At 55.1% G+C, this 57,671-nt stretch carries 53 protein-coding genes (2 of these 53 cut by a window edge); 32 read left to right on the forward strand and 21 right to left on the reverse strand.

The window, feature by feature from the left end:
• Positions 1–513: the 3' portion of an alpha/beta hydrolase gene (locus FHR99_RS10975; RefSeq protein ID WP_183410694.1), read on the forward strand. Its footprint begins 408 nt before the window's first position; the window shows 513 of its 921 coding nt (coding positions 409–921); its start codon lies off the left edge, out of view; the stop codon is at positions 511–513.
• A 74-nt stretch (positions 514–587) separates the two neighbouring features.
• On the opposite strand, the gene modF is transcribed toward FHR99_RS10975, so the two are convergent.
• From modF to FHR99_RS10990, 3 genes are read right to left on the reverse strand one after another with little or no spacing between them, the layout of a single operon-like run.
• The gene (gene modF / locus FHR99_RS10980) at positions 588–2,042 is read right to left on the reverse strand and encodes a molybdate ABC transporter ATP-binding protein ModF (protein WP_183410695.1); all 1,455 of its coding nucleotides are present in this window, start codon (positions 2,040–2,042) and stop codon (positions 588–590) included.
• A gap of 48 nt (positions 2,043–2,090) precedes the next feature.
• Positions 2,091–5,186, reverse strand: a complete 3,096-nt coding sequence (locus FHR99_RS10985; protein ID WP_183410696.1) for an efflux RND transporter permease subunit — start codon at positions 5,184–5,186, stop codon at positions 2,091–2,093.
• Positions 5,183–6,343, reverse strand: a complete 1,161-nt coding sequence (locus tag FHR99_RS10990) for an efflux RND transporter periplasmic adaptor subunit (RefSeq protein WP_183410697.1) — start codon at positions 6,341–6,343, stop codon at positions 5,183–5,185. Before FHR99_RS10990 ends, FHR99_RS10985 begins: the two co-directional genes overlap by 4 nt.
• Before the next feature lie 158 nt (positions 6,344–6,501).
• Here FHR99_RS10990 and FHR99_RS10995 point away from each other — a divergent pair, with 158 nt between their 5' ends.
• From FHR99_RS10995 to FHR99_RS11010, 4 genes are read left to right on the forward strand one after another with little or no spacing between them, the layout of a single operon-like run.
• On the forward strand, positions 6,502–7,167 hold the full coding sequence (locus FHR99_RS10995) for a hypothetical protein (protein WP_183410698.1): 666 nt from the start codon (positions 6,502–6,504) through the stop codon (positions 7,165–7,167).
• A 36-nt stretch (positions 7,168–7,203) separates the two neighbouring features.
• A complete protein-coding gene (locus FHR99_RS11000) occupies positions 7,204–7,845 on the forward strand; it encodes a glutathione S-transferase family protein (protein WP_183410699.1) in 642 nt (213 codons plus the stop codon).
• Entirely contained in the window at positions 7,845–8,813 is a 969-nt protein-coding gene (locus FHR99_RS11005; RefSeq protein ID WP_183410700.1) for an alpha/beta fold hydrolase, read from the forward strand. Before FHR99_RS11000 ends, FHR99_RS11005 begins: the two co-directional genes overlap by 1 nt.
• Positions 8,810–9,838, forward strand: coding sequence for an alpha/beta hydrolase family protein (locus tag FHR99_RS11010; protein ID WP_183410701.1), 1,029 nt, complete (start codon positions 8,810–8,812; stop codon positions 9,836–9,838). Before FHR99_RS11005 ends, FHR99_RS11010 begins: the two co-directional genes overlap by 4 nt.
• On the opposite strand, the gene FHR99_RS11015 is transcribed toward FHR99_RS11010, so the two are convergent.
• Positions 9,804–10,988, reverse strand: coding sequence for an MFS transporter (locus tag FHR99_RS11015; protein ID WP_183410702.1), 1,185 nt, complete (start codon positions 10,986–10,988; stop codon positions 9,804–9,806). The two genes, FHR99_RS11010 and FHR99_RS11015, sit on opposite strands and share 35 nt — an antisense overlap.
• 96 nt (positions 10,989–11,084) lie before the next feature.
• Positions 11,085–11,843 (reverse strand): maleate cis-trans isomerase family protein, encoded by a 759-nt coding sequence (locus FHR99_RS11020; protein WP_183410703.1) that lies wholly within the window; start codon positions 11,841–11,843, stop codon positions 11,085–11,087.
• A gap of 106 nt (positions 11,844–11,949) precedes the next feature.
• On the opposite strand from FHR99_RS11020, the gene FHR99_RS11025 reads away from it, so the two are divergent.
• The 3 genes from FHR99_RS11025 (at position 11,950) to FHR99_RS11035 (ending at position 14,231) form a co-directional block, all read left to right on the forward strand.
• Positions 11,950–12,663: an SDR family oxidoreductase gene (locus FHR99_RS11025; RefSeq protein WP_183410704.1), complete on the forward strand. Its 714-nt coding sequence runs from the start codon at positions 11,950–11,952 to the stop codon at positions 12,661–12,663.
• 246 nt (positions 12,664–12,909) lie between these two features.
• Complete coding sequence (locus FHR99_RS11030; protein ID WP_183410705.1) at positions 12,910–13,785, forward strand: SDR family NAD(P)-dependent oxidoreductase; 876 nt, start codon at positions 12,910–12,912, stop codon at positions 13,783–13,785.
• Positions 13,786–13,799: 14 nt separating this feature from the next.
• Positions 13,800–14,231, forward strand: a complete 432-nt coding sequence (locus FHR99_RS11035; RefSeq protein WP_183410706.1) for a nuclear transport factor 2 family protein — start codon at positions 13,800–13,802, stop codon at positions 14,229–14,231.
• A 1-nt stretch (position 14,232) separates the two neighbouring features.
• Here the strand turns inward: FHR99_RS11035 and FHR99_RS11040 are convergent, their stop codons facing one another.
• The 5 genes from FHR99_RS11040 to FHR99_RS11060 form a co-directional block, all read right to left on the reverse strand.
• Positions 14,233–15,795, reverse strand: coding sequence for an FG-GAP repeat domain-containing protein (locus FHR99_RS11040; RefSeq protein WP_183410707.1), 1,563 nt, complete (start codon positions 15,793–15,795; stop codon positions 14,233–14,235).
• Positions 15,780–17,096: an MFS transporter gene (locus FHR99_RS11045; protein ID WP_183410708.1), complete on the reverse strand. Its 1,317-nt coding sequence runs from the start codon at positions 17,094–17,096 to the stop codon at positions 15,780–15,782. The genes FHR99_RS11040 and FHR99_RS11045 overlap by 16 nt, the downstream gene beginning before the upstream one ends.
• Before the next feature lie 123 nt (positions 17,097–17,219).
• The gene (locus FHR99_RS11050; RefSeq protein WP_183410709.1) at positions 17,220–18,050 is read right to left on the reverse strand and encodes a hypothetical protein; all 831 of its coding nucleotides are present in this window, start codon (positions 18,048–18,050) and stop codon (positions 17,220–17,222) included.
• A gap of 31 nt (positions 18,051–18,081) precedes the next feature.
• A complete protein-coding gene (locus FHR99_RS11055; RefSeq protein ID WP_183410710.1) occupies positions 18,082–18,879 on the reverse strand; it encodes an SDR family oxidoreductase in 798 nt (265 codons plus the stop codon).
• Between the two features lie 3 nt (positions 18,880–18,882).
• Positions 18,883–19,737 carry an NAD-dependent epimerase/dehydratase family protein gene (locus FHR99_RS11060; protein WP_183410711.1) on the reverse strand — a complete coding sequence of 285 codons (855 nt, stop codon included), beginning with the start codon at positions 19,735–19,737 and terminating at the stop codon, positions 18,883–18,885.
• Between the two features lie 107 nt (positions 19,738–19,844).
• Here FHR99_RS11060 and FHR99_RS11065 point away from each other — a divergent pair, with 107 nt between their 5' ends.
• Complete coding sequence (locus tag FHR99_RS11065; RefSeq protein WP_183410712.1) at positions 19,845–20,306, forward strand: VOC family protein; 462 nt, start codon at positions 19,845–19,847, stop codon at positions 20,304–20,306.
• Complete coding sequence (locus FHR99_RS11070) at positions 20,307–20,942, forward strand: hypothetical protein (protein ID WP_183410713.1); 636 nt, start codon at positions 20,307–20,309, stop codon at positions 20,940–20,942. It abuts the gene before it with no gap.
• Here FHR99_RS11070 and FHR99_RS11075 read toward each other — a convergent pair.
• A complete protein-coding gene (locus FHR99_RS11075; RefSeq protein ID WP_183410714.1) occupies positions 20,939–21,358 on the reverse strand; it encodes a DUF2141 domain-containing protein in 420 nt (139 codons plus the stop codon). The two genes, FHR99_RS11070 and FHR99_RS11075, sit on opposite strands and share 4 nt — an antisense overlap.
• 88 nt (positions 21,359–21,446) lie before the next feature.
• On the opposite strand from FHR99_RS11075, the gene FHR99_RS11080 reads away from it, so the two are divergent.
• Positions 21,447–22,445, forward strand: coding sequence for a LysR family transcriptional regulator (locus FHR99_RS11080; protein ID WP_183410715.1), 999 nt, complete (start codon positions 21,447–21,449; stop codon positions 22,443–22,445).
• A gap of 132 nt (positions 22,446–22,577) precedes the next feature.
• On the opposite strand, the gene FHR99_RS11085 is transcribed toward FHR99_RS11080, so the two are convergent.
• Positions 22,578–23,477 (reverse strand): DUF4437 domain-containing protein, encoded by a 900-nt coding sequence (locus FHR99_RS11085; RefSeq protein ID WP_183410716.1) that lies wholly within the window; start codon positions 23,475–23,477, stop codon positions 22,578–22,580.
• Positions 23,478–23,679: 202 nt separating this feature from the next.
• Between FHR99_RS11085 and FHR99_RS11090 the strand changes: the two genes are divergently transcribed.
• On the forward strand, positions 23,680–23,976 hold the full coding sequence (locus FHR99_RS11090; RefSeq protein WP_183410717.1) for a hypothetical protein: 297 nt from the start codon (positions 23,680–23,682) through the stop codon (positions 23,974–23,976).
• 50 nt (positions 23,977–24,026) lie between these two features.
• Here FHR99_RS11090 and FHR99_RS11095 read toward each other — a convergent pair whose 3' ends face one another.
• From FHR99_RS11095 to FHR99_RS11105, 3 genes are read right to left on the reverse strand one after another with little or no spacing between them, the layout of a single operon-like run.
• Positions 24,027–24,995 carry a hypothetical protein gene (locus tag FHR99_RS11095; RefSeq protein WP_183410718.1) on the reverse strand — a complete coding sequence of 323 codons (969 nt, stop codon included), beginning with the start codon at positions 24,993–24,995 and terminating at the stop codon, positions 24,027–24,029.
• A gap of 18 nt (positions 24,996–25,013) precedes the next feature.
• Entirely contained in the window at positions 25,014–25,991 is a 978-nt protein-coding gene (locus tag FHR99_RS11100; RefSeq protein ID WP_183410719.1) for an alpha/beta hydrolase family protein, read from the reverse strand.
• On the reverse strand, positions 25,991–26,788 hold the full coding sequence (locus FHR99_RS11105) for a red chlorophyll catabolite reductase (RefSeq protein ID WP_183410720.1): 798 nt from the start codon (positions 26,786–26,788) through the stop codon (positions 25,991–25,993). Before FHR99_RS11105 ends, FHR99_RS11100 begins: the two co-directional genes overlap by 1 nt.
• Before the next feature lie 277 nt (positions 26,789–27,065).
• On the opposite strand from FHR99_RS11105, the gene FHR99_RS11110 reads away from it, so the two are divergent.
• Genes FHR99_RS11110 through FHR99_RS11125 form a run of 4 tightly spaced genes read left to right on the forward strand, consistent with a single transcriptional unit; the run spans position 27,066 to position 30,566 of the window.
• On the forward strand, positions 27,066–28,217 hold the full coding sequence (locus tag FHR99_RS11110; RefSeq protein ID WP_183410721.1) for a Rieske 2Fe-2S domain-containing protein: 1,152 nt from the start codon (positions 27,066–27,068) through the stop codon (positions 28,215–28,217).
• 11 nt (positions 28,218–28,228) lie between these two features.
• Positions 28,229–28,957: a hypothetical protein gene (locus FHR99_RS11115; protein ID WP_183410722.1), complete on the forward strand. Its 729-nt coding sequence runs from the start codon at positions 28,229–28,231 to the stop codon at positions 28,955–28,957.
• Positions 28,958–28,970: 13 nt separating this feature from the next.
• Positions 28,971–29,771: an SDR family NAD(P)-dependent oxidoreductase gene (locus FHR99_RS11120; protein ID WP_183410723.1), complete on the forward strand. Its 801-nt coding sequence runs from the start codon at positions 28,971–28,973 to the stop codon at positions 29,769–29,771.
• Between the two features lie 18 nt (positions 29,772–29,789).
• Positions 29,790–30,566 (forward strand): maleate cis-trans isomerase family protein, encoded by a 777-nt coding sequence (locus FHR99_RS11125; RefSeq protein ID WP_183410724.1) that lies wholly within the window; start codon positions 29,790–29,792, stop codon positions 30,564–30,566.
• Between the two features lie 34 nt (positions 30,567–30,600).
• Here the strand turns inward: FHR99_RS11125 and FHR99_RS11130 are convergent, their stop codons facing one another.
• Positions 30,601–31,116, reverse strand: a complete 516-nt coding sequence (locus tag FHR99_RS11130; protein WP_183410725.1) for an SRPBCC family protein — start codon at positions 31,114–31,116, stop codon at positions 30,601–30,603.
• Between the two features lie 156 nt (positions 31,117–31,272).
• On the opposite strand from FHR99_RS11130, the gene FHR99_RS11135 reads away from it, so the two are divergent.
• Entirely contained in the window at positions 31,273–32,121 is an 849-nt protein-coding gene (locus FHR99_RS11135; protein ID WP_183410726.1) for an SDR family NAD(P)-dependent oxidoreductase, read from the forward strand.
• Here the strand turns inward: FHR99_RS11135 and FHR99_RS11140 are convergent, their stop codons facing one another.
• Entirely contained in the window at positions 32,122–32,901 is a 780-nt protein-coding gene (locus tag FHR99_RS11140; protein WP_183410727.1) for an SDR family NAD(P)-dependent oxidoreductase, read from the reverse strand. It abuts the gene before it with no gap.
• 347 nt (positions 32,902–33,248) lie between these two features.
• Here FHR99_RS11140 and FHR99_RS11145 point away from each other — a divergent pair, with 347 nt between their 5' ends.
• Positions 33,249–35,615 (forward strand): PEP/pyruvate-binding domain-containing protein, encoded by a 2,367-nt coding sequence (locus FHR99_RS11145; RefSeq protein ID WP_183410728.1) that lies wholly within the window; start codon positions 33,249–33,251, stop codon positions 35,613–35,615.
• A 110-nt stretch (positions 35,616–35,725) separates the two neighbouring features.
• Here the strand turns inward: FHR99_RS11145 and FHR99_RS11150 are convergent, their stop codons facing one another.
• Both FHR99_RS11150 and FHR99_RS11155 read right to left on the reverse strand, forming a co-directional pair.
• A complete protein-coding gene (locus tag FHR99_RS11150) occupies positions 35,726–37,030 on the reverse strand; it encodes an MFS transporter (RefSeq protein ID WP_246386754.1) in 1,305 nt (434 codons plus the stop codon).
• A complete protein-coding gene (locus FHR99_RS11155) occupies positions 37,027–37,683 on the reverse strand; it encodes a hypothetical protein (protein ID WP_183410729.1) in 657 nt (218 codons plus the stop codon). Before FHR99_RS11155 ends, FHR99_RS11150 begins: the two co-directional genes overlap by 4 nt.
• Before the next feature lie 205 nt (positions 37,684–37,888).
• On the opposite strand from FHR99_RS11155, the gene FHR99_RS11160 reads away from it, so the two are divergent.
• From FHR99_RS11160 to FHR99_RS11220, 13 genes are all read left to right on the forward strand, one after another.
• On the forward strand, positions 37,889–40,534 hold the full coding sequence (locus tag FHR99_RS11160) for a TonB-dependent receptor (protein WP_183410730.1): 2,646 nt from the start codon (positions 37,889–37,891) through the stop codon (positions 40,532–40,534).
• A 47-nt stretch (positions 40,535–40,581) separates the two neighbouring features.
• Entirely contained in the window at positions 40,582–42,285 is a 1,704-nt protein-coding gene (locus FHR99_RS16600; RefSeq protein ID WP_183410731.1) for a nitrilase-related carbon-nitrogen hydrolase, read from the forward strand.
• Positions 42,286–42,294: 9 nt separating this feature from the next.
• Positions 42,295–43,038 (forward strand): hypothetical protein, encoded by a 744-nt coding sequence (locus tag FHR99_RS11170; protein WP_183410732.1) that lies wholly within the window; start codon positions 42,295–42,297, stop codon positions 43,036–43,038.
• A gap of 134 nt (positions 43,039–43,172) precedes the next feature.
• Positions 43,173–44,441: an acyl-CoA dehydrogenase family protein gene (locus tag FHR99_RS11175; protein ID WP_183410733.1), complete on the forward strand. Its 1,269-nt coding sequence runs from the start codon at positions 43,173–43,175 to the stop codon at positions 44,439–44,441.
• Positions 44,442–44,445: 4 nt separating this feature from the next.
• Entirely contained in the window at positions 44,446–45,897 is a 1,452-nt protein-coding gene (locus tag FHR99_RS11180) for an aldehyde dehydrogenase family protein (RefSeq protein ID WP_183410734.1), read from the forward strand.
• Positions 45,890–47,332 (forward strand): aldehyde dehydrogenase family protein, encoded by a 1,443-nt coding sequence (locus FHR99_RS11185; protein ID WP_183410735.1) that lies wholly within the window; start codon positions 45,890–45,892, stop codon positions 47,330–47,332. Before FHR99_RS11180 ends, FHR99_RS11185 begins: the two co-directional genes overlap by 8 nt.
• A complete protein-coding gene (locus FHR99_RS11190) occupies positions 47,329–48,126 on the forward strand; it encodes an alpha/beta fold hydrolase (protein ID WP_183410736.1) in 798 nt (265 codons plus the stop codon). Before FHR99_RS11185 ends, FHR99_RS11190 begins: the two co-directional genes overlap by 4 nt.
• Position 48,127: 1 nt before the next feature.
• On the forward strand, positions 48,128–48,721 hold the full coding sequence (locus tag FHR99_RS11195; RefSeq protein WP_183410737.1) for an isochorismatase family protein: 594 nt from the start codon (positions 48,128–48,130) through the stop codon (positions 48,719–48,721).
• Positions 48,722–48,826: 105 nt separating this feature from the next.
• Complete coding sequence (locus FHR99_RS11200; RefSeq protein WP_183410738.1) at positions 48,827–49,612, forward strand: GntR family transcriptional regulator; 786 nt, start codon at positions 48,827–48,829, stop codon at positions 49,610–49,612.
• A 124-nt stretch (positions 49,613–49,736) separates the two neighbouring features.
• Positions 49,737–50,939: an FAD-dependent oxidoreductase gene (locus tag FHR99_RS11205; protein WP_183410739.1), complete on the forward strand. Its 1,203-nt coding sequence runs from the start codon at positions 49,737–49,739 to the stop codon at positions 50,937–50,939.
• A gap of 11 nt (positions 50,940–50,950) precedes the next feature.
• Complete coding sequence (locus tag FHR99_RS11210) at positions 50,951–51,619, forward strand: isochorismatase family protein (protein ID WP_183410740.1); 669 nt, start codon at positions 50,951–50,953, stop codon at positions 51,617–51,619.
• A 3-nt stretch (positions 51,620–51,622) separates the two neighbouring features.
• A complete protein-coding gene (locus FHR99_RS11215; RefSeq protein ID WP_183410741.1) occupies positions 51,623–52,567 on the forward strand; it encodes a polysaccharide deacetylase family protein in 945 nt (314 codons plus the stop codon).
• Positions 52,564–53,487 carry a polysaccharide deacetylase family protein gene (locus tag FHR99_RS11220; protein ID WP_183410742.1) on the forward strand — a complete coding sequence of 308 codons (924 nt, stop codon included), beginning with the start codon at positions 52,564–52,566 and terminating at the stop codon, positions 53,485–53,487. Before FHR99_RS11215 ends, FHR99_RS11220 begins: the two co-directional genes overlap by 4 nt.
• Before the next feature lie 115 nt (positions 53,488–53,602).
• Here FHR99_RS11220 and FHR99_RS11225 read toward each other — a convergent pair whose 3' ends face one another.
• Entirely contained in the window at positions 53,603–54,541 is a 939-nt protein-coding gene (locus FHR99_RS11225) for a hydroxymethylglutaryl-CoA lyase (RefSeq protein ID WP_183410743.1), read from the reverse strand.
• A 119-nt stretch (positions 54,542–54,660) separates the two neighbouring features.
• On the opposite strand from FHR99_RS11225, the gene FHR99_RS11230 reads away from it, so the two are divergent.
• Complete coding sequence (locus tag FHR99_RS11230) at positions 54,661–55,851, forward strand: CoA transferase (RefSeq protein ID WP_183410744.1); 1,191 nt, start codon at positions 54,661–54,663, stop codon at positions 55,849–55,851.
• 53 nt (positions 55,852–55,904) lie between these two features.
• Here the strand turns inward: FHR99_RS11230 and gcvP are convergent, their stop codons facing one another.
• Positions 55,905–57,671, reverse strand: partial view of an aminomethyl-transferring glycine dehydrogenase gene (gcvP, locus tag FHR99_RS11235; protein WP_183410745.1) — the 3' portion only. Its footprint extends 1,104 nt past the window's final position; 1,767 of the gene's 2,871 nt are visible here — the last part of the coding sequence; its start codon lies beyond the right edge, outside the window; its stop codon occupies positions 55,905–55,907.

Raw genomic sequence — 57,671 nt, forward strand, 5'->3', positions numbered from 1 at the left:
GATTTAGGGATCGATCCCAAACGCGTGATTATTGGTGGCCAAAGCGCCGGCGGTGGCTTAACGGCGGCACTGGCTCAGCGTTTGTATGACGAGGGCGGCGTTCAGCCCATGGCGCAACTGCTGTTCTGTCCGATGCTGGATGATCGCACCGTGCTGCGAAATGACCTCACCGAAGAAAAACACTTTATCTGGAACAATCGCAGCAACCGCGCTGGCTGGCAGTGTTATCTTGGGCAGGAGCCGGGTCTGCCTGACGTGCCCGAGCATTCCGTCCCCGCGCGCCGTAAATCCCTTGCCGGCTTGCCTCCGGCGTGGCTGGGCGTTGGCAGTATCGATCTGTTTGCGGATGAAGATTATGCCTATGCTGAACGCCTGCAGGCCGACGGTGTTGAGTGCGAGCTATACGTCACTAAAGGCGGTCCGCACGCCTATGAATCATTCTTCCCTGATACCGAGATGGCCAGAGCGCATTGGGAGTCAGTGTTTCAATTTATTGAACGGATAATTCGGTAACGCACGACTTGCCGAAGTACCGCTCTAATTGAATGACGCGTTGGCTGCTTCCCGGTGCTGAAGTGGCTTTGCCGCTAGTCCCGTATGGTGTGCGTTATGTTGTACCGCACTTCATCGAGCTCGACAGGTACGAACTCAAGGGTGTGTTTGATGCACGCCAGTGTTTCATCCTCGCGGTGTGAAACCAGCAGCAGGGTGCTGCCACTGGCGGCGATCAGCTTTTCAACAATCTTCAACACATAAAAGCGGTTGAAGTCATCGAGGCCTTCGGTGGGTTCGTCCAGAATAATCAGTGGTGGCTGCTTGATCAGCGCCCGGGCAATCAGCAGCAGTTGTTGCTGGCCCATAGACAGACTGCGAAAAGGCGCGTTGGCCTGTTCCCTCAGTCCGAGTATATCCAGCCAGTGCAGACCGAGTTCCCTTTCTTTTTCACCGACGGCGGAATACACGCCAATGGAATCGGTTAAGCCAGAAATCACTACGGTCAGTGCACTGGCCGATGCCCGGTAATCACGGTGTAGGCTGCCCGAAACATAACCAATGTGTTTTTTGATCTCCCAGATACTTTCACCGCTGCCGCGTCGAAAGCCGAGAATTTCCAGATCATTGCGATAACACTGCGGGTGATCGCCGGTTATCAGTCCGAGTAGCGTGGATTTACCGCTGCCGTTCGGGCCGTGAATCCGGGTGTGCTGACCGGGCTGTAATTGCCAGTTGAAGTCGCGAAACTGGAAGGTGTCACCGTACTGCACGAAGGCATTGGTGAAGACGAGCAGTGGTTTTTCGTCGGGCCAAGACGGTAACTGAAATTCAGGATTGCGTGGAGGCAGTTGCGGGAGCGATTTGCGATGACGATCCAATTGCTGCCATACCGACTCCAGTTCTTCGGGGCGAGGGCCTTGGTAGAGCATTTTGCCCGCATCCAATAGCGCAACATGGCGGCATTCATCAATCAGTTGCGCGCTCTGGTTAACCACCAGCATTAGCCATTGTCCCTGTAAGACCAGTGCATTCAGTGATTGTTTTAACTGGGCATAGCTTTGCTGGTCCAGGCCTTCGAAGGGCTCATCGAGAATCAATAAATCCGGCTTCTGCAGTAGTGCACAGGCGAGCAGCGCGCGACGTCCTTCACCACTGCTGAGCCGCCGGTATCCCCGATCCAGCAGCGCACTAAGGTTCAGGGTTTCGCAAAGTTGCTTGTGGGTAGGTGACCAGGGCGCGATTTCTTCCAGCAATTGGCGGACGGTGCGTCCTTCATCGATCTCGTTGGTGAGATCGCTTTCATCCCGGTACAGCTCGTCTTCGTAAAGTGCCTGCTGGGATTCCAGCGACACCCACAGCACGCGCTCTGGCAAGCCGGTGATCTCGCCCTCTGCGCTCAACTCGCCACTCAATACCTGTGCCAGTGAGCTTTTACCGGACGCGTTGGTTCCGAGAATCCCCCAGCACTCCCCCGGTGGAATCTGCCAGTTGATCTCACTGAGAACCGTTTTTCCGCCAAGAGTGAGCGAAATGTTGTGTAACTGCATACCTGAATCCGCAACCTGTACAAAGGAGCGGATTCTACCATGCGATTTTTATTGAGAACTTGCAGTCGTGCTGGAAAGGCGCGCGCTTGCGCGTGAGATTAGCGCGTCGCCCATGAGGTAAATACAGGGCACGAAAATCAGCGTGATAAAAGATGCTGTCAGTACGCCAAAGGCTAGCGCGACGACCATCGGCTTCAAAAACTGCGCCTGGATTGAGCTTTCCATCATGATGGGGGTTAGCCCGATAAAGGTGGTCATGGATGTGAGCACAATTGGCCGGAAGCGATCCCGGGCGCCTTGTAAAACAGCATCCATCGCGTCGCGTCCTTCGGTACGAAGGGTGTTGATGCGATCGAGTAGTACCAGATTATCGTTCACCACCACACCGGCACAGGCCACCATACCCAGCACCGAAAACATGGCCAGTTCCTGACCCAGCAGCAGGTGGCCGAGCAAACCTCCCATAAATCCGAAGGGAATCGCCGTCATAATAATGACCGGCTGCCAGTACGACTGGAATACGATAGCCATCAGGCCATAAATCAACAACAGTGACAGCAACATCAATTGCGCTGTGCGATCGAGGAACTCGGATTGCTGTTGTTGCTCACCTTCTTTCTGTACCGTTGCTTCGGGGAAACGTGACTCCCATTGCGGATCGTTTAGCAGAGCACCAAGTACCGCGCCGGCGCTGAAACCCGGCTGTAGGTCGGCAGAGACACTCGCTACCCGTTGTCGGTCAATTCGATCAATGGTGGTGTATCCGTCGACAAAGTCGAGTTCGGCAACCGCCTGGAAAGGGATTTCACGGCCGTCGGCAGTCCGTATCTTCATATCGCGCAGGCTGTGAATGGATTCTCGCGATTCTCGCGGATAGCGCACCATAACCCTGACGTCTTCACGCAGGCGCGGAATGCGCTGCACCTCCTCGCCGTAAAACCCCTGCCTGACCTGTCGGGCAACGTCACGCAATTGAATGCCCAGAGACTCGGCGCGGGGTTTCAAATCCAGTGAAATTTCTGCCTGAGGGTTGGCGAGACTATTGCGGACATTGAACACCCCGGGGTAGCGCGCGAGTTCTGCTGCGATCGCATCAGTGGTCTCGCGCAAGCGTTCAACGTCGTCGGCCACCACCTGTAGCTCAATGGCTTTTCCGAGTGGAATAATGGTAAAGGCGATATCAACATCCTTGGCGTTGGGCAACGGGCCGATCAGCTCTTGCCACTGGTCTCTCAATGTCTGAACGGGCTGGTTGCGTTGCTCGACGTTCAGCAGTTCCAGTGTCGCGCGCACGGTATTGTTGTAGGCAGCAGCCTCGATACTGCCAGCGTAGGACAGATCGCTGTTATCGTTCAGTTCCGCTTTGATGTCCTCGGCAGCGGCGATCATGCGTTCCATGGTGCGCTCGACCTCAGAAAAGGGAACGCCTTCTTCCAGCGTAACGTTCGCAACCAGATGATCCCCGGGAACCCGCGGGAAAAAACTGGCTTTCATCCAGCCGCCGATCAGGAAAGACAAAACGATCATAAACAGGGCGATGAAGCCCGCCACCGTGATACCGCGGCGATGGATGCAGGACGCCAGTAGAGGCTGATAGATGCGATCACCAACCGCATGCAAACCCTTGGAAAAACGCTGGCGAATGTTACCGAGACCACGCTGCCAGGCAAAGCGCCCGGGTTGTTCCGGTTTCATGCGCGCCAGGTGAGCGGGCAAAATCATGGTGGATTCAAACAGGGAAAAGGCCAGTGCCAGCATCACCACATCGGCGAGGTTCGGTGGCTCGGCGGCTTCTTCCGGCAAGAAATAAAAGGGTACAAAAAACAGCATGGTCGAGATCACCGCAAACCACACCGGTTTCATAACGGCGCGCGTGCCATACCAGGCGCCTTCCGCGCCGGGCTTGCCCTGTTCCTGTGCGCTGTAAATGGATTCGCCAACGATAATCGCGTCGTCGACGACGATACCGAGAATCAGAATAAACGCGAACAGGGACACCATATTCAGACTGGTGCCCAATACCGGCAGCAACCAGATCGCACCGAGAAAAGCGACGCCAATCCCGGCGCTAACCCAGATTGCCAGTAGGGGGCGAAGAAACAGCAGCAGCAGAATAAACACCAATACCAAGCCGCCAAAGCCGTTGCTGAGCAGGGTATTCATACGTTCCCCAAAGGGGATCGACATATCTCGCCACAAGCGGAGTTCCACACCGGGTGGCAGCGTAGGTGTGATCTGTTCGACGTAGTTGCGCACCGCGGCGCTGGTCTTCAGTACGTTGGGGCGAGTTGTGACGTACACGTCGACGGAATAAGAGGGCTTGCGATCAAATAGCCCGATAACATCGATTTCTTCAAAGCCATCGATGACGGTCGCGACATCGGCTACCGTCAGTTGAGCACCGTCGATCTTGCTGCGCAGAGGAATCTGTTCAAACTCCCGTGCGGTGTAAGCCTGTCCGCGAATCTGAATCTGCAGATCACCGTCATCGGTACGGATCTTACCGCCGGGCATGGTGACAGAAGTCTGCCGCACAGCCGTAGCGACATCGTCGAAATTCAGCCCATACTGACGCAGGGCCGCTTCCGAAATCTCAATGGCGAGCTCGTCGTTGCGCGGTGTCCTCAGTTCGACCAGTGATACTGCAGGCAGTGCAGAAAGCTCCTCGCGAATGGTCTCTCCCAGCTCTTTTAACTGCGCTTCTGGCAGCTCGCCGGACAGTGTCAGGCTGATCATGCGGCTGCGCCACAAGCGCTCGCTGATCAAGGGGCGCTCGGTCTCAGCGGGGAAGGTGGTAATCCCTTCGACTCGGGTTTTGATATCGTTCAGCAGTCGCTGAGAATCTTCACCGCTGGCAATATCCACCACCACGCTGGCTTGGCCCTCGCGGGCGGTTGACCGCATCTCTTCAATGCCGTTGACATCGGCGATGGCTTCTTCAATTCTCAGAACGATCTGTTTTTCAACTTCGCCGGGATTGGCGCCGGGATAGTTAACGGTAATGGTGATCTGATTCAGCTTGCGCTGCGGGAAAAACTCCTTGTCGAGTTGCGGCAGCGTGGTGATGCCGCCGAGAAAGACCAGCAGCATGACCAAGTGAGCGGCAATCGGGTTGTGGATAAACCAGCGGGTAACGCTGCTCATAGTTGCTGACTCGCGGTCTGTGCGCTTTGGGGCAATCTCGGTAACAGGGCCATGCCCGGAACCGGATTGGCGAGGTAGGAGGTAACCAGTCGCAGCGGCTGATCATCGGGCAGTTGAATGGCAACCTTATCACCTGAAGCTTGCAGTACCTCGACCTGTTGAATCGTCAGGCGGTTATCCTCGTCGAGCAGCCACAGGGTATCGCGTGGGTGGAGTGCAGCTTGTGGAATGATCGCAACATTGTCGAGTGCCTTGCTGGGCAGACTGACTTCCACAAATTGACCGGCCAGCAACGCGTCGGGGCCACTAAAAGGCTGATCTATCTCAACCATGGCCGCGAGCTGGCGGGTATCTGAATCGAGGCGTGCGCCGCTGCGAACGAGGCTGGCTTGTCGCGTCAGCGTCTTGTTGCCAAAGTGCGCTTTAACTTCCACATCAACGGGGCCGTCAGCGGCCAGCGGCAGTGCCAGCAAACGCAGCTGACGTTCGCTCAACGGCAAGGCAATTTCGCCGACGCTGGCGTCAAAAATACTGGCGACAGGTGTGCCGGGAGACACATATTGGCCAAGGTTGGCCTGGAGGTTGTACAACCGGCCATTAAAAGGAGCGTGGATGCGGGTGCGCTGGAGATTTAACTCGGCTTTGCGCAGATCGGCCTCGGCGGCGGCCACGGCAGCTTCCATCGCTTTCAGTTGTGGTTTGCGCAGAAACAGGTCATTGGCTTCCCGACTGCCGAGGTCGCGCCACTCGCGCTTGGCCTGTCGGGCGCGACCTTTCTCGAGCGCCAGTGCCTGTTCGGCATCGGCGAGTCGCGCCTTGGCGCGGACGACTTCCGTTTCGTAGTCGGCAGGGTCTATCTGAAGCAGCATCGTCTCGGCTGAAACAGAAGCGCCATCCGCAAACGCGGGCATCACACTCACTATCCGCCCACTGACTTCAGCAACCAGATCGATATCTCGCTTGGCGGTGAGAGTGCCTTCACTTTGGAGTGTAATAATGCTGGTTTGCGGTTGCAGAGACAGAATGTCCACGCTGGGCACTGCAGCCGCAGCGACCGCTTTCGGCTCAGGAGCAGGCTTGCCATTGGCGATGACGAAGGCAGTCGCAAAGCCTCCCGCCAGAATGAGCAGGGGAGTGAATCGTTTCAGCATCGACATCAGTCTATCGGTTCCCGTCTGTTATGGTTGTCGTACCTGCTTTGCAGCATGCGAGTAGTCTATGGCTTGGTTGCGCAACAAATGATATAAAGATAATATATTAATACATTTAAATGTCGAGCGCTGTATTACGTGCCGCCAGCAACCTTGGATTGCGTATGAATGAAATTCTCTGGCTCCAGTTTGCCCATATTGTTGCCTTTGTCTACTGGCTAGGTGGGGACCTCGGAACCTTTGTCGCCAGTCGCTACGTGGTCAACCGCGACATCGGGGTTGAGGCGCGCGCCATTGCCCTCAAAATCATGCTGGCCTGCGATCAGGGCCCGAAAATGAGTATGCCCCTTATTCTGCCGCTGGGTATGCACATGTCGGTCTCCATGGGTTTGGTGCAGATTCCTACTTGGGCTTTACTGGTCGTCTGGTTATTGGCCGCCGTTTGGTTGGGCAATGTCCTGGTACTTTATTTTAATGAAGGTAAAGCCTTTACTGCGCGCCTGAGCCAGTTTGATCTGTATTTTCGTATTGCGGTCGTCATCGCCTTGACGGTATTTGCGGTCATGGGGCTGTTGGATCAGGCACCGATTTTTGCGGATTGGGTGGCTTGGAAGATCCTCGTTTTTGCCGCCCTGGTGTGCTGCGGTATCGCCATTCGAATCAATCTGAAACCCTTTGTGCCGGCTTTTGTAAAGCTGATGAGCGAAGGCCCGAGTGAATTGGTCAACAATACCATGGCCGATTCTGTTGCGCGTTGCCGCCCGTGGGTCTGGATAATCTGGCTAGGCTTGTTTGTTAACGCCGCCTTCGGTGTTCATTTGATTGGCTGATCTGCGCAGGCAGAAACGTTCTTTTTGGAGACAGCAATGAAACTCTACAGCGTGCCTCATTCGCCTTACGCATCCCGCATACGTATTCAGATCCTCGCCGGTAAGCTGCCGATCGAGGTCGCCGCTCCGGAGGGGGGCTTGGGGTCTGAGTCCTTCAAAGCGATGACTCCCACGGGGAAGGTGCCGGCGCTGGAGGTGGATGGCAGTACGCTGGTGGAATCTGCGGCGATCATGGAGTTCCTGGAGGAACGCTTTCCAGAGCAGGCGCTCATGCCCACGGACCCATTGCAACGTGCCTGGCTACGCAGTGTCGGGCGTTTTACCGACTTGGATCTAGCGCAGGCGCTATTTCCGCTGTTTCTGGAACTCAAGTTGAAAAGCGGCGACAGCGAAGCCATTGCCAAAAATCTCGACGCACTCAAGGCTCGCCTGGCGACCTTAGAAAAGTTTTTGAGCCAGCCGCTGGCACCTGCCTTGTCAGAGTTTGGGTTTCTCGACTGCCTGCTTGCCCCAACCTTGTTTTATGTGGTGAAAGTGCCGGCGATCTTCGGTGAGGCCGATATACTGTCGGCAACGCCACTTTTGAAGCAATGGTGGCATGCTGCGGCGGAGCGAAAACAGGTTGCACCGGTGCTGGATGAGATGAGTGCCGGGCTTGCCGCCATGATGGGCAGCTGATGGCTACCTTGCTGCGCTGGTTCGGGCGGGCTGTGTTGGCACTGTGTCTGCTGGTGCTGGCATATATGCTGTTCGCGCTGGTGGCCTATCGTGATATCCCCACAGACGTTCTGATCGAACGCTACGCTGATGACAATCTTGCCTTTGCCGACGTTGATGGCAATCGCATCGCCTACCGCCTTGATGGCCAGCCGCTGGGTAGTGCCCCCGTCGTCGTTTTGATTCACTCGCACTATTTCAATTCAAGGATGTGGGATGCCTGGATTCCACATTTGAGTGATGCCTTTACCTTGCTGCGCTTTGATATGACGAGTCATGGCCTCACCGGTCCGGAAGCGAATAACGATTACAGCATGGTGCGGGATATTGCGCTGATGGAAGGCTTATTTGAATCGCTGTCACTCGAGCGTTTTAGTCTGGTGGGGTCTTCGTTGGGTGGAAATTTCGCTTTTCACTACGCCGCACGCCACCCCGAACAGGTTGAGCATCTGGTGCTGATCAATTCAGGTGGTCTGAAGCGAAAGCAGAGCAGCAAACGCAATGCGAAGGCCATCCCGGAGTGGTTCTACCGCGTATTCTATTTCGTACCCGAGCTGGCTTACCGCCGATTTATTGAATGGATGGTTTACGACCCCTCCATCGTGAGCGATGCGCTGGTTGAAGAATTTCACGCCATGTTTCGGCGCAGCGGCAATCGCCAGGCAGAGCTCAGCCGTATGCGCAGCTTCGATGTGGGCGAGCCGGCGCCAGTACTCGCTCAGGTTCGCGCTCCCGTGTTGATAGTGTGGGGTGAAAATAATCCGCAATTGCCGACGGAGCAGGTGCCTCAGTTTGCGCGATTGTTAGTGTCTTCGCCGCGAGTCGTCAGCAAAATACTGCCGCAAGCTGGACACTTGCTGCCCGTGGAAAAACCTGAACAAAGCGCCAAGTTGACGCGCCGCTTTTTGCTCCAGGGAGATATCGAATGAAGCGAAGGGTGGTCATTCTACTGGCGTGCCTGCTTGCCGCTTGCGGCAACGAGCCGGCAGAAAAGCCGCCGTTTTCGCCCTTGTCTGTTGATTCAGAAGTCCTCGCCCGGACCTTGCCCGGCTATTCCACTGGCAGCTATCGTTCCGAGGTTGTGGATGGGCTCGTACTGGAAGCGCCGGAGCTGGCGAACGCTGAATTGGTTTTGCGTATCTGGTATCCGGAAGCCTTTGATGGCGAAAGCCCGGTCGTTATATTCTCGCACGGCAATTGGTCGGATCGCGAAAAGTATGATCGCCTTCTCTCTCATTGGAGTAGTCATGGCTATACGGTGATTGCAACGACTCACCTTGATGGCCGTAGTATGGCGCGCGGCATCTTTAACAGTCTGCGCTATGGTCAGCTTGGGCTTATTGATGCCCGGGTACAGGATATTCAGTTTTTGCTCGACCATCTTTCGGTGATCGAAGCTGAACTGGAAGAATCGATTGGTTCAGCGCTTACCTTTCAAAAAGACCATGTGGTTATCGCCGGTCATTCCTTTGGTGCGTTTACTGCCCAGCAGTTTGCTGGGGCCATCGCGTCCGATGAAAACGTGATATCGCGAGCGAGTGACGACCGGGTTGCCGGGGTCATCGCCATTTCCCCGCCGGGGCCCATGTTTGATGCGATCCATGAAAAAAGCTGGGAAAACATGCAAGGCCCGGTGTTGGTCACCACCGGAACCTGGGATAGTAATCCCCAGTTCTGGCCCGACTGGCGAGCCCACCTGATGTCGTTTGAAACGTCACAGCCGGGCGAGCAGTACGCGTTAGTTGTTGAAGGTGCGGATCACTATCTCGGCAATCTGATCTGTCGCCCGGAGCGGGAGGCCGAGCCGCAAACCGATGCATTGGCGATGGTAAACAGCGCCAGTGTGGCGTTTTTGAATTCGGTATTGAAAGCCTCAGACGACAACCTAGCTCAATTGAGTGCCGGGGCTATTAGCGATCTTACGGATGGTTTTGCTGACTTTCGGAAACGTTAGCCTTCATCTGCCCCAGCACCCACGCAATCATACACAGCGCGACGGCGGTTCCCAGTAACCAGGACAGGTGATAGCCCAAGGTGCTCAGGGCAAAGCCGGCCGCCAGTGGACCAAATACCCGCCCCCAGGCGGCGCTTGCGGAAGTGGTTCCCAGCATGCGCCCGCGGAGGTGGATAGGTGTGCGATGGGCGACCAGTGTGTTGAGTACTGGCGTGCATACGGTGCCGCCACTGACAATCATGAAGAAGGCGAGCACAATGACCATCGCGCTATCGGCACTGGCGGCGACCACATAGCCCGTCGCCATCAACGAGGTGCCGATCAACAGTAGCTTGAGTTCGCCGAGCCATGTCACCAGCCGCCCAATCAGGCCAGCCTGAAGCATTGCCATGGCCAACCCCTGTGCACCAAACACCATGCCGACTTCTCTCGCACCCCAGCCCAGCATATGGCCGACCCACAAGGGGAACAGGTAACTAATAGCCGTGTGGCAGCTGTTATTGAGAAAGTACTGCAGCGCCAATAGGGTATTGCCGCTCTCTTTTAGCATGGTGAGCAAGGATTGTTTTGAACTCGCGGCTCTTTGCTCCGCCTGATCCTCTCGCTGAGCGCGAGTAAGGGATTCGGGGAGAAAGATCGCACCGGCAATCAGCGCCGCAAAAGACAGCCCGGCGGCGACCAGTGCCGGCACCATAAATTCGCCATTGGGCCCTGCCAGCACGCCACCGAGGAAGGGGCCGATCACCATGCCCAGGCCGAAGGCGGCGCCGATAATGCCCATAAATTTTGCGCGCTCTTCCGGCTTGCTCATATCGGCGACCATCGCCGAAGCTACACCGAAATTACCGGCCATAATGCCCGCAAAAATACGCGACACGAACAGGGTCAGCAGCGTGGTGGAATAGGCCAGCATGATGTAGGACAGCCCTGCACCCCCTAGGCAAATCAGCAGAACCGGTTTGCGGCCAATCTGATCGCTCAGCTTTCCCCAGTAAGGTCCGCACAGTCCGCCGAATACCGAATAGATTGCGAGCAGCAGGGCAATATCCATGGCATCGCCGCCTAGCTGCGGTGCCAGAAAGGGCAGAATCGGAATGATGATGCCGAAGCCAATCAGGTCGATCAGGACAGTAGCGAACAGAATGGGCATAAGTGGTTCCGGAAAAAATCGGGCGCCAGTTCAGTTTGGGGGAGGAGCGAACCGAGAATACTCCGGCCTGAACTGGCGCCCAAAGAGGGTATTAACTCAATGTTCTGCCAACAGCGAACCAAAGCCGCGCACACGATCGGGAATACCGTTGTTGCGCAGCGCATGCCAGAACGTCAGCGCATTGATCGCCAGTACCGGTTTGCCCAGTTCCTGTTCCAGCTGGGCAGCCAGCTCAACAAAATACAGGTTGGTGCCGGCTTGCAGGATCAAGTCCACATCGTCGCCGTCGACCTCGCGTACCAGTTGGCGGGTTTTGCCAAAGTCTTCGTGGGCGATGGTCACCGGGCTATCGGAGCAGTGGCCCTTGATGCGCACGACTTCATAGCCGATATCACCGAGGAATTTCACCACCTGATTGTCGCCCACCGGCATATAGGGGCTGATGACGCCAATGCGTTTTACCCAAGGGTAGCAGGCCAAAGCATCGAGTATGGCCTGGGCGCCGAAGGTGATGTTGCAGCCACCGACCTCTTGAGCAATCTGGTTGTAGCGCTGGAATTCGCGATCTGAGCGCTCTTTGCCATCCCAGAAGGTTTCAGCGGAGTATCCGAAAATGACGTGATCCGGCTGGCAGGTCAGTGCATCGCGAAGCCCCTGTTCGGTTGCCGCGCCAATGGCCTTTACCATGTTCACAAAGTCGTCTTCATTCTGAACATTGAAGGGCGGAATCACGCAGGCGCGAGTCGCGAGCACCACGCCGTTGGGACACATTTTGTGGTACTCGGTTTCTACCGCGGTATTGGTAGAGGGAACCAGTACCGCGAACTTTTTGCGGTATCCGTAGTAATCAGTCATGACGCATTCTCTGGCGGAAACGGCTCTTGGTGGGCCGGGGTGCTTATGTTAATGTAATAAAGATATAACAATAGAATTAATTGCGCAAGTTGAACCCGGAGAATGTATGAATTCTACAAGTGAGAAGATCGCGGTCGTTACCGGCGCCAATCGCGGTATCGGGCTGGCGGTGAGCCGTCAATTGGCTGAACAAGGTATCCGCGTCCTGGCGGGATGCCGACGGCCGGATGCGGCAGACGATTTGAAGGCACTGCAATCACAGGGGCTGCCGATCGAGGCGGTTGCGCTTGCGGTAGATGACCGGGGCTCGGTCGCGGCACTGGCGAAAGCCGTCGAGCAACGCTTTGGCGGCCTCGACATTCTGATCAACAATGCCGGTGTGGCCCTTGATCAGTGGCAGTCCTTTTTTGAACTGTCGGCTGACTGTTTGCGGGAAACACTGGAGACCAATGTGATTGGCGCTTTGCACTGCAGCCAGTTACTGGTGCCGCTTATAAAGCAACGCGGTGTGGGCAGGGTGGTGAATGTCTCCACCGAACTGGCGTCCATGGGCGAAATGCAGATGGGCTCGACGGTAGCCTACCGCAGCTCAAAAGCCGCGCTCAATGCCATGACGGTGCTGCTGGCGAAAGAGCTGGAGAAGGACTTTCCCGAGATATGGGTGAATGCAGCCTGCCCCGGTTGGGTGAAAACCGAGCTTGGTGGTCCCGATGCACCGCGCACGACTGATGAAGGCGCCGACACCATTGTGTGGTTGGCGACGCTGGAAGAGCGGCATAACGGTGGCCTTTTTCGCGATCGGGCGCCCTATCCCTGGTGAGTTCTAACAATCTGTCCCACTTGTAATCTCTATTGGCAGGCGTTGCTTCTAAGATCTTTTGATGGGCAGGCGCAGTATTCGAATCTTAATCAAAGCGCCTGTCATTGCGAGCACAGCGAAGCAATCTCCTGACAGTGGCAGCATCATCACGAGATTGCCGCGTCGCTGCGCTCCTCGCAATGACGTTGTTTTTGATTTGTCTCGTCGTTTGCCCCCAAAACCTTATCAAAATAATAGAGGTGGTCTATGCAAGATTTTAACGGGAAAGTCGCGGTTGTTACCGGTGGTGCCAGTGGCATCGGCAAGGCGCTGGTAGGCGCTCTGCTGGATGAAGGTGCCAAGGTCGTAATTGGCGATGTTGAGCAGAAAGCGTTGGACGTTGTGCTATCCGAGCTGAACGGTCGCGGTGAAGTCAGCGGGGTGGTGACAGATGTGTCCAATCCGGATTCTGTCGAGGCACTGGCCGAGCAGGTATTCAAGCAGTACGGCGAATGTAACTTGCTGTTCAACAACGCCGGTGTTGCTGCGCCTTCACTGAATATCTGGGAAACCAAACCCAATGACTGGAAATGGGTTCACGGCGTGAACGTAATGGGGGTGGTGCACGGTATTCAGTCCTTTGTGCCGCGCATGATTGCTTCCGGTAAGGAAGGCCATGTGATTAATACCTCCTCCGGTGACGGGGGCATCTCCCCACTGCCTTACCAATCGGTCTACGCATCCAGCAAGGCGGCGGTTTCCTGTATCACCGAATGTCTGGCGGCGCAGTTAGTCACTGAAAACACCAACTTGCGCGCGTCGATTTTCTATCCCTCTGGCGGTGTACTCGCCACAGGTATTTGGACGACTGAGCGCAATCGACCAAAAGATCTGGCGGTAGAGCGCGAGCCGGTACACGTACCTTCCGTTGAAGAATTCAAGGAAGCAGCGAACGCAGCGGGAATGGAATTGAATTTTCAGGACCTTGATGAGTTGGCTCGCTTTACGCTGCAGGGTGTGAAGGAGCAGCGCGTCATTATCATGCTGAACAGTGAAGAAAGCGTGGCGACCCTGCGTGATCGCGCCGATCGCTACGAACGTTTTGAATTACCGATTGATCTGGCCGCCGTGCCGCAGATGTAAAAAGGAATTGAGCGATGTCGACTGAAGAAAATAAAGCGCTGGTAAAGAAAATGTGGCAAGCGCTGGCTGAGATGGATTGGGATACCATGAAAAGCTGCATGCATCCGGAGATTTTCTATGAGGATGTGCCGACCGATGACGTGGGTGCAAAAGGCCCGGACAATTGTGTGAAACGTCTGCAGATCGCGTTTAACCATCTATCAAAGCAAGAGCAGACCACTCACCATTTGGCTGGCGACGGCGATATGGTCTTTCTCGATCACACAGAGAAGTGGACCTTCACAAGTGGTGAGACCGCGCAACACCGGTTTTGCACCATGCACGAAATCAAGGATGGGCTGGTTTATCGCTGGAGTGACTTTTGGGACATGAACAAGTTTGTCGGTCAGTTCCCTCAGTGGTTTCTGGAGGAAATGATGAAGTCCACCGAAGCGGACTTCAGCTAAATTATTCGCGGTCTATTTTCTCATAGCGATAAATAGACAGTTTTCCCGGCGGCAATTGCAAGTCGTCGGGGCTGTCTGTTTCTGCCGGATCCATATCCAGTGAGTTGTGTTGGGCCGCGACAATCTCATTCAGGCCGTCGCCGTCGATATCGGCGACGATGGCCATGCCGAACATCTTAGCTTCGTCCACAATATCTTCGCGAAAACTCCCGTTACGTTGCTGAATAAAGGCGTAGAGCTTGCTGTTGCCGTCGCCGGGTACCGCGACATCGAGCAAGCCATCGTTGTTGATATCACCGACGTTAAAGATGCCGGGCACCCCTTGGCTGGCCGGATTTCCGTAGTACAGTGTGACGCCCATATTCTCAGAAATAACGTGTTTCTCCCACTGGCTGACCTCGGTGGGGTTGTCGGGTATTTCAAACCAGTAGATACCGGGCGGCACGATGACGTTGCCGTCTTCATCCTGCCAGCGCGGGTCGCCGTCGTTGTTGTGGTTGTCGACGACCAATTCGTCTTTGCCGTCGTGGTCGATATCGACAAACTCCATGTGATAGCCAAGGCCAATGGTGCTGTCGATGATATGGTATTTCCATTCACCCGCGTAGCCGTTGGATTCCGCCGGCGCGGTAACGTTTTCCAGCCAGACGATGGACGGATTGAGGCTTGGTGGAGGCACTGTTTCATAGCTATGGTTAAAGAACTGCGTCAGAACGATATCCTTGTCGCCGTCGTTATCAATATCGTGCAGTTTGACGAACACCCCCCCGATGCTGCTGACCTCATTGCCGTCTTTGTCCTTGGCGATTATCTGGTGGTAGTCAAAGCTGCCGGGTGAGGTTTGCCGATACCATTCCACTTTCAGCTCTTCGCTGCCATTGGGTGATCCCATCGGATTAAGTGGATTTTGGGTTTTTCCGGAAGTGGTCACAATATCCTGCAGACCATCGCCGTCGAGATCGGTCTGATCTGACTCATGCCAGAAAAACAGGCCGTTGGTAATCGGCGTGGTGTGCGACAGCGAAAAATAGTTGTGGGTAGGGCGTGAGCCTGCATTGATCTCGTTGCCGTCCAGCCAGAAGTGGGCGCCGCCGAGGGTGCTGAGAAAGCCGGTTTGCACAATTACGTCCAGCTGGCCGTCACCATTGATGTCAAATAGCTGGGGTGTATTGATAAAGGGATAACCTTGGGGATCATCGACGCCGATCAGTATGTCTTCTTCCCAGGGGCCTTCAAGGCAGTTGTTGCCGGGCGTGTCGCAACCACTGGTATTGAATTTTCGCAGCGCGCCACGAGAAGCGGAGTTGGGCGGCCCGGGTGGCGTCTGCTCTACCAGCGTTGAGAGAAAAATATCGAGACCATTGTCGCTGTTACCGTCCAGGTCACCCACCGCCAAAAAGGCCGACGAGGTCTGTTTGGTTTTCACCGGATATTCCACATAGCCGTATCCGGGCATTCTTGCGGATCCCGCGGCAACGGGTGGCGGTGATGACGATGAGTTGCTGTCATTACAGGCGGCAATGAGTGGCAGAGTCAGTGCTGAAAAAATCAGGCGGTAGCGCATGATGTGGTGTCCTCCACAGGATCCGGTTTTCTTATTTTGTTGTTGACCAGAATGGCCCAGATAAAAACGACGGCATTTAAAAAGCCAAACAGCACAAAGGGGGCTGCAGGTGAGATTGCCCCAAACATCCAGCCGCCACCGGCGGTGCCAACCATAATACCGATGGCACCGGCGGTGCCGAAAAAGCCAATCACGGCGCCGCGCCGCGCGGCGGGGGCTTGCTGACCAACCAGCGCTTGCGAACTGACAAAGGCGCTTATCTCGGCGACGCCCATTACACCCAACAGGGCAAATACCCAGGGTGCGGTAGGGTCGTCGATAAAGGAAACGGAAAGATAAACGGCAGCTGCCAAGCCAGAGGCTAACATCACCGCCGTGCCGCGACGGATGCGGTCACTGATAAAACCCATCAGAATGGCGCCGACCATGGCGCCGCTAACGGTAGTCAGTACGCGCGGAACTGCCAGTTCCTGCATGGCCTGACTCGGCGCCATGCCCAGATTCTGGGTGCCAAACTGGACTAGCCACAAGCCCATAAACGCACCGGTAACCGCGAGATCGCCCCGGGAAATAAAAGCAGCGCCATAAGACAGCGCCACGCCGTGATCCTTTGCGGCGGCCAGTCCGTTTTTCAGCATTTGCATAACGGGTTCATGCTCGGTGCTGGGCCGTTTTACGTGAGGTGCCAGGCCTATCAGCACGACGACGGTTCCGACAACTCCCATCGCACCGCCAATGGCAAAGGTCATTTGCTGAGCGGCAAGTTCGGTCATGCCCTGTTTGGCAAAAACACCGGGCATAAAACCGAGAATAGGGGGAATAAACGCACCAATGGTGGCGATAAAACCCTGCAAACCGTTGGCTTTGCCGCGATCTGCTTCGCTTGCGTAGTCCGCAATGACGGTAACCATCATGCCGATCATGGCGGCACCGCCGAAGGCGACGATCAGGCGGTAGGCAATCAGTTCGCTAACACTGTTGGCATAGGGGTAGAGAAAGAAACCGAGGGCGGTCAGCCCCAGCCCGATGGCATACACACTCTTACGACCAGAGCGATCTGCCATGACACCGAACAAGGGCATCATGGCGATTAATACCACTTCCTGCAGGGCGGCCAGCAGACCGGTCAAGGAGCCTTGATCGGCGATGGGTATATTCATCACCGCCAGCAGGCCCGGTTGCAGCACGGCGAGGGCACCGGCGTAGCCTGATGAAATCAGGGCAGCCAGCAAATAGGCCACTAAGTGGCGGCGTTTTATGCCGTCGGTGAGGGTAATGCCTAGAAAGCGGGTTGGGAGCATGTCTGTAGGTTCCTTTACCCCTCACCCCAGCCCTCCCCCATGGGGAGAGGGAGTTGGCCGCATTCCGTTCCAGCTTTCGGGTCCCCTCTCCCCACGGGAGAGGGTTAGGGTGAGGACAGTTTTTTAATACTTACGCGTTTTGGCTATTTGCTCATCGCCCAGACGCATTTGGATCATCTTTTCAACCTGATCTTCACCAAAAACCTGCGCGGCCAGTTTGTTCATCGGATCAAGCTCGTATCCCAAACGGCGCACTGTGTGATCGTATTTTTGCTGCGCTACACGCTCGGTTTCCGGCGTCGGCGTAGCATTATCCAGCCAGCCCAACCAGCGGTTCAGGAATTTGTAGGCGTACTCTTCGAGCACATCGATGTTCTTGTCTTCCAGCTCGGCGCTCAGGCTCAGTGCAGACGGCGACAACAGGGCACGCATATAAGTGCCGTGGCTTACTGACCATTGAAAATCCGGGTGACCGCGCAGGGCCAGAAAATCTTCGTTGGCTTCGCCACCGTAGTACTTTTCCAGGTACTCGGGGTTGGTGCGCAGATCTTTTCGGGGTACCAGATCAAAGTAGAAAAACAGTTTGGGAATGGTGCCGAAAACCATAATAAAGTGGGGTACGTCGGTTTCCTGTCCCAGAAAGGCAGTGGCGTTCATATCCAGAATGCTGGCCTTGCGATTGCCCAGCCAGGAGCTGACCAGCCAATCCATACCCTCGCCGGTCCAGGATCGATACGACCCTTCGAACTCACCGTTAGGAGAGGTGTAGTACTCACGACCTTCGCAAGTGGGGTCAAGTTCGATATTGGGAAAGCGCGCAGCGATTTTGTCCTTGATGTCGGTCAGGATATTCCAGCTTCGCTCCCAGGCCTTGCTTACGTCTACATTGGGGTTTTCAGCCAGAAATTGGTCGATGGTTTTGGTGTCAGCGGTTTTTGCAGCGTTGGCGTTCAATGGGTGATCCTCGTTTTATTCGGTAGAAAAGTTACAGGCCAAAGGCTTCGAATTTGTCAGGCTGGCTAACGAATCGACTCAGCATCATGCGCTTGGCAATCTTGGCGCCGGTCAGCCAGCGAATTTTGGTGCCGGATTTTTCGGTTTTCAGAATCTGGTCAACCAGATAGGGCGATACGGTTTCTACCGTGTCGCACAGGTTGTTCATGGTCTTGCGATTCTTGTTGAAGTTGTTGAGATCGGCTTTGGCCTCACGCACCACAGCTTCGGTGATCACCATGCCGGGACGGATTTTGCCGATCACCAGCGGAGAGTCCTTGTTCTCTTTGATCAGGGCGTCAGTAAAGTAATTCAGGCCGCGCTTGGTGGTGCCGTAAATACCGATGCCGGGAAAGAACTCTCCGTCGCTGCCGCCGCCAAGCATATTGAAGAGTTTGCCGTGGCCCTGTTTTTTCATGCCACTGATGGCCACTTTGGAGCCGAAGATAGTGCCGAACATATTGGTGGTCACCATCGCCTGAATTTCTTCGTCGGGCGTTTCTAGAATGGGCCATACGGTGCGTGCCAGACCGGCGTTGTTGATCCAGATATCCACACTGCCAAACTCGGTAACCGCAGCGTCCCAAAGAGCTTGTACCTGATCTTTTTCTGAAACTTCACAGGGGCGACCAGATACAGTGCCGGGCTGTGAGCCGATTTCAGCGACGGCCTCATCAATCGCCTGCTGGCTGCGCCCGGCGATCATCACGTTATGACCGAGGCGGGCAAACTCTGCGGCCAGTCCGCGACCGATACCTTTGGTGCTGCCGGTAATGACAACGTTAGCCATGCTTCAAGCCTCCAGCAGGGCGGCATTGGGATCTTCGTGCTGAACCCGATAGCCGGTGGCGTAGAGTTTGTCGGCGGAAATCTTGCGGTTGGGCGCTTTAATCTGATTCAGGAATTCCAGTCGCGACCAGCCTTCCTTGTCGCAGATCGCATCAAAAATCTGCTGGTTGGTGGGCGGCAGGTTGTCGTTGTCGCACACGTTGTAAATGCCGGTCAGGTCGTTTTCCAGGGCGTGAACCGCCGCGTTAACCACATCTTCAAAATGGATGGTGTAGAGCGGGGCGTCTGCACCAAACAGCGCTTTGCCACCAAAGTAGTCGTGAGCCAGTTTTACCCGTTGGGTAAAGGTCATATCGCCGGGAGCACCGTGAATATCGGGCAGGCGCAACACGCAACCACCCTTCACGCTTAGGGCGTTGCGCTCGGCAGCCTGATAGTACTTGGAGGAAGGTTCTTCGTGATTGCTGGTGGGCGTCTCTTCGGTAATGGGGTCTGTCCCCAAACCGCCATCGCCGTAGACCGAAAAGGACGACAGGAAAATTACACGGTCACAGGCCTTGGCGGCGCTGGCGAGGGATTTCTCCAGTACCTCGTGATACTGGCTTTCGCGCTCTTCCTTGGTGCGGGTATTTTTTACGTTGGGCGCGACGGTAGCGATGATGGCGTCGCAGCCTTGGGCGGCGGCAATCACTTTATCGGTTTCGCTGCCTTTAAGAACGGCAACTTCATCGGCTAGGCTTTGCAGCTCTTCTACCTTGCCGGGGGTGGTGGTAGTGCCCACAATCTGGTGACCGCTGGCGCGCAGGCGTTGGGCAATGGCTTTGCCGGCATGGCCCATGCCGAGAATCATGACTTTCATGTGCATCCTTTGTCGCGAGTGCCCAGACCAGATTTGGCGTTGGGCCTTGGTTGTTTTTCAGATATAATGTTATATCAATAGTACATATAAACCAGAGGGAGTCAAGCATGGCGAGTGAGAACCCGGCGGCAGCCTTGAAAGACTTTATTGTCGGCCTGCGCCATGTGGGTCATATCGTGGAGGATCTGCAGGCCAGCATTGCCGACTTTCGCCGAATTTACGGCCTGACCGACGAAGACATCACCGTACTGCCTCCCTTTGGTCAGGAAGCCCCGGCCCGCTTTGGTTTGCTGAATGTGGGCGGCGTGGAGTTCGAGCTGATTGAACCCATCAGCGACGACATGAAAGCCACCCTCAACGCGGTGACCAGTGGCGCCGGGGGCATTAACCATGTGGCCTATGTGGTAAATGATATCGATGCGGCGATGGCGGTGCTGGCAAAGCAGGGCATCCGCCCAGGCCATGTAACGCCGGATGGTGTGGTGGATACCGGCCGTACCCGAATCGCTTACCTCAATCCCGCCGATACCAGCAGCTTGCTGATTGAGCTGGTCGAGGTGTACGGCTAGATGAAAACCCTGTTCGACATCTTTCCGGTGGATGCAGGGGAGACTCTGCACAGTGAGGGTCGATACCGTTATTGCCTGAACGGCGAATTGACTGATATCCACGAGCCCTGGATGCGCTACCAATTGCCTGATGGCGGCCAGGTGATTCGCACCAGCCGCAGCGATGGCAAGAGTTTTGTGCTGGGGGTGAAGTGCTGGATACAAGCCAATCGCACCTATGCTTCGCTGTTCTGGGCTAATGCAAGCGGCTATTGCACGGCGAACTATAGGGTTAACGGCGAATCCATGCGCTGGAATCTCGATGGTGAGACGCCAGAGCAGTTGGAGCTTGATCGGCCGACGCAGTTTTTTCCGCTGATGCGGATTTTCAGCGGGGAAATCTTATTGAGTTTGCTGGCCAATGGTGGCTCGGGCCAGGTGCTGGTGCCCTCGATCAAATCGCCGGAGCGGCGCGAGACTCTGTTTCGCCCTTTGTTTAGTGAGCGCTCGGTTGAGGCGTTGGGGAGCAATACCTATCACTATCGCGGTGGCGAGTACGACGATGGCGCGCGCTATGAATTGAATGATGAGGGACTGCTGCAGCGCTACAGCTGGCAGCAGTCTGAGAATCAGTTCTGGGAAGTGGAGTTGGTTTAATCCATCTTGATCTCGATAACGGTGCCCTCGCTGACCTCAATTTCGGCCTTGCGGTATTTCGGCGGCCCAAACTTGGGTCGGTGATCGTTGGATAAACCCACGGGCTCTTTGGGAATGCCGATAAAATTGGCATCCAGTTTTTTATTGTCGTTTTCGTCGTGGTACACCGACAAAGCGTAATTGCCGGCCTCCAGTTCAATGGGAATGATGACAGTTTTTGCGGAATCCCCCGGCTGCAGTTCATAGCGCTTGCTAAGCACGGTGTCATCCGATAGCCAGGTGTCTTCGCTGTCGTAAACCTGAACAACCAGACCACCCTTGTCTGAGGAAATCTGGCTAACGTTCACATTAATATCCAGCGCCAGCACGGGTGTGCTGATCAGCAGTGCGAGCAGGGTGGTCGATATTTTCTTCATGGTTTTGCTTCTCTTGTCGTTGATTGACGCACTATTCAAATATAGCCATAGTGCTATTAATAAACCCTTAATATAGCTATTTGCTGTTATGAAAAGTCTGACTCCCGTGCCCCGCCTTGCCGCTCGCATCGGTACCCTGCGTCGTTTGGAGATACTGCTCAGAGTGGCAGAGTCCGGGGGTATTGTCAGCGCAGCCGAGCAACTCCATTTGACCCAGCCCAGTGCCTCGACGCATCTGCGCAAACTCGCAGACGGTATTGATATGCCGCTCTACGAATTGGTGGGGCGACGTGTACGCTTGACCGAGGCCGGAGAACAGGTGGTTCAGGCGGCGCGGGAAATATTCGGTTCCATTGAACGCTTGGAAATGCGTCTGAATGAATTGCAGGGCATGCAGGCGGGGCGCTTGAGTCTGGCAGTGGCCAGCAGTGCCAATGCCTTTATTCCCCATTTGCTCGGGCCATTCTGCAAGCGTTTCCCGGGTATTGAAGTAGATCTTCAGGTGGGTAATCGCGAGCAATTGCTGGAGCGACTTGAGCATAATCTGGATGACTTCACCTTTGTCAGCGACCCTCCCCAAGATGCTGCGCTGGAGGCGGTGCCGCTGATTGCCAATCCTTTGCTTGTTATTGCCTCGCGCGATCACCCGCTGTCGAAAAAGCGAAAACTGCAGTGGATGGATATCGCTAACGAGCGTTTTGTGGTGCGCGAAACGGGCAGCGGCACCCGTCATACCGTCAGCCAGTTTCTGGCGGAGCAGGGCTTTGAGGTCAGAGAGCAGATGACTATTGCCTCCAATGAAGCCCTGAAACACGCGGTGATGGCCGGCCTGGGTCTGGCCGTGGTGTCGGGCCATATACTGGATCAGGGGGATCGGGAGGATCTGTCGATTCTGCCGGTAGAGGGTTTTCCCCTGCAGCAGTTTTGGTATCTGGTGAATGCAAAAGAGCGGGTTACCTCGGTGGTAGCCCGCACCTTCAGGGAGTTTTTGCTGGGTGACGGCCTTGAGATTCTCAAGGATGGCTTGAGTCATTGGGAAAAATATCATCGTCCGAAACTCCCCAAACAGCCGCCTATTGCATCGTAAATATAGCTGCGTCATTGCGAGGAGCCACGCGACGAAGCAATCTCCTGATGTTGGCGCCACCTTTAAAAGATTGCTTAGCATGCCCCGCGAAGCGCTGTGGGTACGCAATGACGACAGGTTCTATTAGGAGGGTTACTGATACCCCGGATCTTCCATAGCACCGATAGAGCGAGACCGCACTGGTTGCAGCAGTGCTGGCTCGGCAGCATCGGGGTGCTCTGAATCAGGGCCCCAGTTAACCGGGTCGCCTTTCATCTCCACGCGGGCGTTGTCGGTGTACCAATCCACCAGATCGCCGTCGCAGCGCAGCAGCCATACGGTGCCTTCTTCGCCGGCGGTAAAGTCACCGTGGCGAACCAGTGCCGGACGGAAGAAGTAGGTGCCGGGCCACATTTCACCGTAGTTGTAGTGGAAGCTGCCTTCCAGACAGTAGGCCTCTTCATAACAGGGATGGTGGGCCAGCGGGTGCTCGCGCCAGTTCGGCTTGGCCTTAATCAGGCGAGTGTAAAAGCCGGTTTTTTCGTCGCGGAACAGCATCTTGATATAGAGGCCGGGTACCGGCGTGCCGCCCAGATCAAAGCGCATGGGGCTGCCGTCGACCACGTCGATCCAGTCCATGTCGGCGGTGTTGGCAATCACCAGCTTCTGGTCTTCCCGGACAAAGTCCTTGTCCTTGTCGGTGACTTCAAACTGCCAGTCGCCGTACTCGCGGAAGTAAAGAATTTCGGTGCCTTTCTTTACTTTGAGGGCTGGCGCTACCACGCCGGCCGGCGTGCACCAGTAGCCGCCTGGCTTCAACACGGTGTCGCCGATGGTGACTTCACCTTCCAGTACGTACCACTCGGTCTGGGCGTTGTGGACGCCGGCCGGGCGCGACCAGTCGGTGGTGAACTCGATTTTGGCAGAGACTGAGCCATCTTCTTCGTCGTAGCTCAGGTTGCGCTGGCGGGCTTCGCCTTCGGCACAAGGGGCAATTTCGGCGATGTGCCAGATCAGATCTTTCTCATCAATCAATTCAACGTGTGGGCGCATGGTTGTCCTCTGGTTCTTGTAGTGGTGCGACTCGATGGGAAGACTATAGGTGAGCAAGGTAATAATTAAAAAGATATTTTATTTATAGACTGAATAGTCAAAAGGCTATCTATAATATTCGCGCCCCCTGTGAACCACTCAAGAATCGGCTGCGTATACACCGGCAACAGCGCCTGCTGACAATGCAACCGAGGAGATCATTGTGAACCTGAGCATTTTCAAAACCATTGCCATTCTGTTTGTGGCCCTTGCCGCCACCGTAGTGCAGGCGGGCGTTCGCCCGGAAGCTTTGCAGCTCAAAGGGTACGACCTTGCGCCTAATGGAGATCGCCTGTCAGTGTATGCGGTTCACTGCAGTAATCGAACCGAGCCGGTAATCAGCTCCGCGGAGGGTGTGCGGAAGTGGTGTTCTGAAGGCCAGTGTTTCCGCGACAAGATTGCTGCGGCTAAAGCGGCTTGTGAAAACAGTTTTCGCGATCGGGTCGCTCAGAGCAAGTAAACAAAAAAGCCCCCGCAGAGCGGGGGCAAACACAGGAAGAATTTTAAGCCTTAGCCTTCAATATAATTGGGCTTCAAAACGTAATCCTTCTCTTCCCACTCCAATACCCCAAACGTCATATATTTTTCATGGTGGCTTTCGTGGAATTGCCACATGGAGCATAGACTGTATTGATCATCCAGCATGACGTCGCGGGTGGTGAATTTGAAGGCTTCGCCCATAAAGTGGTGCAGGGCGTAATGGTAGCGGCCGTAGCCGATGGCGTTGCCGAAGACATCCGGGCCGTGAAACTGGTGGTGGTTGCCAGTGCGCGTGCGCTCGAAGCTGAATTCGCGGTTGACCACGCCTTCGATTTTCACGTGCATGGTGGCGCGATTCAGGTTGATCGGCATATAGTCGATAGTGACCTTATTGACGCCCACCTTTTCCTGATCCGTGTTGTACACATCCATTTCACCGGTCCAGGTACCAGAGTGTTTCTGTGGCAGGTAGAAGGTTTTCTTACCTGCTTTTTTCTCGTTTTCCAGAAAATCTGCGACGAGCTTTTGGGTTTCGGGGTTGGTCTCGTGGTCAAAGGTGCGGATGTACAAGCCGTTAAAAGCCGCTACCAGCGTGTCGCCTTCAAACATTTGTGAGGAGTAAACCTGTACGCCGCGATCATCCAGTACGTGGTTGATGGTGCGCAGGTTCACGTTCCAGCCCGGCGAGAAGTAGTTGGAATCTACAAAGGGACCGAAGGGGCGGCCGGAACCGATAAAATCAGGGCCGGTATAGATACGGTCTTTGTCGGAGTCGATTACACCAAATTCAAAGCGGCCCGTTTCAAAACGGTTGGCCAGCTCGCCGGCGGCGTCCAGCGCTACGTCCATCCAGTAGGTAGTGCGACCATCCTTGAATTCACTGGCGCGTGTTACCTTGTTGTAGCCCACGTGGGTGCCATCGGGTGTGAAAATGGAGGGGTAGCCGTGCCAGTCGCCGGTGATATTTTTTTGAAATTCGCTAGGTTGCTTGTCGCTCATGGTGGTTTCCTGTTCCGGTTATTTGCACGCGTAGCGCGAAATCTGTGGGTGATTGGCCAGTTCGGCGAGGTTGGCGTGATCGCCTGTGCCAATGCAGGCCGCAATAAAGTCGGTGATGATGCTGAGCATCAATTCTCTGAGTTCGCTTTCGTCTCCTGCGGCGGGCCAGTCGAGAAAGGGGCGACCGGTGGTGCCGTCGTAGGGGTGTGCGAAACAGAAATGATTGGCGCCACGAACCAGTGCGAGGTGGCAGTCGCCGCGCAGGCTGTCTAAGGCCTCGTCAAAGGTTCGACCGATCCGTTCGGTGGGGGTGCTATCTTCTGCATCGCCATAACGATTGGCACTGGCGGCGATTACACCGTCCTGTTCACCACCCATAATCAGCATGGGTACACTGCCATCAACGGGCAGCAGGGTGTCTTCGGGAAAGCCAATCTGAGTCGAGGCGCCCGTGTGGGCGGCGTAGGAAAATCCGCCGATTAATTGCGGAAACCATTCACGGTTGCTGTTTAGCAAGACCGCATTGCCGCCCGCGGAGTGGCCGCCGAAAATCACTTTGTTGGTGTCGAGCAGTCCCGCCAGTAAGCCTTCGCTATTAAGCTTTTCTATCGCGTCGAGCAAAGTGGGCAGTGACGAGCAGGAGGGCGCCTTGCCAAAACTATCCGGCGTGAGATAGCGCAGATCAAAGCCGGGGCTGAGGGAGACAAAGCCTGGCATATCCTCTTTTATCCAGCTAAAGGTAATGCACACCAAGCCAAGCTCGCACAGCCCTTTTGCCAACCAGCTGTAAACTTCCGGGTGGCAGTTGGAGCCGGGCATAAACAGCACCACCGGGTAGGGCTGCTCCGGTTTGGCGGCAGGAATAAAACCCATATTACGCTCGTCAGCACTGTCGCTGTAAGCGCTGGGGTAATACACCTTAAGCTGCAGACTGTTCCACGGTTCCGGTTCGCCGGGCACCGTGGCAGCGGTGAAGAAGGCGCGAACGTCGGTCATTATTCAGGCCGTGGCAGGGTGCGATCCCGGCCCCACAGGGCGGCGACCAGGTGGTCACACAGCTCTTTGCCGAACAGGTTTTCCACCACGATATTGGCCGGGTCACCCTCGGTAATAGTCTGGCGGATCAGCAGATCGCGCTCGGCTTGTGCCGCTCGGGTTTCCTTGGGCTGCAGTTCTGCGGCATCGACCCAGGCAATCCAGCGATCCAGTTGGGCGTGGGCGACCTTGCGCAGGTCGTCAATACCTTCGGCACAGACAGCGCCGCCGTAAGCCAGTGAGCAGGGCGACTGGGCTACGCGGGTATACATGTGGCGGCTGATAAAGTGCTGAAAACGCTCGTTGCGCTCCCATTCAATATAGGTGTCGTTGGCTTCGCCGTTGTAGTACTTGTCGGCGTATTCCGGGTTGGTCCACAGATCCTTGCGCGGCATATAGTCCTGATAAAAGAACAGATCCGGGGTGGTGCCCAGCGCAAAACCGAAGTGGGGCACATCGTACTGGGGGCCCAGATTGATGGTCAGGTGCATATTGGTAAAACTGGCCTTGGGGTTGCCGGTCCAGCTGTAGATCAGCCAATCGATTTCCGGGCCGGCCCAGGCAGAAAGAAAACCCTGAGCGCCATCTTTGCCGCTGTAGTCGCCCACGGAGCAGGGGTCCTGAGTCAATTCGAAGCGGGCTTTAACCTTCTCGAACAGTTCGGTGGTGATAGCCCAGAGCTGGTCGAAGGTATCCTGGCGATCTACGCCGCCCTGTTCAGCGACCAGTTCATCAATGGATTTGGTGATATGTGCCATGAGCTGAAAGCCTGTAATGATTCAATTGAATATAATGTTATATGAATAATACATATTGTGCTGGCTGGGTGCAATCCGCTTTTTCTCTCTTGCCACTATAGTATGAAGACCAAAGCCGGTTTTTTTGGCTGAAGTGAAAAATATTTCATCGGCGGGTGATCCGGATCGGCGGATTTTTCGTTTAAAAAGATATAAAGATATGCTATTAGTATAAATAAGCTCGGTTCAGTAGCGCTTCTGCACGCTCCTGAACCCCGAAAATCGTGGAGGAAAGGCAGTGTTAATCAATCTCTGGTACGTGGCTGAGTGGTCGGAAACCCTCAAAGATAAGCCGGTAAAGGTAAAGATGCTGGGGCAGAACTTTGTTCTGTTTCGCGATGCCGAAGGCAAAGCCAATTGCCTGAGCGACGTGTGCATTCACCGCGGTGGTTCCCTGTCTGGCGGTAAGTGCATTGATGGCAATGTAGCCTGCCCCTACCACGGCTGGCAGTTTGACGGTGAGGGTAAAGTGCAGTTTATTCCCTCTGAAGGTCGCGATTTCCGCATTCCGGATCGCGCCCGGGTTGACGCCTACCCCACTGAAGAGCGCTACGGCATGATCTGGGTGTTTCTGGGTGACTTGCCAGAAGAAGAGCGTCCGCCGATTCCGCCTTTTCCCGAATACGACGATCCCAAGTGGCGCGCTATTACCGACGAGTGGGTATGGAAGGCAGAAGCAGCCCGTGTAATCGAGAACGGTATCGATCTGGCGCATGCCTCCTTTGTACACCCGGTGTTTGGTACGCCTGACACGGCCGGTGAGAACAAAATCCTGAAAGTGGAAAAAGACGACCTGAACGGTATGTCTTGGAATATCCAGTATCCGCCGCAGTTGAAAGGTGATTTGGGGATTCGCCGGTTTATCCGCAAGGAGAAACAACCCACCGAAACCATTCCCGGCTATCACCTCTCCGGTTACGTAGTGCGTATTCAGATCAACCTGAACAGCTGGATGAGCATTCTGATGTTTGACTGCAATACGCCAGTTGACGAGCACACCACCAAGACCTTTGCGACCCAGTTGCGTACCTTCTTCAAGATTGGTCTGTTCGACGGCGGTTCGCGTAAGCGACTGCGCAAGGTCTTTAAAGAGGACGCCGAAGTTATCGAGCGCGCATCCCCGAATTACCTGCCAGAAAATCTCGCCAATGAGCTCTCGGTGGCTGACGACAAGTTTATGAGTTCCTTCCGTCAATCGCGCCGCAAGCTGATTGAAAAGGGCTACCAAATTGATTCCTATACGGTGAAACAGTATGAAGGCCGCAAGGTGTTTGCGATTCCTTCTCCGTTGCGACGCGAGCGTTCCGATCTGAAATGGGTGCTGGAAGAAATTCCGCTGGTGCAGCCGGTGGCGAGTCTGGCTGTGGGTGAGCAGGAAGCCGTTTCCTGAGTTTGGCGCCCATGTCATTTCAGCACTTTTCGCCCTTGGCGGCCTGGTTGCGGGCCTATACCTATTTTGTAGTGTGCGGTCTTTTTGCCTGGACGACAGGGGCGCTAACGCCACTGTTGAGCAGCCCCATGATTCCCGCTGTAGCCGACAGTCTGTGGTGGCTGTGCACAGCAGGTTTACTGGTTTTTATCGGTTTCGCCTACGGCAAGCTATGGGCCGGCTGGACCCTGCGTTTTAACCGCAAGCTCGATGTGCTGCCGCAGCTGGTGTTTGGTTTGAGTTGGGGCCTTGGTTACGCGCTTTGCTTTTTAGGATTCTGGCATCTGTCGCTTTCGCTGGCTCAGGGTTGGCCGATATGGGCGGTTTTTCTGCTGGCTTACATACTGATTTCCGTCTGGCAGATACTGTGGCAGGACCTCGTATGGGACATTTACATTTCCCCCGAGCATGACACCCCCTGGACAACCAAGGTCAAAGTACCTTTTACCCACGTACCCAATGTGACGCTATCACTGCTGTATTTTGCGTACTTCGATGCCTACTGGGGGTTTGTTGTCTCGCAGATGCTGGCGCTGACGCTCTGCAGTTTTGCGATGCGAATGCCGGCGCCCTGGAGCCGGGAAGTAACGCCGGCGGCAACCCGGCACCCTTTCGTGTTCGGTCTGGTTCACGGCGGCGGCTATGTGTCGAGTGATCCTGCCAATGATCCACATCTCAAAGCCATAGGCGCCCCCTATTGAAATGGAGAGAACCATGAGTAAAAGCGTTGTCATTACCGGCAGCACACGAGGCATAGGGCGCGGCTTAGCCGAAAATTTCCTGAAGCAGGGTTGCAACGTCGTGATCAGTGCCACCCTGCAGCCGGCTGTTGATCAGGCGGTTTCTGAGCTGGCGGCCCAGTTCGGTGCGGATAAGGTTGTAGGGCAGGCCTGTGATATCAGTGAGCATAGTCAGCTGGAAAACCTGTGGAGATTTGCAAAGGCGCAGTGCGGTACTGTCGATATATGGATCAACAACGCCGGAATCAGTCTGCCGCGTAAGCCCATAACTGACCAAAGCGCCGAGGATCTGGCGCGCATTACTTCTATCAACCTCAACGGTGTGTTGTTTGCTGCCAATGTCGTGCTCGGGGGCATGAAAGCGCAAGGCGGTGGTCAGTTCTGGGTCATGGAAGGCTTTGGCAGCAACGGCGCTGCACAACCGGGTATGGCTGCCTACGGTGCGACCAAGCGCGGTGTGAACTATCTGGCGAAAGCGCTCCGCAAAGATATGGCGGGTAGCAATGTGCAGGTGAATGTACTGAGCCCCGGTATTGTGGTCACCGACCTGCTGATCGGCGATTACGATACCAGCTCGCCCGAATGGGAAAAGGCCAAAAAGATTTTCAATATTCTCGGCGACAAAGTGGAAACCGTTACCCCTTGGCTGGTTAACGGTGTGCTGAAAGCGCAAAAGGATGGTGCCCGCGTAGAGTGGCTGACCACCGGCAAAGCCTTTCGCCGCTTTATGACCGCCGGCTTTAACAAGCGCGACCTGTTCGCCGAAACCGCTTAACTGTTACGAGATTCCATAATGCAAAACTATCAAATCGCCCGCCGTGCCCAAATCGGTGTTCTCATTCCCTCCACCAATACCGGCGTGGAATACGATCTGCAAAAATTTGGTCTCGATGGAGTTACCTGGCATCCCTCGCGTTTTCTGATTCGACTGCGCAATTGGGCGGAAGAAGGTGAGGCGACCGGCGACGATGCAAACACCGTGTTTGAGCGTTTTCTCGATTTGATGCGCGAGGATATGACGCCAGCCATTGAAAACGTGATGACCGCGAAAATCAGTCACCTGATGTTGGGTATGTCCGCCGAAACCTTTTGGGGTGGTATGGCGGGCAATATCGAGTTCGAAAAAAATATTCAGGATCAAATCGGTGATCTGGGTATGACGACCGGCGCCGGTGCAACGCGCATGGCCCTGGATAATTTTGGGGTGAAGAAAATTTCGGTGATTACACCCTACCCGCCAGTGGGTGATGATAACGTTCGACAGTTTTTTGATGAAATCGGCTACGAAGTAAAACACGTGGTCGGCCTGAACTGCGCCTCTGCAACGGCGATTGCCGAAACCCCGATAAAAGATGTGATTGAAGCGGTTAAAAAAGCTGACGGCGATGATGTTGAAGCCATTGTGCAGTGCGGTACCAACCTGTCGACAGTTGATTTGTTCCCGACGCTGGAGCACTGGCTGGAGAAACCCATGCTGCCGATCAACGTCGCTACCATCTGGCACGCGCTGCGCGCCTGTGGCATCAATGACAAGATTACGGGTAAAGGGCGTCTCCTGGAGGAGTTCTAAAGCCCCGTCACCCTGTAGTTGCCCAACCTTTCTCTCAGGAGGAAGGTTGGCTTTGTGTTGCTTGAACTCGTGTTTCTACAAGTTTCTTAAAGCGCTTTAGCATCCATTTGAGACCAAGGCCCATCAGTGGCGAGAACAGTGGCATGGTCACGTTGCCAATGCCTTTTGCCTCCATTGCCATCGTCCACTGCACTCGAGTTTTACCGTTGTCCAGCGGCGTCACAATATAGTCTTCGGCAAAGCTTTCGGTCATGGATTTTGAGCATGCCGTGAAGCAGAAGGCCATCCGCTTCGGATAATCCCATGCGATAAACACCTCATCGCCGACCATGCCGCCCGACATGGATACCGTCCGTGTGGTGCCAAGGCCAAAGGGCTTGGGGGATGTCCACTCTACCTTTTGAATCGGCGGTGCCCATCGCGTCCAGTCGTCGGCGTTTTCAAACGACTCAAAAATCTGTTCGGGGGTGGCATCGATTTCTACTTCAGCTTGGAAGCGATTTCGAGCTGTCTCCAAAAACGTTAAATCTACAACTTTGCAGTCAAACATGAGGCTGTGCTCCGATTAGTCTTGCCGCTTTTTCCGGGCTCTGGTTAACAAGTCGTAACAGAGAATGGCTTGCTCCCGAACGTCATATCCTACAATAATTTTACACACGCGTTACCTTTTTTGCGAGCACATTTATCCTACGGAGGAACTCTCGGCGTGCAGGAATTAGCGGGAAAAACAGCGGTGATTACCGGGGCGGCAAGCGGTATCGGTTTGGCGTTGGCGAGGATCTTTGCCGAACAAGGTATGAATATCGTGTTGGCGGACATTGAACAGCAGCGTCTGGATGCTGCCGTAACGGAAATTTCTGCACTGGGTGTCGAGGCGATAGGCGTCGTCACCGATGTTGGATCCGGTGAATCCGTCGCGTCCCTGCGTGATGCGGCGGTGGAGCAATTCGGTAGTGTGCAAATCCTTTGTAATAACGCCGGAGTCTACACGGGCGGTAATTTGTGGGAGCAGACAGAAGACGACTACGAATGGCTGATCCGGGTAAATCAGTGGGGCATCATTCACGGAGTTCGCCAGTTCGTACCGCAAATGATCTCGCAAGGCGACGCGTGTTATATCGTTAATACGTCTTCCATGGCTTCCATGTGCACCTTACCCTTCGCCGGGATTTATCACATGACCAAGCATGCTGCGTTAGCGTTGAGCGAGTGCCTTTACCACGAGCTTTCAATAAGTGCGCCGCAGATCAAGGTGTCTTGTCTGTGCCCTGAATTATTCAATACTGGAATTGCCGCTTCATCGCGCAACCGCCCGGAGGCCTTGCGCGAAGAAAACATCACCGATATGCACAAAATGTCGATGGATGCGATCACCGATGCGACCGCAAATTCCCTGTCACCGCGCGTTGCTGCAGAGCGTGTCTTGCAGGCGATAAAAGACGAGACTTTCTATATTTTGCCGCCAGAAGATAATCCCTGGTCGGCGACTGCAAACAGTCGACTGGAAGACCTGCGCTTGCGTCGCAATCCAACAATGGCGCCACCGGCGATATAGCTATACAAGCCCCATCAATTCGACGATACCGTGGCGGTGCCCGGCGGTGTAGCCGCCATCGACAGCCAGACTCTGGCCGGTGACAAATGAGGCATCGTCCGAGGCGAGGAACAGTGCAGCGCCAGCAATTTCCTCCGGTTTGCCCAGTCGACCTACTTTGGTTTCCCGTATCACATCCGCTTTGAATTCCGGCATGGAATCCATGATGCCGTGGAGCATCGGTGTATCGATAAAGCCGGGGCAGATGGCATTGCTGCGAATGCCCATGCGGCCATAATCAATCGACACGTTTTTCGTTAGCAGAATCACGCCACCCTTGGAGGCATTGTAGGCGCTGCCACCCTCGGTGCCGTTGATACCTTCCACACTCGATACTGTGATAATGCTGCCGCTGCGTTGGGCCATCATGGTGTCGAGTACGGATTTTATCGACAGGAAAGTACCTTTTAGATTGATATCAATGACGCGATCCCAGGCAGCGTTGTCGATCATGCTGACGGGGCCACCATCGCCCACACCGGCAGCGGTCACAAGAATATCGATGCGGCCATGTTTTTCCGCGGTCTGTTTGGCAACTGCGTTTTGCGCGTCACCGTCGGTCACATCCAGTGTGCTGAACCAGCTTTCCGGCGAGGCGCTGGTGACAAGGCTCCAGTCTTTAGGTTCGTTGAGATCAGTGCCGACAACAATGGCACCTTCCTGCGCGAAGCGCTCGGCGCAGGCCAGACCGATGCCGGAAGCGGCGCCGGTTACGATAGCTACTTTTCCTTGCAATCGCATATTTTTTCCTTGTTGTTGAGTGTTTAAGCGAATTATTTACAAAATCTGCGGCATGGTCTCGTCCGCCATGATCATTTCACCGTTTTTCATCGGTAAAAACCCGGCGCAAACGTATTCTGAATGGCCGGTGCCGCTGCCAAATTGCCAGGTAATAGCCCCCTTCGACCTTTTCGCCTGTTCCATTGGGGAAGAAGTGGTTGTTGATCCGACTTTACAGAATAACAATACGGTCGTATAGTGAATTTTCTGTAGTAATTGCTTGCCAGGCATAGTGTCAGACTGAGTGTGCCGATTGATGTGGCCGCCGAACGTGACACTCAACTTTATAAAAACGACGCGAATACAACATGCCCGAAATTTTAACGCTCAAGGAAATCACCGATCAGGCGGTAGGCGGCAAGGCCGCCGGTCTGGCTGAACTCACCCGCCACGGTCTCAATGTGCCACCAGCTTTTGTTGTTGTCGCCGCCAGTGCCGAGCATTTCCCCGACGATCTGGAGGCACAGTATCAGGCGATTGGTGGGGGCAAGGTTGCTGTCCGTTCATCTGCCATTGGCGAGGATGGGGAAGACAGCTCATTCGCCGGGCAGTACGAAACCATTCTCAACGTGGAGGGGCTGGACGCCTTGAAGGCTGCTATCGCCCAGTGCGTTCAGTCATTGGATAGCGCGCAGGCCACAGCCTACAAGAGTGAGCACGCGAATCTCGGGGAGGTTGAAATGTGCGTGGTGGTACAGCGCATGGTGGATGCTCACTCGGCCGGCGTGTTGTTTACTGCCGACCCGGTAACGGGGCGGCACGATCGCTTGGTTATTGACGCAGTGCGCGGGCTCGGCGAAGCGCTCGTTAGTGGTGAGGTGACCCCGGATCACTACGAGTTGGATCGCAACAACCACGTGGTACGCCGTGAACTTACCGGTGAATCTCCCATTCTCTCCGACGCGCAGATTCAGGCCTTGGCTAAGGGTGCGCGCGATGCAGCTGTCAGTATGACGCCCTTGTTGGATATGGAATGGGCGATCGATGCCAGCGGTGATCTGTTCTGGTTACAGGCTCGACCGATTACCACACTTGGATCGGACTTGAACGAGCTGGATACTCCGATTCCCGATGATCACGTGATTACCCGCTGCAATGTTGGCGAAATGATGCCGGGTGCCGTCTGTCCGTTGACCTTTTCTGTGCAGGGGAGGGCGATCGAACACGGCATGCAGCATATGCATGTCTGCTATGCGAATCGTCCGGCAATTAATCAGGAATGGACCCAGATTAATCTTTTCTTCGGTCACATGTTTATCAACATGACCGGAGGCCTGCAGTCGTCGCGCTATGTGTCGATAAATACCGTTGAGAGTATGGGGCAAAGCCTCTGCGGGCGCCCAGTGCCAGAGTTGAAACCGTTAAAAGACCTGGCACCATTCTGGCGCCGTTGGTACGGCACCTGGCAATTCGCTCGGTATGTGATGCAGTCTCAAAAAGTGCTCACCGAATTCGAGAGTCGCTTCAAGCACGCTTACGTATCCTATACCAACGATAGCCTCAGCATGATGAAGGAAATCAATCGCTACTTCCCGTGGATCTGTGAGACGAATGAAGTGCATCTTCGATCTTCTGCTTTTTCCGGTGTGATGGAAGGGATTGTGCAGAGTTTTGTAGCGGGAGGAAGTCAGCCGCCAGATGCGGATCAGCAGGCCGAAGCCGCACGTTTACTGGCTGGTGCCAGTGATGTTGAAAGCGCGGTGATGGTTGATCGTCTCGATGATGTTGTCGATCTGATTGCAGAACACCCTGAGGCGGTAACCAGTTTTCAGAAGGTTGATCCAAGCGAGGCGCTGGCCTGGCTCACAAGTGAAGAATCCGGCGCAGCCCGCTACCGTTTCGAAGAATTCCTGGCGGCTCATGGTCATCGCTCAATTCGCGAGCTCTGTGTGCGTGAGGCAGGGTGGGTAGACGAACCCGAAAAACTGATCGTCACTATGCAGGCCTCGCTTGCGTCTCGCTTGCAGGGCGCTTACAAACCTCGTCAGGTAGAAAAAGTCGATATCAGCACACTATCGCGCGGCTTGAGATTCATGTTGCCGGTTGCTCACAACGCAATTCGTCGTCGCGAGCACACCAAGTCGTTGCTGGTTTTGGTAACGCATCGCCTGAAGCGGGCCTATCGCCATCTTGCCAATTTATTGGTGAGTGAGGGGCATCTTCCCGACGCGGATCTTGTGTTCTTTTTTACCCACGAAGAATTGAATGAATTTGTCGAAAATCCTAGTTCCGATGGGGTGAGCCGAGCCGAAAAGCGGCGTATCGCACTTTCATTCCATGAAAAGATGGAATTTGACGATGTTTACGTTGGTAAACCAGAACCCCTTGTCTGGGAGCCGCCGAAAGATGCGGCTGAAGGGGAGTTAATTGGTCGCCCGGTTAGTCGGGGTATCGTAGAGGGTGCGGCCCGCGTAGCCCTGACAATACAGGAGGCGGCCGAGCTGCAGCCAGGTGAAATTCTGATAGCACCGATTACCGATATTGGGTGGACGCCGTATTTCAGTTTGATCGCAGGTTTGGCGACCGATGTGGGGTCTGCGGTTTCCCATGGCGCGGTTATCGCTCGGGAGTACGGATTGCCCGCGATTGTTAATTTGCGGCAAGCGACACGCTTGTTCAAAACCGGGGATCGCGTTCGATTGGATGCGGATAAGGGTGTGTTGAGTCGTTTGTAGAAATCTGTCATTGCGAGCGTAGCGAAGCAATCTTTTTTTGTTGTGGCATAAGCAATTGGAGATTGCTTCGTCGCTTCACTCCCCGCAATGACGAATTAACCAGAAGTGCTCTAGGTGTTATCCACCGGTGCTACCACCTTATTGCGAACCAGCAGGGCCCAGATCATTACGCCGAAGGCGATCAGTCCGAAAAACACAAAGGGCCCGGATTCACGCCAGCTATCAAATAACTGGCCGCCTACTTTCGCCGCCACCAGAATGCCGATGGCGCCGCACAGGTTAAAGAAGCCGTTTACCGCGCCGCGAATGGCAACCGGCGCCTGCTGCGACAGCAAAACGCCGCTGGTGATAATACAAGCCACTTCGCCCATACCGATAAGAATGGCACATACAATCATTGCGCCACTGAACGGATCGGTTACAAAGTACGTGCCGCCGTAGCCCAAAAAGGAAATAAACAGAGCCAGTGCGACGGCACTGACGCGATTCATCTTGTCCGACAAAATGCCGAAGAAGGGGGCGCTAAGCAGCGTCATGGTTTGCGCAATGCCGACAATCATGCCGGCGCGTGCCAGCGCATCGGCGCGGGACAAGCCCATTTCGCTGGTGCCGTAGTTGGCAATCCACAGGGTGAAAAAGGTGCCAACAATGGCCAGGTTGCCGCGTGAAACAAAGGCAGCGCCATAAGAGAGGGCGATACCGGGATCTTTGGCGGCGAGAAAACCCTTGCGGGTGATTTCCCAAAAGCTTTCATTTTCCGTGCTGACTTTCTGCGGAGTTTTCTTCAGTCCCAGCCACATCCACAGGGCAAAAATACCTGCCAGCGCTGTCACAATGGCGTAGGTGGCAAGGCCGGCGGTCTGGCTGTCCATGCCTTGTGCCTGAAATACCGAAGGCAGACGCAGTAGCAAAAACACGGTAATCAAAGCGCCAATGCCGTTGGCCATGCCGAGGAAGCCGGTGGCTTTGCCGCGACTGGAATCTTCGGTGTAGTCCGCCATGATCGCAAAAATCATGCAACTGAAGGCCGCGACACCCACCCCAAACAGCACCCGGTAAACCAGCAGTTCGCCGTAGCTGCGTGCGAAGGGATATAGCGCAACGGCAACCGCCATAATGGCAAAGCTCATGGCCATTACCGGTCGACGACCGATCTTGTCCGACAGTGAACCCCATACCCCCACGGCGAGGATAATCGCAATTTCACCCCAGAAGGCGATATTGCCGCTGACCACGCCCTGTTGTTCCTGGGGGATGTTCAAAAACTCCGACAGCAAAAACGGCTGCATTTGCGGCATAAAAGTGGAGAGCAAAATGCCCGCCATACACGCCACATAAAAGGTGCTCATATGAGAGCGCTGAACGCCGGGCAACAACTGAACGCCTAGCAGTCGATTGGCAACAGGGGTAGTCATCGGATTGGATTCTCCACTAAACGTTTGTTCAGGCGCAGGCTGCCGAGGAAGAAAAGGCCTTGTGCGACAGCGTTAATACTTTCTTCTATCCACTGCAATGCCGCAGTTTGTTCTGGAATGCGTGCAAGGCCGCTTAATGAAATCGTGCCGACAAAACTCAGTATATATAGAAGGCTGATAATACCGTCGCCAGCAAACCATCCGGTGCGCGCCAGCATAAAAATTGTGGCGGTGTTGGCCAAGGTAACCATCGCGAGCAACCAGAAAAACCACAAACGCTGATCTGGATAGGCAATAGCAATGATGAAAGCAATCAGCGGGACAAGTGATGTCAACAGCACGGCTATCCGTAATCTAACGAATAGACTTTGTCGGGTAAACAAGGCATAGCTTAATAAAGTGAAACCTGGCGCCATGAGGATGAACAAACTGTTGTTCATCCAGACAATATGTTCGCCTGTGCTCGCAACTATGAGTTTCCAACTGGCCTTCAGCAGTCCACCGCTGATAATCAGCGCGGCACCCGCGATAGCCAGTTTCCTAACTGTCTGATTTCCAAACAGTTCAGAGCGGCACAGCCAGTACATGCCCAATGCGGTAAAGGCAATGGGTACATAGTCAAAGAGGGCCAGCGCTACCGTGTAATCCTTCATGATTCTGAAATGCTTCTGTTGTTGTTCTGAAATGTCAGTATGCCGTCTTGTTGACTTAAAAGCTATAATGATATTAGATTATAACAAATGGTGGTTTTCAGGCTGGTAAAGCTGTCGTCATCATCAGGTGTGCCGGGGGGAGGGCACAGGTTATTTGGCTTAGGCCAAATCGTGGTTTGAAAAGCAGCGCGTGTGGGAAAACACTATGAACTTAACGAAAAAATCGACCTGGTTGCTCTCTGGTTTGATGGGATTGCAGTTAGCCGCCATGCCTTTGCAGGCCCAACAGAGCGGTAGCACCAGCAAGCGGGTTCAGAAGTCTCTTGAGGAGATTGTGGTCACGGCCCGTAAACGGGAAGAATCCATTCAGGACATTCCGGTATCGGTGACGCCGTTTACCGCAGATTCGCTGGAACGACGCGGGTTTACCGGTCTGGACGATATTGCCGCTTCTACCCCTGGTTTTACGTATGAAGGCTTTATCACCGGCGGTAATCACGGTAATGCGGTTATTCGCGGTCTGGCGCAGCAGTTCACAACCTCGCGAATTCAAAACGTTTCTTTCTTTATAGACGGTGTTTACTTGCAGCGTCAGAGCATGCTGAACTTGGGCATGATTGATATGGAGCGGGTAGAGGTTATCAAAGGCCCGCAGAATGCCTTGTTCGGTCGCAACGCCTTTGCCGGTGCGGTTAACTACATAACTGCCAAGCCTAAAGCGGAGCGCGAAGCTTATGTCGCTGCAACCATGGGTGACAATGAGCGCTATGACCTGAAGGCTAGCTTTAATGGTCCGTTAGGCTTTGATGGTCGCCTCCTCGGTAAATTGACCATTGGTTTTACCGAGTATGATGGTCACACCGAAAACGATCACCCCATGGCTGATGCCGATCCTACGGGTCCGTCAACCACAGGAAATTTGGGTGGTTGGGACGATGAAATTTATAGTCTTCTGCTGGCTTATGAGCCTACAGATACGCTGATGCTCCGTACCAGTTACTACAAAAACAAAGCCATTAAAGAAACCGGTGCTGGCTACAGTATCTCGGGTGTCAACGCCGCTCGATTTGGCTTTCGTCGTGACGATCAGTTGGATCTTAACTGTAACTGGCGCACCGTTAATGATATTGGCAACCCCTCGCCCAGCGCGGCGCATTCGGGTTTCTCAGCCTGGTGTGGCGAATTACCAGAGACTGCGGCGGGCGCGGAGGGGCCGAGAACCTTCGACGGTATTCTGATTGATCCTCGCGGCATCGGTCAGGTGGCAAATACCGAAGTTATTACTTTTACAGCTGACTACGAAATCAATGAGGCCTGGAGCGCGCATTACCTGTTTGGTTATGCCGATCACGATACTTACTCCACAGGTGGTCCCGGCGGCGAAGACCCCATGACCGGGCGCGGTATTGCCGCCGATTTTGTACTGAATGCTGCGAATAACCAGGACCCCAACGGCTACAAATACGCAAATACTTTCAGTGGTCGACCAAATTCTGTTTTAGAGGCGTTTTCGCACGAAATTCGCTTCGATTTTGATAATGGTGATCGCTTCCGCAGCAGCTTTGGTGCCTACTACGCCAAAACAGAAGATCGCGAGCATTCCACCGTATTTATCAGCGATCTCTGTACGCCATTTACTGAGGAAGAGCGTCAGAACTGTAACGAGCCGCTGGAAACGCCTTCGTCTGCAGTACCCGATCCGGGTCGCGTCACCAACGGTATTGTTTACGACCAAGTAACGCGTCAGCACGCGAAAACCCGCCTCGAAGATACCGAGTTTGAAGATGAGATCATGGCGCTGTTTTTCTCGACGTCTTACCTGATTCGCGACAATCTGGAAGGTACCTTCGAAGGCCGCCTGACTCAGGAAGACAAGTCTGTTTTCCGGCACGCCGACGCATTTGGTCTCGCCTTTGGTCAGTCCATCACTTACGGTCCGCCGGAAGATCCTGTATTTCCGGGTGTAGCTGATACCGTAAGCAGCAGCATCATTGTGGTAGAAGACAGTGAGACCTTTGTGTATTTCACCCCTCGCGCCATCCTTAACTGGACGCTCAATGATGACCAGATGATGTACTTCTCTGTTGCGAAGGGTTTGAAGACCGGCGGTTTCAATAATGCCGAGAGCGAGAACCAGCTGGTGTACGAAGAAGCAACTAACTGGACATACGAAGTAGGCAGCAAGAATGCCTTCTTTGATCGCGCACTGACCTTGAATGGCGCCTTGTTCTACATCGACTGGTCTGGGTTGCAGGGCTCTGTTCCGCCCGAAGAAGCAACACTGTCTTCCTCTGATGTTGTAACGAATATTGGTGACGCCACCAGTATCGGTATCGAACTGGAAGCCGCTTACCGTTTCAACCGCCACTTCTCTGTCGACGTTGGTCTGACCTACAACGACGCAACTTATGATGACGGCGTGAAGTACTCACCAGGACGCAGCGACGCCGCTACCGGTGTTGGCTGTGATGGTGTTACCTGTAACGCGGATGGCGAAGTCGGTGGCAATCAATTGGCTCGGGGCTCCAAAGAACAGTACTCCATCGGCTTTAACGCCCAGAAGGACTTTGACTCAGGTTGGATGCTGAGCGGTCGCCTCGACGCCAACTATCAGTCAAAACAGTTCCTGACGCCGCTGAACCTGGGCTGGGCGCCGGATCGCATTATCACCAACATGTCGATCAATGCGCTGGGTCCAAACGATCACTGGGATATCAGCCTCTGGGGTAAAAACATCACCGATGAAAATTACCCGGCTAGTGCCTTCGTGATCGGTGTATTTAACCAGTATATGGTCGGCATGGGTGCGCGTCGCAGCTTCGGCGCTACCATCAAGTACACCTACTTCTAAGAACAGGCGCGGCATTGGTCGCGCCCCAGCTGGTATAGGACGCGGACGTGAAACAACGCATTAAAGCCGCTGCCGCCCAGATTCATGTGGGTAGCGATATCGAAACCAACCTGTCCAGTTGCCTTCGGGTGCTGGACAAGGCCGCCGAGCAGAATCCCAATCTGGTGGTATTGCCGGAATTCTGTAATCACCTGTCTTGGTACGACGATGCGGATCATTGCTATCGCGTGTCCTTGCAATTGGACGGAGATTTTCTCAAGACGATTGCCGCCAAGGCGCGTGAGATCAAGGCGTATGTGGTGATTGGAGTCACCCTGCAGCGTGAGGGCGGCAAAGTCTCGGGCAGCAACCTGCTTTATTCCCCCGAAGGAGAGTTGCTCGGTTTGAGTGACAAGCAGGTACTGATCGGTCATGAAAATGACTTTCTGGAGCGGGCGACTGAGCCAGGTGCAGTTATCGACACCGAACTTGGTCGCGTTGGTCTGTATATGTGCATGGATGGCGTGATCAATGAAACGCCGCGCTGTCTGGCACTTCGCGGTGCCGATATCCTATTGAATAGCCTCAACTCCTTTGCGCCCGATGAGGGCAATCTGCATATTCCGGTTCGCGCAGCCGAGAACAAGGCCTTTGTGGTCGCCGCCAATAAAGTCGGACCGCTGGTGCCTGAAGCAATGATGGAAGGTATAAGTGCTGCGACGAATATACCGGTGGAGTTTTTGAACGGTGCTGGTGAAAGTCAGATTGTCGCGCCCGATGGCACGGTGCTGGCCATGGCTGAGACCCGGGAAGAAGAGGTTGTTTTCGCGGAAATCGAGGTCGCGCAGGCACGCAGTAAACAGCGCCCGGATGGCACGGATATTTTCAAAAGCCGCCGCCCTGAACTTTATGGTGTTCTGGGTGAAAACCCCGCTTCTCATGAACCATTGACGTTCAAAGGGGCAACAGATTTGCCCTCTGCCCTGATTCAGCTCGACGATATCAGCTCACAGTCAGAAGCCGTGTCTGCGGTAAAGAGTGCGGTTGAGTCTGGCGCGAAATTGGTTGCCCTGCCCGGGCTGTGTGGTATCTCCAACGCTGAGTCAGAGCAAGCCTTACTGGAGTCTAAAGCGGTCATAGCGGCGTTGGCAGAGGTGGCAGGCGAGGCATTGATAACTACCTCGCTGGTGCTGCCTGCAGAAGGCGGCCGACAGCATTGCGCCGTCGCGATAGGTGCTAGTGGGCTCGTTGCCCAGCAGGGGCAGGTGCATTTCAGCGAGCGCTTCAGCTGGTCGGTGCTGAGTGATGGCTTCACCGTGGCAGAAACTGAATTTGGTTGTCTGGGCTTGTTGTGCAGCGATGACTCCATTTATCCGGAGGCTTTCCGCTTGGTCGCGATGCAAGGCGCTGATGTGGTTTCAGTACCGCTTATACCTCTGGAGCGTTGGGAACTGACCACCGGCCTGATCGAACGCGCCGCTGAAAACCGCGTTAATCTGCTTGCTGCTATGCAGCCGTCTGATCTTGGTGTCGGCTTTGGCGCCGCCCTGCATGAAGACTTTACGATTTTCGGCGAGTGGAAAACCCGCACGTTTGATGGCGTTCTAACGCGTCCCATGCTGACTCACGCCAATAAGAGTTCAGCGGTGACCCCGGTGGTTCTGCACCCCAAAAACGCAGAGAACAAAGTGGTGTCTCATCGCACGCACGTAATCGACAATCGACCTTGGCACTTGCTTGAGCCGATGCTGGCAAGCGCGCCAAACGTATAAGGAATTGCAATGACCTCGCTACCCAAAGCTCTGCACGACCACGTATTGAATCGCATCGTCGATACCTTTGGCATGACCGAAGTGACCAACGAAAACGGCGGGCCTTTTTTGCCGCTGGAAAGCAAATTGCCCATGCACGAGGGCAGTGTGGGCGGTATGCGCAAGTTTACCGGCGGCCCTCTGTTTCAGGTGCTGACCTCCAGCATTGTGGTGCCGGCTATGCAGCTCGATTCCCACATGATTTTCGCGTTTATGCCCTCGGATTCTGCAGTGCCGCATTACACGGTAGATTCCGTGCAGGCCGGCGGTCATCACGCCTTTCACCTGGATCTGATTCCGCGTGTGGATATCGGCTCGCGCCTGAATTACCTGAATGAGGTGTATCAGCCGCTGACCGAAGCCTGCGAAGAAGCCCGCAAGATAGAAGGGCTGGAAGCGGCCCACCTGTCGCCTCGTCAATACGCCATCATGTCGCCCTGGATGCTGGCCAATCGCGCCACGGCGGAAGCGTTTGAGCAAATCATGAAGCCTGTGGATACCTATCTGGATCACTGGTTTGGATTGGTAGAAAAAGGTATTTCTGCCGAGGCACTGGAAGACGTAACGCCTGCCGAATTGGCGGCCCGCGACAAGCGCAACAAGTTCGCCATTTTCAACGCAGAAGTTGACCCGGTGTGGCAGCGCATCGGGCCCTTGGTGGGTCAGGAAGACGCTGACAAACAGATTGCCTATTTGCGTGAGGTGAGTGCCTAAAAGCCCCTCACCCCAACCCTCTCCCCGTGGGAGAGGGGGCGTCAGATAAAGTTAAGAAGTAACAATTCCCTCTCCCTCAGGGAGAGGGCTAGGGTGAGGGTGAGTCTCGCCCCGCAGAGTTTTGAGGAATACGTATGGGTAAAATGATTTCAGAACTCCTCGTTGAGGACATGACCGCCGAGGAGCGCGAACGCGCCGAGCGCGTCGAGAGCATCCTGCCGACACTACGCGAGCGTGCGACGGCAACCGATAAACAAGGTGAGTTCAATCCCGACAACGTAAAACTGCTGGCCGACGCGGGCCTGTTGGGCTTGGTAGTACCAAAAGAATACGGCGGTCTCGGTGGCGGTCTGCGTGACTGGGCGGCGGCCTGCTTCGCTATCGGCACCGTCTGTCCCTCAACCGGTCTGGCTTACTTCTTCCATAATACTTCAGCCTCACGCGGCACACTGGCGTTGTCAGCGCTGAAAGAAGGCTTGTTTAACGACGAAGAAGCCCCACAGGTACAAGCCTTCGCCGAAAAAGTCCTGTACACCATGGGTCGCGATGCGAAATGGCTGGCCAACTATGCCAGTGAATCGGTGAAGTCCGAACACTCGGCCATCACCATTACTACTCAGGCTGAGAAGGTTGACGGTGGTTGGATTCTGAACGGTGAAAAATCCTTTGGTTGTGCCACTGGCGTAGCCGACCAGTATCTGGTCACCGCTGCGCTTAAAGGCATTAACGATGCCAGCGCGCTGAGTACCTTTATCGTGGATCGCGATGCCAAGGGCACCCGTGGCCGTATTGAGTGGGATGCCATGGGCATGCGCGGTACCGCCACTGAAGGTCTGGTGCTGGAAGACGTGTTTGTTTCTGACGAGAACGCGCTGGGTATTCCCGGTGCCTTTGCCCGTAGCTGCCAGATGAGCCGTTCCAGCTTTGTCGGCAATCAGGTGGCAGCTTCGGTGATCTATATGGGCGGCGCTGTGGCGGCCTACCAGTCAGCCGTGAAGCTGATGAAGGACAAGAAGTTTGTCGACACCGGCAAGCCCGTGGGCACCGGCCCCTATCAGCAGCAGATCATTGGTGAAATGTACGCCAACCTGCAAACTGCGCTTCTTTGGGCGCGTCGCCAGATTCAGATAGAAAGCAGCGAGCCGCCGATGGTTTCCAAAGACGAGGTGGTGAAATTCTGGCGTACCTGTAAGGGCCAGATTGCCGAGCACAGTTTTCAGGTGGCTATTGCCGCCCTGAAATGTGCGGGCACCTCCGGGACCATGTTCAGCACGCCGTACTCACGCGCACTGCGCGATCTGGCGATGGGGCTGGTACAGGCCTTCCCCGCTGAGAAAGGTCGTTTGGATACTGCGAGCCTTGTGATTGAAGGCGAAGAACAAAACGCCTTTGGCAAAGGCTGATCGCATGTCGCTGCAGAATTACATTAACGATACGTGGCAGCCCCCGGCGATTACGCTGGAAACTCAAGTCTGCCATGCCAGTGAAGGTAAGGCCCTGTTTAATCAGGTGGCCAGCGATGCCGCGCAGATTGAAAGCGCGATCGCTGCTTCACAGACCGCTCATTTGAATGGCGAGTGGGCGGGTTTGTCTTCCGCTGAGAGAGCGGAAAAAATGGACTCCATCGCCGAGGCTATTGCCAAACGCCTGGATGGCATTGCCGATGCCGATGCGATTTGTACCGGTGTGCTGCGTAAAACCACCGCTCAAGTTGCACAGATTTGTGTGCTGGCCTTTAAAGCCGCTGCAAACTTGTTGCGAAACCCGCCGGTACGACAGCCCTTTGAAGGCCCGCACGGAGATGTAATTGTCGAGCGTTTGCCGCTGGGCCCTTCTGCCATTATTGCCCCGTGGAATGCGCCCTCAGGTATTACCTGTCACAAGTTGGCCTCGGCGCTGGCGGCGGGTTGCCCGGTGATCGTAAAGCCCTCTGAATGGGCACCCGAATCCGGCCAGCTGATTGCCGAAGCGGTGGTGGAAGCCGGCTTGCCCGCCGGCGTGTTTCAACTGGTGCACGGCAATGGCGACACAGGTGCGGCGTTAGTAGAAGATTCCCGTATTGCGGCAGTGTCGTTTACCGGTGGTTTGCACGGTGGTCGAGCGGTGGCTGCGGCTTGCGCCAAAGATATCAAGCCGGCCCAGCTGGAGCTGGGTGGCAATAACCCGATTGTGGTACTGGAAGACGCCGATATTGAGGCTGCTGCCGATGGCATTATCGCGGGCTTGACCACATTGAATGGCCAATGGTGCCGCGCGCTCGGTCGTTTGCTGGTGCATGAGTCAGTCGCCGAGGCGTTGTTGAGCGCTGTTAAGCAACGTCTGGCTAGCATCAAGCTAGGCCATGTGATGGACGAGGCGAGTACTATGGGCCCGGTGGTTCACCAAGGGCACTACAATCTGATCAAACAGGCTGTCGCCCATTACGAATCCTTAGGCGGCCAATGCCTGCAGGCGACCGAAATGCCAGAGCTGGATGGCTATTTTGTTGTGCCCACGCTGATTACGGGTTTGAAAGCGGAGCAGGCAAGCGAAGAAATTTTTGGCCCTGTGGCGACGGTCCACACCTTTGCCAGTGATGCCGAAGCCATTGCGCAGGCCAATGGCACACCCTTTGGTCTGGCGGCTTATGTGTTTGGCGAAGAGCAACACGCCTGGCGCGTGGCCAGCGGTATTCGCGCGGGCAATATCAAGATCAACGCCGTAAGCATGCTCAACCTGAATCCGATGGCGCCGCGCCCGGCCTGGGGCCTGAGTGGTCTCGGCGATGAAGGCGTAGTGGAAACCTTCGAGTTCTTCCGTGGTACGCGCATTATTGGCGTGGCGGGCAAGCCCGGCAATGGGGAGTCTGCGCATGGCTGATTTCTACAAAAGCGAGCTGCTGATTGCCGGTGTTGAAACGAAAGCCCAAGGTGGTGAGTACTTTGATGTACTGGCGCCTGCTACCGAACAAGTGATTGGCAAAGCCGCCCGTGCCGGTGCAGCTGATGTGGATCTGGCAGTCGCAGCTGCGCGCAAGGGTTTTGCCAGCTGGTCGGCCATGGCGCCGAAGGAGCGGGAAGCGATTCTGCTCCGCGCTGCTGAAATTATCGCCAGCACCGGCGAGCAGCGGTATCTCGATCTCTTAATGGATGAAAGCGGCTCCGTGGTTAACAAGGCCCGCTACGAAATCCATTACACGGTTGATCTGCTGCGCACCGCTGCCGGTGAAGTGCGCCGTCTCTATGGCGACACCTTCCCCAATGATAATCCTGCGCGAATCAGCATGGTTTTTCGTGAGCCGCTGGGTGTGGTGGGCATTGTTTCTCCTTACAACGCTCCCTTGGCCCTGTTGGCCAAGATGACCGCGTTTCCGCTGGCCGCAGGCAACAGTGTGGTGATCAAACCTTCTGAAGAAACCCCGCTGATCGCTGTCGCCTTTGCCAAATTATTAGTCGAAGCGGGCGTACCTGCTGACGCCGTTAATGTGCTGACAGGATTCGGTCAAGAATGCGGCGCACCGCTGGTAACTCATCCGGATGTTGATGCTATTGCCTTAACCGGTTCGACGGCCACAGGGCAGGCCATCGGTGCCAGTGCGATGCAACAGATGAAGCGTGTGCAGCTGGAACTGGGCGGCAAAAGTGCATTGGTTGTACTGAAAGATTTCGATCCTGTCGAAGCGGCCAATATCGCCGTACAAGGCATGTTTAATCACGCCGGCCAGATCTGTATGGCCAACTCTCGCATTGTGGTGGAAGCCCCGGTATACGATGCCTTTTGTGCGGCCATGAAAACAGCCTGTGAAAATCTCAAAATTGGTGAACAGCGCGACACCGAGAGTGTGTATGGCCCCCTGATTAATCGCCGCGCGGTTGAGAAAGTGGAAGGCCATCTGCAAGACGCGCTGGATCGCGGCGCAAGCCTGCTCACCGGCGGCAAGGTAAAAAATGGCTTGGTGTTTGAGCCAACGGTTCTATTGGAACCACCGCGCGACAGCACCGCTTGGCGCGACGAAAGCTTTGGCCCCATGACCAGCATCGTGAAAGCGGCGGATTTTGATGAAGCCATCGTGCTGGCCAACGACAGCGACTATGGTCTCTCAGCCGGTGTGCTGACTCATAATATCCAGCTCGGTTTTAAAGCGGCTAAAGCCATTCGCAGCGGCGCGGTGCATATCGGCATGCACGCCTTTCAAAGCAATGCGATGGCACCGGTTGGCGGTTTGGGTCTTTCTGGCATGGGCCGCAGCGGCGGTCACTACAGCACCGAAGAATTTACCGAGCTGAAATGGATCAGTGTGGAGCTGGGGCAGTGATTCGTCGCGCTTACTGTGACATCGCCAGTGGACAGATACATTACCGCTACGCCGGTGATGCGAGTAAAACGCCACTGATTCTACTGCATCAAAGCCCCAGTAGCTCGATCATGTATGAAACCCTGATGCGCGAGCTGGGCAATGACTACTGGCTGCTGGCGCCCGATACACCGGGTTTTGGTCAGAGCGATCCACTGGCGGAGCCGGTTTCCATTGCTGCTTACGCCGATGCGATCCAACAGTTTTGCACAGCGTTGCGTATTGAGCAGGCCCTCTTGTTTGGCCACCACACCGGCGCCTCGGTGGCGGTGCAACTGGCTTACGACAATCCCGAACTTTCTCTGGCAATGGCACTCTCCGGCCCCACGCTGTTAAGCGATGCCTTGAAAGCCGCCTTGCCTGGAAAAGCCAAGCCTTTTCCGCTGACCGAAGACGGCAGTCACCTGTTGGGTATGTGGCAGCGAATGCGCGACAAGGAGCCGGATGCCCCCCTGGCTTTGAGTCTGCGCGAAACCTTGCTGGGTCTGGAGGTAGGTGATGCCTATCCGGAAGCCTATCGTGCGGTAATTGATCAGCCCTTTGGTGATCAGCTAAAGGCATTGGAATGCCCCGTACTGGTTTTTGCCGGTACCGGCGATCCGCTCTACGGCATGCTGGATGAGGCCGCCCAATTACTGAAACACGGTGAGAAGCAGGAAATTGACGGCGCCCGAACTTACGCCTGCGATCTCCACGCCAAAACCATTGGCGACATGTTGAAAGACTTTTTTCGCCGAAATGCAGGGAAGGCCTGAGATGGATTTGCAGCGCAACAGTGTCGGCATTGGTCAGCGCCCCGCGCTGATTCTGGTCGATATGATTAACGGCTTTACCAGCTCGGCCTGCCCGCTGGGCACCGATTGTCCGGAGGTGGTCGAGGCCAATGCCCAATTGCTTGCCGCGTTCCGTGAACAGAAACTGCCGGTGTTTTTTACCACGGTGGTGTATCACAACGATGATCAGGCCTCGGTTTTTCGCAACCGTATTCAGGCTCTCAACTGCCTGACGCCAGACTCGGAGTGGGTACAGGTTGACCCTGCACTCGCCCCGGTCGAAGGCGAATCCCTGATCGAAAAGCAGTGGGCCAGTAGCTTTTTCGGCACCGATTTGAACGCTCAACTGGAGCAGGCGGGCGCGGATTCACTGGTGGTTACCGGCCTGACCACCAGCGGCTGCGTTCGCGCTACGGTGGTGGACGGTCTGCAACACAATTTCCCGGTGGCGGTGCCACGTGAAGCGGTTGGTGACCGCAACCCCCAGGCGCACGAGGCCAACCTCCACGATATGCACGCCAAATACGCCGATGTGATGGCATTGCAAGATGTGTTGGCGTCGTTGAGAAGTTTGTAAAAAAGGACAGGCGAGATCAGAATGTCTTCAAGCTATAATGATATAGCTTTTGGGTGAGGCGACATTGGCTGCCGCACCCTCCGGGAGACAAGGAGACGCAATACCATGAGCGCAGTGGAACCACTGTTCAGCAAACGCGATCTGGAACTGATGCAGGGCGATACACCCACGCCCCTGTACCACCAGATGTATACCCTGCTGAAAAGCCGGATTATGGACGGCAGTATTGCTCACGGCACCCAGATGCCGACCGAGCAGCAGCTCGCCGAGATGTTTGGTGTTTCGCGGATCACCGCCAAGCGTGCGATGGATGAACTGGCCGCCGAAGAACTGGTTGAACGTCGTCGCGGTAAGGGCACCCATGTCACCCATCACTACGAGCCAGAGCCGGTTCAGGCCCCGCTGGTGGGCATGCTGGAAAAGCTCGCCAGCATGGGACGTCACACCAAGGTCAAGGTGATGGACGTGGAAAAAATGGTGCCGCCCGGCGATATTCGCGCCGAGCTGAAGCTGGAGCCCGGCGAAAAGGCTCATCGCATTATCCGCGTGCGCAGCAGCGAAGAGGGTGAACCTTTTGCCTACTACATCAGCTGGACGGTGGGTATCGAAAAAGGTTTTACCAAGCGCGAGCTCGAGAAAGCGGTGCGGCTGGATATCATCAAGGAAAACGGCCTCAACCTGACCAAGGTGGAACAGTACCTTGGCGCAGACAAGGCCTCACTGGAAGTGGCTCGTGAGCTGGAGATGAAACCCGGTGAGCCCACACTGACACTGGTGCGACATTCCTACACCAGCGACGGCAAATTGGTGGATATTCTTTACTGTCAGTACAACCCCAAGCGATTCCAGTACCGGATGAGCTTGAGTATGGATGAGTACAAGGGCGATTAGATAACCACCCTCACCCCGGCCCTCTCCCAGTGGGAGAGGGCTAGGGTGAGGGAGCAGCACTTCCCAAGGCAGGCGGGGGCGGCCACCGGGAAATGCTAAAGCGAACAACCAACGAGAGAGTACAATGCAACACAACAACCCGATTATCGTTGCCGGTTCAGGCCCCGCCGGCTCGCTGCTGACCCTCTATCTGGCGCAGCACAATATCCCCGTTATCCTGCTGGAAAAGGCAGACTCCCTGCCCATCGATCTGCGCGCCTCAACCTTCCATCCGCCCTCGCTTGAAATGCTGGCTGACGTCGGACTCACCGACGATATGTTCGCCAAGGGCCTCAAGGTAGATAAATACGCCTACCGCGATCGTCGCACCAATGAAGTGGCCGAGTTCGATATGAACCTGATTGCCGACGAAACGCCGTTTCCGTTTCGCCTGCAACTGGAACAGTACGAAATGACGCATATTGTAGGCGAAAAGCTGAAGGCCTTTCCCCATGTGGATGTGCGCTTCGGTCATGAAGTGATTTCCGTGCAGAACGTCGATGGCGGCGTTGAAGTGGGTGTACGCACGGCCAAAGGCCTCGATACCCTGAAGGGCGCCTATTGCGTTGGCACTGATGGCGCCTCCAGCAACGTACGTAAATCCGCCGGTATCGGCTTCGGTGGTTTTACCTACGACGAAAAGTTTCTGGTCGCCAGCACCTCCTTCCCCTTTGAAGAGGTGTTCGACAATCTGGCCTATGTGAATTACGTCTCTGATCCCGATGAGTGGTGCGTAATCCTGCGCACCGAGAAAATCTGGCGCGTGCTGTGGCCCACTGAGCCAGGCGATACCGACGAAAAACTCCTCTCTGACGAGTACATTCAATCGCGCCTGAAACACCTGTATGACAAGGGCAGCGACTATGAGATTGGTCACCGCACCCTGTACAACGTGCATCAGCGCGTCTCAGAAACCTATTTTAAAGATCGCATCGTACTGGCTGGTGACGCCTGCCATATCAACAACCCGCTGGGTGGTATGGGCATGAACGGCGGTTTGCACGATGCCTATAATCTGGCCCAGCGTTTGGTGCGTTTGATGACAGAGGGTGGCGATCACCTAGCGGAGTTTGGTCAGTACGACCGACAACGCCGTGAGCTGGCGGTAGAGTTCGTGCAGAAGCACACCATTGAAAACAAAAAGCTGATGGAATCTACCGATCCGGATATTCAGCAGAAGCGTCAGGCCATGTTGATGGAAACCGCTGCCGATCCGGAGAAGGCCAAAGCCTTCCTGATGGAGCGCGCCATGCTCAACTGTCTGCGCGACAGCCTTGCGGTTCAGTAACGGAGGGGAAGATGGAAACGACAACGAAAACTGCCAAAGAAATCTATCAGGAAGTCAAAGCCAACCCTGCGCGCAAGCGCTTCGGCTTTGGTGAGAAAGCCATTCTGGTCAACATCGATCCGCAAAAGGCCTACACCCGCACCGACCTTTTTAAAACCGCCTACGAAACTGACCCCCGCCAAATGGAATACATCAATACCTTGGCAAAAAAGTTTCGCGCCATTGGCTGGCCGGTGGTTTGGACCCATGTAGCGTATATGGAATCTGGCGAAGACGCTGGCATCTGGGGCACCCGAACGGATACGCCCGATAGCCTGCAAAATATCAAGTTTGGCAGCGAGCGCAGCGAGTTCGACGACCGTCTTGAAATCGACAAGGTCAAAGACGTTATCTATCTGAAGAAAATGCCCTCGGCCTTTTTTGAAACCCAACTGCAATCCCTCTGTGTATGGCACAAAGTGGACACGGTCATCCTGACGGGTGGCTCCACTTCGGGCTGTATTCGCGCCACCGCCGTGGAATCCCTGTCCCGCGGTTACCGCACCATCGTGCCGGAAGAGTGCGTAGCGGATAAGCACGAGAGCTATCACTACGCCAATCTTACCGACCTCTCGTTGAAGTACGCAGACGTGCTGGATGTGCAGGAAGTATTCGACTGGCTGGATTCACAAAAAGGCTGAGCCATGAAGGAAGATCCCGGATTCTACGATTACTGGGCTTACCATAACCGCCCGAAAATTGAATGGCCCAACGGCGCTAAAGTAGCGTTCTGGGTCGCTCCCAATATCGAGTTCTACGAACTGAATCCGCCGGATAATCCCCAGCGCAAACCCTGGCCACAAGCCGCACCTGCGGTCGCCGGTTACAGCATCCGTGATTACGGCAACCGCGTCGGCCATATGCGCCAGATGCAGGTGCTGGATAAATACGGGGTGCGCGGTTCGATTTCCCTGAGCACGGCCTTGTGCGAACACCACCCGGAAATTATCGAGTTGTGCAAAGAGCGCAACTGGGAGTTCTTCAGTCACGGTATCTACAACACCCGTTATACCTACGGTATGAGTGAGCAGCAGGAGCGCGACATGATTCGCGACTCCATGGAAACGATCTACAAACACACCGGCCAGAAATGTGCCGGTTATCTGGCGCCGGCGCTGTCCCATTCCGAGTTAACCCTTGATCTATTTGCCGAGGTCGGTACTGAACTGTTTGGTGATGAGGGTGGTATTTATACCTGCGACCTCTTTCACGACGATCAGCCCACGCCGATTCATCTGCGCAGCGGCAAAAAGTTTGTGTCCATTCCCTACTCACTAGAAATGAATGACACCATTGCTTACGTGGTCAACAAGATCGAACCGCGTCGCTACGGTCAGAATATCAAGGACAACTTTGATCGCCTGTACCAGGAAGGCGCAGACAGTGGCACCATCATGTGCATCCCCACCCATAACTATCAGGTCAGCTGCCCTCACCGGTTGAAAGCCTTTGAAGAAGCGCTGGAATACATCACCGGTCACGACGATGTATGGGTCACCACCGGGCGGGAAATTGCCGAATACTTTTTAGAGAATTATTACGATAGTGCGTTGGCTGATATCGCCAAGCAAAGCGGAGGTGAAATATGAGCCTCGACAAAACATATCTCGAATATCCCGAGCGCAGCTACGGTATGGATCACGACCGCTATGACTGGTCCATGCTCACCGACCGCAAACCCGTTGAATGGCCCAACGGCAATAAACTCGCCCTGTGGGTGAATGTCGGTCTGCAGTTCTTTCCGCTGAACCAGCAAGGCAAGCCTTTCAAAGTCCCCGGTGGCATGACCATGCCGTACCCGGACCTGCGTCACTACTCCCTGCGCGATTATGGCAACCGGGTTGGTATCTACCGCTTTCTGAAGGCCTTCGACCGTTTCAACATCACGCCGACTTTCGCGCTCAACAGTCGCCTCGCCGAGCGCACGCCCTATCTGATGGATGTGCTGAAAGAACGCGGCAATGAAATTCTTTGCCACGGCGAACATATGGATGCTCTGCACTACGGCGGGCAGGATAAAGCTGAAGAAGCCGCACAGATCGAGCGTGCGTTGGAAAGCTTGCGAACGCTTAGCGGACAAAACGTACGCGGCTGGATCTCGCCGGCCAAAAGCGAATCCGCCAGTACACCCGATCTGCTCGCCGCCAATGGCATCGAGTATTTCTGTGATTGGGTAAACGATGATATGCCTTATCAATTCCGTACAGAAAATGGTGAGCTCACGGCCATGCCACTCTCCACGGAGCTAGAAGATTTCTTTGTGATCCAGAACAACGGTCACTCGGAAGATAGCTGGGTGGAGCAGGTGTGTGATGCTTGCGATTTTCTGCTGAACGAAGCGAAAAAGCAGGGCGGGCGTATTCTAGCGTTGAACATTCACCCCTGGCTCTTGGGTCAGCCGCACCGGATAGCGCGACTGGAAAGAGCGCTGGACTACATTACGTCACAGGATGGTGTGTGGAGTGCGGGGGCGGGTGAGATTCTGGATTGCTGGAAGGGGCAGCAGTAACCAAGCTCTCAAGTAATCCCCGTCATTGCGAGGAGCGCAGCGACGCGGCAAGCTCGTGATGCCGCTGCGATAGTTGGAGATTGCTTCGTCGTACCTCCTCGCAATGACGGTGGTTTTATGACCCAGTCGCAGCCACAAATCCCTTAGGCAACCCAGCCTCCGGCGTAAACCCATACATTTCCTCTTCCGGCAGCGCCTTTTGCACCAACTCTCTCACCGCCAGCAATTTCTCAATATCAATCCCGGTCTTCAGCCCCATCGCTTCCAGCATAAACACCAGATCTTCCGTCACAATATTGCCACTGGCACCCGGTGCAAAAGGGCAGCCGCCAATCCCACCGAGCGAACTGTCGATTGTCGTCAAGCCAATATCCACAGCCGCCAGCGCATTCGCTAACCCCTGACCGCGGGTGTTATGCAAGTGCACGCCATTCAGCTTCTCGCGGCCGCAATTTTCCCAAATGCGTTTGGTCAAACGCTTCAACTGGGCAGGGTTACCATAGCCGGTGGTATCGGAAAGACCGACTTCATCCACACCCAGCGCCACAGCTTTTACCGCCAACTGAACCACCAAATCTTCCGACACCGGCCCTTCAATCGTGCAGCCAAAGGCCGTCGAAAGCCCCACCTCAAACTTGGGGCGCTCACCTTCGGGCAGCTCGCGAATGCGCTGTACGATTAGGTCGATTTCTTCCAGCATCTGCACATGGCTGCGCTTCACATTCTTCAGGCTGTGGGTCTCGCTCACAGACAGCGGAATGGAAATCTTGTGGGCGCCAGCGGCAATCGCATTCTCTGCCCCGCGCAGGTTCGGCACCAACGCCGCCACAGCCAGACCGGGGATAGTCCGGGCATAAGCCACCACTTCGGCGGTATCCGCCAATTGTGGAATCACGCTGGGTGGCACAAAGGAGCCCACCTCGATTTCCGGTACGCCAGCGGCGGCTTCGGCGGCAATCCAGGCCTTTTTGTCCTCGGTGGACATAATGGTTTTGATGCTCTGCAGGCCGTCGCGGGGGCCCACTTCACTGATTTCAATATCAATATTTGTCATCGGAAAACAATGTGCTCGGTTGAATCAAAAGATATAAAGATATAACATAATAGCAATTGTAGCCCTTGCGGCAGGCAAATGCCACCCGCAGGCCACTCAGAACAAGACAGGTGAATCGCGTGACAGAACAAGCCACTCTGCCGTTGTCCGGTATCAAAGTCGTAGAATTTACCCATATGGTCATGGGCCCCACCGTCGGCCTGATACTGGCCGACCTCGGCGCCGAGGTGATCAAGGTTGAACCCCTCAAGGGCGACAACACCCGCCGCCTGATGGGCTCCGGCGCCGGTTACTTCCCCATGTACAACCGCAACAAGCAGAGCCTGTGCATCGACCTGAAAAACGAAAAGGGTCATGTGGTGGCGGAGAAGTTGATCGAAGGCGCCGATGTACTGATCGAGAACTTCCGTCCCGGCGCCATGGATAAACTCGGCTTTGGTTATGAGGCCATGAGCGCGAAAAATTCCGGCCTGATTTACTGTTCCCTGAAAGGCTTTCTGGATGGCCCTTACCAACACCGCACCGCGCTCGACGAAGTTACCCAGATGATGGGCGGCCTCGCCTATATGACCGGCTTGCCCGGCAAACCCATGCGCGCCGGTTCCTCGGTAATTGATATAGCCGGCGGCATGTTTGGCGTGATCGCGGTATTGGCTGCGCTGGAAGAGCGCCACCGCACCGGCAAGGGGCAGGAAGTAAAAAGCTCCCTGTTTGAAAGTACCGCCTTTATGGTCGGGCAGCATATGGCCCAGCAGGCGGTGAGCGGTAACGAGCCCCAGCCCATGTCGGTGCGTACTTCAGCCTGGGCTGTTTACGACATCTTCGACAGCGCCGACGGTGAGCAAGTGTTTGTCGGCGTGGTCAGCGATACCCAATGGCGCCTATTCTGCGAAGCCTTTGAGCTTACCGAATTCGCCGAAGACCGTTCACTGGACGCCAACACCGAGCGGGTAAAACAGCGGGACCGTATCCTGCCGGTAATCCGCGAGCGCTTCTCGGCGCTAAGCAAAACCGACCTGATGGCGAAACTGGACCAAACCGGTTTGCCCTTTGCTCCCATCAACAAACCCTCGGATCTGTTTGACGATGTGCATCTAAATGAATCCGGTGGCCTGCTGGATCTCACTCTGCCGGGCGGCGAGAAAACCAAACTTCCCGGCCTGCCCGTGAATATGGCGGGGCGCCGTTTTGGTGTGCGTCAGGATTTACCCAAAGAGGGCGAGCATTCAGAAGCAGCGCTCAAGCTTGCAGGACTTTCGGAGGTAGAGGTTCAGGAGTTGATTGAAGCCGGTGTAATCCGGCGCGCCTGAGCTGCGGAAATTTTCTTAACAGCTCAAGCGGCTTCTGGGAAAATTGAGGGCGGTTAGCCCTCATAACTCTCAATCGGTGGGCACGCGCAGAAGAGGTTGCGATCCCCATATACATTATCGATGCGGTTAACCGCAGGCCAGTACTTGTAGGTTTTCAAACCGGGTACGGGCGTGCCGGCTTGTTCCCGCGTGTAAGCACGGTTCCAGTCTGCATCCAGCATATCGGCCATGGTGTGTGGCGCGTTGACCAGCGGATTGTCTTCCAGTGACCACTCGCCGCTTTCCACTTTGGCGGCTTCTTCGCGAATGCTGATCATGGCTTCGCAGAAGCGATCCAGCTCTTCCTGGGCTTCACTTTCCGTAGGCTCAATCATCAGTGTGCCGGCAACCGGGAAGGACATGGTCGGGGCGTGGAAGCCGTAGTCCATTAGTCGTTTGGCGATATCTTCTTCGGTAATACCGCTGCTTTCCTTCAGCGGTCGCAGGTCGATAATGCACTCGTGGGCAACGCGGTCATTGCGGCCGGTATACAGCACCGGGTAGTGGCCGCTGAGGCGGTTGGCAATGTAGTTGGCATTGAGAATTGCCACTTCGGTTGCACGGGTCAGACCACGTGCACCCATCAGTGCGATGTAAGTCCAGGAGATTGGCAGAATACCTGCGCTGCCGTACGTGGCGGCAGATACGGTAACGTTGTCTTCACTCAAACCATCGATATCCAGCACCGGATGGTTGGGCAGGAAGGGCGCGAGGTGGGATTTCACACCAATCGGGCCCATGCCGGGGCCGCCACCACCGTGGGGAATACAGAAGGTTTTATGCAGGTTCAAGTGAGAGACGTCGGCGCCGAATTCACCGGGCGCGGCGAGGCCGACCAATGCGTTCATATTGGCGCCATCCACGTAAACCTGACCGCCGTGTTGATGAATGATGTCGCAGATTTCGCGAATACCTTCTTCAAACACGCCGTGGGTTGAGGGGTAGGTAACCATCAGCGCGGCCAGCTCGTTGCTGTGGCGCTCGGCTTTTTCACGCAGATCGTCGATATCCACGTTGCCCTTGTCGTCGCAGGCAACAATCACAACCTTCATGTCGACCATCGCTGCCGAGGCCGGGTTGGTGCCGTGAGCGGATTGGGGGATCAGGCAGATATTGCGCTGATGATCGCCATTGCTGTCGTGGTATTTCTGAATGGCTAGCAAGCCCGCGTATTCCCCCTGAGAGCCCGCGTTAGGCTGCATGGAGAAGGCGTCGTAGCCGGTACACTGAATCAGTTGTTGCTCCAGCTCATCGATCATCGCCAGATAGCCCTGCACCTGCGACTTGGGTGCAAAGGGGTGAATGCGACCGAATTCGGGCCAGGTCACCGGAATCATTTCGGCGGTGGCGTTAAGCTTCATGGTGCAGGAACCCAGCGCAATCATGCTGTGGTTCAATGCGATATCACGGCTTTCCAGCTGCTTCATGTAGCGCAGCATTTCAGTTTCGCTGTGATGGGTATTGAATATCGGGTGAGTCAGATAGGCACTCTGACGCTTCAGCTCAGCGGGGATAGCGGGGTCTTCATCCAGCTCAGCATCAATCGCCACAAGATCCGGTTTGAAGTCGTTTTCCAGTAAATCCCACAGGGCTTCTACATCTGCGCGGGTAGTGGTTTCATCAAAACTGATGCCCAGCGCCCCGTCGAGCTTGCGCAGGTTGATGGCGCGTTCCTGAGCGCGTTCGAAAATCATATCGGTGTTGTCGCCGGTTTCGAGCACGATGGTGTCGAAAAAGCTGTCAAAGCGCAGTTTCAAACCGAGCTGTTCAAAACCCTTGCC

It is taken from the genome of Litorivivens lipolytica (assembly GCF_014191715.1).
GTDB lineage: Bacteria > Pseudomonadota > Gammaproteobacteria > Pseudomonadales > Spongiibacteraceae > Litorivivens > Litorivivens lipolytica.

Excerpts from the sequence above, each read along its gene's own strand:
- FHR99_RS11180 (WP_183410734.1), top strand. The coding sequence starts at position 44,446 with ATGTCGCTGCAGAATTACATTAACGATACGTGGCAGCCCCCGGCGATT.
- FHR99_RS11065 (WP_183410712.1), top strand. The coding sequence starts at position 19,845 with ATGGCGAGTGAGAACCCGGCGGCAGCCTTGAAAGACTTTATTGTCGGC.
- FHR99_RS11105 (WP_183410720.1), bottom strand. The coding sequence starts at position 26,788 with ATGGCACATATCACCAAATCCATTGATGAACTGGTCGCTGAACAGGGC.
- FHR99_RS11140 (WP_183410727.1), bottom strand. The coding sequence starts at position 32,901 with ATGCGATTGCAAGGAAAAGTAGCTATCGTAACCGGCGCCGCTTCCGGC.
- FHR99_RS11045 (WP_183410708.1), bottom strand. The coding sequence starts at position 17,096 with ATGCTCCCAACCCGCTTTCTAGGCATTACCCTCACCGACGGCATAAAA.
- FHR99_RS11215 (WP_183410741.1), top strand. The coding sequence starts at position 51,623 with ATGAAGGAAGATCCCGGATTCTACGATTACTGGGCTTACCATAACCGC.
- FHR99_RS11125 (WP_183410724.1), top strand. The coding sequence starts at position 29,790 with ATGCAAAACTATCAAATCGCCCGCCGTGCCCAAATCGGTGTTCTCATT.
- FHR99_RS11185 (WP_183410735.1), top strand. The coding sequence starts at position 45,890 with ATGGCTGATTTCTACAAAAGCGAGCTGCTGATTGCCGGTGTTGAAACG.
- FHR99_RS11035 (WP_183410706.1), top strand. The coding sequence starts at position 13,800 with ATGTCGACTGAAGAAAATAAAGCGCTGGTAAAGAAAATGTGGCAAGCG.
- FHR99_RS11210 (WP_183410740.1), top strand. The coding sequence starts at position 50,951 with ATGGAAACGACAACGAAAACTGCCAAAGAAATCTATCAGGAAGTCAAA.
- FHR99_RS11085 (WP_183410716.1), bottom strand. The coding sequence starts at position 23,477 with ATGCGCCCACACGTTGAATTGATTGATGAGAAAGATCTGATCTGGCAC.
- FHR99_RS11040 (WP_183410707.1), bottom strand. The coding sequence starts at position 15,795 with ATGCGCTACCGCCTGATTTTTTCAGCACTGACTCTGCCACTCATTGCC.
- FHR99_RS10990 (WP_183410697.1), bottom strand. The coding sequence starts at position 6,343 with ATGTCGATGCTGAAACGATTCACTCCCCTGCTCATTCTGGCGGGAGGC.
- FHR99_RS11010 (WP_183410701.1), top strand. The coding sequence starts at position 8,810 with ATGAAGCGAAGGGTGGTCATTCTACTGGCGTGCCTGCTTGCCGCTTGC.
- FHR99_RS11200 (WP_183410738.1), top strand. The coding sequence starts at position 48,827 with ATGAGCGCAGTGGAACCACTGTTCAGCAAACGCGATCTGGAACTGATG.
- FHR99_RS11195 (WP_183410737.1), top strand. The coding sequence starts at position 48,128 with ATGGATTTGCAGCGCAACAGTGTCGGCATTGGTCAGCGCCCCGCGCTG.
- FHR99_RS11120 (WP_183410723.1), top strand. The coding sequence starts at position 28,971 with ATGAGTAAAAGCGTTGTCATTACCGGCAGCACACGAGGCATAGGGCGC.
- FHR99_RS11020 (WP_183410703.1), bottom strand. The coding sequence starts at position 11,843 with ATGACTGATTACTACGGATACCGCAAAAAGTTCGCGGTACTGGTTCCC.
- FHR99_RS11070 (WP_183410713.1), top strand. The coding sequence starts at position 20,307 with ATGAAAACCCTGTTCGACATCTTTCCGGTGGATGCAGGGGAGACTCTG.
- FHR99_RS11130 (WP_183410725.1), bottom strand. The coding sequence starts at position 31,116 with ATGTTTGACTGCAAAGTTGTAGATTTAACGTTTTTGGAGACAGCTCGA.
- FHR99_RS11175 (WP_183410733.1), top strand. The coding sequence starts at position 43,173 with ATGGGTAAAATGATTTCAGAACTCCTCGTTGAGGACATGACCGCCGAG.
- FHR99_RS11205 (WP_183410739.1), top strand. The coding sequence starts at position 49,737 with ATGCAACACAACAACCCGATTATCGTTGCCGGTTCAGGCCCCGCCGGC.
- FHR99_RS11055 (WP_183410710.1), bottom strand. The coding sequence starts at position 18,879 with ATGGCTAACGTTGTCATTACCGGCAGCACCAAAGGTATCGGTCGCGGA.
- FHR99_RS10995 (WP_183410698.1), top strand. The coding sequence starts at position 6,502 with ATGAATGAAATTCTCTGGCTCCAGTTTGCCCATATTGTTGCCTTTGTC.
- FHR99_RS11015 (WP_183410702.1), bottom strand. The coding sequence starts at position 10,988 with ATGCCCATTCTGTTCGCTACTGTCCTGATCGACCTGATTGGCTTCGGC.
- FHR99_RS11160 (WP_183410730.1), top strand. The coding sequence starts at position 37,889 with ATGAACTTAACGAAAAAATCGACCTGGTTGCTCTCTGGTTTGATGGGA.
- FHR99_RS11060 (WP_183410711.1), bottom strand. The coding sequence starts at position 19,737 with ATGAAAGTCATGATTCTCGGCATGGGCCATGCCGGCAAAGCCATTGCC.
- FHR99_RS11100 (WP_183410719.1), bottom strand. The coding sequence starts at position 25,991 with ATGACCGACGTTCGCGCCTTCTTCACCGCTGCCACGGTGCCCGGCGAA.
- FHR99_RS10985 (WP_183410696.1), bottom strand. The coding sequence starts at position 5,186 with ATGAGCAGCGTTACCCGCTGGTTTATCCACAACCCGATTGCCGCTCAC.
- FHR99_RS11075 (WP_183410714.1), bottom strand. The coding sequence starts at position 21,358 with ATGAAGAAAATATCGACCACCCTGCTCGCACTGCTGATCAGCACACCC.
- FHR99_RS11005 (WP_183410700.1), top strand. The coding sequence starts at position 7,845 with ATGGCTACCTTGCTGCGCTGGTTCGGGCGGGCTGTGTTGGCACTGTGT.
- FHR99_RS11080 (WP_183410715.1), top strand. The coding sequence starts at position 21,447 with ATGAAAAGTCTGACTCCCGTGCCCCGCCTTGCCGCTCGCATCGGTACC.
- FHR99_RS11115 (WP_183410722.1), top strand. The coding sequence starts at position 28,229 with ATGTCATTTCAGCACTTTTCGCCCTTGGCGGCCTGGTTGCGGGCCTAT.
- FHR99_RS11030 (WP_183410705.1), top strand. The coding sequence starts at position 12,910 with ATGCAAGATTTTAACGGGAAAGTCGCGGTTGTTACCGGTGGTGCCAGT.
- FHR99_RS11170 (WP_183410732.1), top strand. The coding sequence starts at position 42,295 with ATGACCTCGCTACCCAAAGCTCTGCACGACCACGTATTGAATCGCATC.
- FHR99_RS11150 (WP_246386754.1), bottom strand. The coding sequence starts at position 37,030 with ATGACTACCCCTGTTGCCAATCGACTGCTAGGCGTTCAGTTGTTGCCC.
- FHR99_RS11225 (WP_183410743.1), bottom strand. The coding sequence starts at position 54,541 with ATGACAAATATTGATATTGAAATCAGTGAAGTGGGCCCCCGCGACGGC.
- FHR99_RS11025 (WP_183410704.1), top strand. The coding sequence starts at position 11,950 with ATGAATTCTACAAGTGAGAAGATCGCGGTCGTTACCGGCGCCAATCGC.
- modF (WP_183410695.1), bottom strand. The coding sequence starts at position 2,042 with ATGCAGTTACACAACATTTCGCTCACTCTTGGCGGAAAAACGGTTCTC.
- FHR99_RS11155 (WP_183410729.1), bottom strand. The coding sequence starts at position 37,683 with ATGAAGGATTACACGGTAGCGCTGGCCCTCTTTGACTATGTACCCATT.
- FHR99_RS11145 (WP_183410728.1), top strand. The coding sequence starts at position 33,249 with ATGCCCGAAATTTTAACGCTCAAGGAAATCACCGATCAGGCGGTAGGC.
- FHR99_RS11095 (WP_183410718.1), bottom strand. The coding sequence starts at position 24,995 with ATGAGCGACAAGCAACCTAGCGAATTTCAAAAAAATATCACCGGCGAC.
- FHR99_RS11220 (WP_183410742.1), top strand. The coding sequence starts at position 52,564 with ATGAGCCTCGACAAAACATATCTCGAATATCCCGAGCGCAGCTACGGT.
- FHR99_RS11000 (WP_183410699.1), top strand. The coding sequence starts at position 7,204 with ATGAAACTCTACAGCGTGCCTCATTCGCCTTACGCATCCCGCATACGT.